The organism is Actinomyces sp. ICM47, assembly GCF_000278725.1.
In the GTDB taxonomy this organism is placed as follows: Bacteria; Actinomycetota; Actinomycetes; order Actinomycetales; family Actinomycetaceae; genus Pauljensenia.
On record NZ_ALCA01000125.1, the window covers coordinates 1 to 57,322 of the forward strand.

Genomic DNA, 57,322 nt, shown 5'->3' on the forward strand with positions numbered 1-57,322 from the left:
TGGTGTCAATGGGTGGTAGCAATGAGTTGGTTGAATGCTTCTGTGGGGGTGCGGTAGCCGAGGGTGGCTCTGGGGCAGTTGTTCAGTTCGTAGGCGATGGCGTCGAGGTAGGGCTGGTGGCTGGTGATGGGGGTTCCTTTGGGAAGGTAGCGGCGGATAAGTCGGTTGGTATTTTCGTTTGTTCCTCGCTCCCAGGGGCTATGGGGGTGAGCGAAGAACACCTCCACGCCGGTATCTTGGGTGAGGCGCTGGTGGCGGGCCATTTCCCGTCCTTGGTCCCATGTCAGTGTTCGCATCGCTCCTTCGGGTAGGCCCTGGATGCGGCGGGTGAGCGCATCACAGACCTGGTCGGCCCTGCGTCCCAGTGGCAGGGCCACGATGATCAGGTAGCGGGTGGTGCGCTCGACCAGGGTTGCGCACGCACTGGCCCCATCTTTGCCGATGATGAGGTCCCCCTCCCAGTTGCCAGGGATCATCCGGTCAGCAATGTCGGGGCGTTCGTCAATTAATCGCATGCCGACAATGGGTGGTGTGCGCCCGCCTGCAGGGGGTTTCTTGCGCATCCACCGCCTGGAGGGCAGGCATACGCCGTGCTCGATCAGCGTCTTCTTGGGGTGGGCGTAGATCCACGTGTAGATCGCCTCGTGGCTGATCGTGCGGCCCTGGGCGTGGGGAGAATTATCCATAGGAGCCACTGTGCCACATGCCTCCACGCTCAGGCGTCCGCTGATCTGGCGGGGCGTGCGCCCCTGCGACAAATCAAAGATCACGCGGCGGCGGAGAATCTCATCGCGGTCCAGGAGCCGCTTCTTAGGGCGGCGCCTGGCCACCTGCGCTGCTCTCCCGGCATCCTCGGCCTGGTACACGCCGCCAGGACCCCGATGGCGGGCGATTTCACGGCACACCACCGAGGGGCTACGCCCAATCAAGTGGGCGATACGCGTCTGGGACAAGCCCGCCTCCAACCCCGCCATGATCGCCGCGCGATCCTCAACACTCAGCATCCGACGACACCCCATGATCAGCCTCCGAACAGCATCACCGCTACACGAAAATTGCTTACACCCTATGACACTGCCCCCTCCCCCTCGCGTCTTGCGGCACTCGCAGTAGAGATGGCGATCACTCGAGCCAAGGGACGGAACATCCCTCCCGTGCGCCGAAGCGTTGACACAGAACTCGTTGTTCGGGCCAGCACGGGATGAACGAACAGTCGAAGACAACATAATGCAAGCGTTTGTATTCCGTATGCACAGGCGACAGTTGTATACAGTTTTCTTACATGCAGCCTCAGCCGCGGCGCGAACGTCTTACAGTGTTCCGATGAAAACCGTGGGCACAGACCCTTAATACAAACGTTTGCATTATGCCTTGATTCATATTGGTGGCGCGGCAATGCCACCGTTATCACGCCTGGAAGGTCGATGTGCCAATTTGTTGCATAGGCCTTGCGACGGCTCTACAGGCGCGTAGGCAGCTGACTCCCGCGCTGACTGCATACCGGTTTGCGACCACGGCTCTCCCGCCGCGCAGTCCTGGAGAAACATATACGATGTCGCCTACGAGCATCATGCGAAGACCATAAATGACGACCGCCGCGCTCCGAGACCTGCCTCGCACCCAAGGGTAGGCCCAACGCAACAGGCTCCTAGAACTGCTCCTGTAAGAGGCGGACTATGGCATCGCTGACACATAACAATAAGCAGTGATCAGCCATTGCTGCATACTTATACATGAATATATATTCATGCAAGCATTATGCATGATTATGCATGCATATATTCGCTAATAATTACGCACCTGCGTATCCTCAGGCCTTACAGCTACTTCTCTCTTGCACGTGATTACTGTGCTGGCATTTTCATGCACCACTCTCTATCCATAGCTATGTGGCTGCCCCTCGCGTTGTTGATGACATGACGGAAGGTGAGGGAAGTTACCTTCACAATCTTGTGGGCACGGAATGCATGTGCTCACGGCTGCGCTGACGCGCGAGCCTGTTCAGCGGCCAAATGCACGACCTGACTCCCCCGTTCTCCAATCGTGCGATGTCACCACCCAAGGTTCTGTCACTCTCTCACGGCAGGACCCCTGAGGCATACCCCCACCCATTAAACTTTATGCCCTCACTGGGTATATACCAATACCCAGTGAGGGTATAGGCTTAAGCGCCCTCACACGACCAGCTGCCCGGGGAACGTCACTTAGGAAACCGAGCGAACGACGACGATGCAGCACTGTTCAATCGGCGATAACTGTGTTGACAAGTTCCTCCCTTTCTCGCTTGTCATGCTGCGAGACACGTATGTGACAGTTCTTCTTCCTGCGATAGCCTGTCAGCATGAACGATTCTAAGCTCATGTCCTTCAACGCCGATGTGACAACCGTTGTCCGAGCGACCGACTACTCCGACGAGATCACCCGCGAACGCCTCCTCGCTCGGGATGGTTCCGAGCATATGGGGCATGCGGCTCTCGAAGCCATGTGGGACCAGCGCGGTATCGACATCGCGGGAGGAGTAGGCGGCATCGGGCAGGGACGAAACTCCCTGGACCTGATCGGCTACACCCCCGGTGAGCTGCACATCGGGCACTGCCATGGTGGAACCTCTCGGGTACTGATCTTTGCTGGCGACGGCCGTGCGGTTCCAGCAGGATCGGCTCCCTCGATTGGGCAACGTCTTCTGGCCGACACGGAGTTCGTGGAGAAGATGAAGGAGATGCCCGCCCTCTGGAAAGCCGTTGTCTCTGGGCAGGTGGTCATCTACTGGGACATGGTCTTCGCACCCTCCGGGCGAATTCACGATTGTCTTTTTTCCTCCACGCCCGTCTCTCTGCCCCCCAGCGACATGGCAGCACTCAACGCAGCCATCGGTATCTGATGGCAGACATGATTGTGGCCACCCTGGGAATCAGGGCGGCCACAATCACGAACGATGCGCCGGCTCAGTATTCTTCGAGCAGCTCATCGAGTTCGTCTTCGACGCTGCCTCCATCCAGAGGCTTGGCACCGGCGGGTAGTGAGCGCGCCGGAGCTTCCTGCACGGGCAGAGATTCACCGTCATGCGCAGACTCGGCCACGGCCTCGTCATGATCAGAGTCGACGACCGACGCCTCTCCCTCGCTGCCCTGCCTGCGCGACCACGCGGGAGACTCGAGGTCTTTGCGGATCGCGTCCAGCACAGCGTTGACGAAAGAAGGCGACGTATCGGTCGAGATGGAACGAACAATCGAAATGGCCTCGTCGATGACGATGATCGGCGACACCTCGTCGTTCTCGAGCATCTCCCACACCGCGACGCGCATAACTGCGAGGTCAACGGCGGCGATGCGATCCAGGCCGGGCACGCGGGCGTGCGCGGAGATCAGCGAGTCGATGCGACGCAGATTATCCGCCACACCGGCGATGATCTGGATCGAGAACTCCGGGAGCGGAGTCTGAGCCGCGGTGATGACGCGGCGCTCGCGCAGGAGGTCGCGCAGCACGTCGGGGTTGGACCCCATGCCGCGCTGGTCGGCCTCGTAGACAACATCGGCCGCGCGCTTGCGGGCCTTGGTGCGCGAGGTGAAGCGGTGCTGCTTCGACATTACTCGGTCACGCGACCCGAGTACGAGCCGTCGCGGGTGTCAACCTTGACGCGGGTACCTTCCTCCATGAAGAGGGGCACCTGGATCTCGTAGCCGGTCTCGAGGGTCGCGGGCTTGGTGCCGGCGGAGGAGCGGTCGCCCTGCAGGCCGGGTTCCGTGTGCGTGATCGTCAGGACGACGGTCGCGGGCAGCTCGACGAAGAGAACAGTGCCGTCGTGCTGAGAGACGATGACGTCCTGGTTCTCCACCATGAAGTTGCGGGCGTCGCCCACGGTCTCGGCGGGAACGTTGATCTGCTCGTAGGTGGACTGATCCATGAAGACGTAATCGGTGCCGTCCTGGTACAGGTACGTCATGTCGCGACGGTCAACGGTCGCGGTTTCGATCTTCAGGCCAGCGTTGAAGGTCTTGTCGACGGTCTTGCCGGACAGAACATTCTTGATCTTGGTGCGCACAAAGGCCGGGCCCTTGCCAGGCTTGACGTGCTGGAACTCGACAACCTGCCAGAGCTGGCCGTCGATCACCATAACGAGGCCATTCTTCAGATCATTGGTCGTTGCCACAGTGGTACCTCACTCGTAAAGGAATCAGTAATCAGAGGTCAGTTTACACGCGCGAGCCACCACATCGGCGACTTCTTGCGGGGTGAGGACGCTCGTATCCACTGTTGTGTCGGCCACGGCCTCATAGGCGACACGAGCCTGCCTCATGAGCTGGGTGAGCACAGCACGGGGTGCGCCGAGGCCGACAGAACGCGGGACCCCCAGGTTTTCTCGGCGCGATACCGCGGAAAGGTCCGCGGAGAGTTCGACGACAACGGCACCCCGGCCCCGCGCGTCGTGGATCGCCGAGGCAGTGGCTGAGTCGAGCGGTTGGGAGGCACCGAGCGTGACAATGCCCTCGTCAAGGCGAAGGAGCCGTTCAGCTTCTTCGCGTGCAGTGATGGCCAGGCGAGGGTCACGGCCCACGACAAGCGTGCGCATTGAGGCACCGAGGCGCTCCTCCACAGCATCGTCCGTTTCGCGAAGCGGCAGGTGATAGCGCTGTGCGAGGAGGCGACCGACCGTCGTTTTGCCTGAGCCGGTGACGCCAATCAAGACGATCAGACTCATACGTCGATCCCGATGGCGCGTGCTGGGGCCACCAGTTCGTTGGGTTCCACTGCGAAAGTGCTCGGGTGTGCGATGCCGTCGAGCAGCACGAAGCGTAGGATGCCGCGGCGCACCTTCTTGTCCGAGGCCATGATGTGGGTCAGTTCCTCCAGAGAGCTGCCTTCGTAGTGGGTGGGCAGCCCAACGCGGGCGAAGAGTTCGTCGTGAAGCACGACTTCGTCAGCTCCGAGGAGCCCGCGCTGAGCGCTCAGGCGCGCGGCGAAGCAGCAGCCGACGGCCACCGCGTCGCCATGGCGCCACGTGTAGTCGTTCGCTCGTTCGATCGCGTGGGCGAGGGTGTGACCGTAGTTGAGGATCTCGCGCAGTCCGCCTTCGGTCAGGTCGGCGGAGACAACGTGGGCTTTAACCGTGATCGCGCGGGTAGTGATCTTGGCCAGCTGCTCGCTGGAGGGGTCAAGGAGGATCTCCGGGGAGGTCTCCCCCACGATGCGCAGGATCTCGGGGTCGGCGATGAACCCACACTTGATGACTTCGGCGGCCCCCGCCGCCAGGTCCTCGCGGGGCAGGGTTGCCAGCAGGCTCATGTCGGCGATGACCGCGTTGGCCGGGTAGAAGGAGCCGACCAGGTTTTTGCCCACCGACGTGTTGATACCGGTTTTGCCGCCCACGGCTGCGTCGACCATGCCGAGCAGCGTGGTCGGCACATTGATGAGCGTCACGCCGCGCAGCCACGTGGCGGCGACGAAGCCCGCCATGTCTGTGGTCGCTCCCCCGCCCATGGCGATGATTGCATCCTTGCGTCCCAGCTGGAGGTGCCCGCAGGTGTCCCACAGGCCGGCCACGACCTCGATGGCTTTTCCGGCCTCGGCGTCAGGATGGTTGGCGGTGGCCACCTCGTAGCCGAGGGAACGAAGGTGTTCGGCGAGCGCCGCCGCCCGCGCCGAGAGCGGGCGCGCGTGGATAATGAGGACCTTCGTGGCTGCCTCATCAAGTGCGGCGGTGATGGGTGCAAAACCCAGGTCGCGGCCGACGACGATCGTTGAGGGCTGGTGGCCGGTGACTTTGATGGTGGTGCTCATAACTGCTCCAGGTGGGTGAGAATGGCGGTGGCGACGTCCTCGGCGGGTCCCGGCCCGGTGGGCACGGTCAGCGTGGCGACGGCACGGTAGTGGGGTTCGCGTTCACTTCTGAGGCGTCGCAGCGTCCCGTCGGGGTCTGTGGCGAGCAGCGGGCGATGAGTCTTGGATGCTGTACGGCGCACGAGTTCGTCGTGTGGAGCGTCAATATAGACAACGGTATGGCCGACAAGCAGGTCGCGCACGGCGTCGGTGGCCGCCGCTCCCCCACCTAGTGACACGACCGCGCGACGTGAGAGCGCGTCGGCAACCGCCTCGGTCTCCATGAGCCGGAATGCGGACTCGCCGTCGGTGGTGAAAATATCGGAAATCGCTCGGCCTTCTCGCTCGACGATCAGGTCGTCGGTGTCGACGTGAGGAACTCCGAGGTGCCCGGCGAGCAGGCGACCGACCTTCGACTTGCCAGCTCCCGGCAGCCCGACGAGGACGATGGGCAGGGCGACGCTCATGCGCGCTCCCCCACAACCTCCAGGTAAGAGGAAAGGTTACGGCGCATCTCAGCCACCGAGCGCCCGCCCGCGTGATCGAAGAGGGCATCGGCCAGAACCAGGGCGACCTCGGCCTCGGCGATGACGGCACCGGGCACAACCTGGCAGGTGTCGGAGCGCTGGTGCAGGCCCACAGCCTCCTCGCCGGTCGCCAGGTCCACGCTGCGCAGGGCACGGGGGACGGTCGAGATCGGCTTGAAGCCGGCGCGCGCCACGATGGGCGCGCCGTTGGACGTACCTCCCTCGATGCCGCCTGCATGGTTGGTGGTGCGGGTCAGGTGCCCATCCGCCCCGCGCACGATCTCGTCGTGTGCGGCGGAACCGAGCAGGGCGGCCTGTGCGAAGCCGTCACCGATTTCGACGCCCTTGACGGACTGGATCGACATGAGTGCGGCGGCCAGGCGTGCGTCCAAGCGCTCGCGCGCAGTCACGTGCGTGCCCAGCCCCACAGGCACACCGTAGGCGATCACCTCAACGACGCCGCCGATGGTGTCACCCGCATGCTTCGCCTCGTCGACGGCGGCCTCAAAGCGGGCGTTGTCAGCCGGGTCGAGGGTGCGCATAGAGGCCTCGCACAGGGCGTTCTCGTCGGCGGGCATCGGCACCACCTCGGATCTGGCGCGCTGAGTACCGACCGCGATGACGTGGGAGACCAGGCGCACGCCGGCCACCTGCTCCAGGAGTGCCTCGGCGAGCGTCCCGAGGGCGACGCGCGCCGCGGTCTCTCGCGCGGAGGCGCGTTCGAGCACCGGACGCGCCTCGGACAGGTCGTAGGAGAGCATGCCGGGCAGGTCCGCATGACCGGGACGAGGCCTCGTCAGCGGGCGGTTACGCGCGATCTCACGCTCGTCACCCGTGCCAGCATCGATGAGCAGAGCGGAGGGATCAACGGGGTCGGCACTCATGACTGTTTCCCACTTGGGCCACTCGGAGTTTCCAATCCGAATCGCCACGGGCGCACCCGTCGTCACCCCGTGTCGCACACCCGCCAGGATCGAGACCTCGTCGGCCTCGAACTTCTGGCGTGCACCACGCCCATATCCCAGACGCCGACGCGCCAAGACGCGGCGCAGGTCATCGGTCGTGATCCGCAAGCCCGAGGGCAAGCCCTCTATCGTGGCAAGCAATGCGGGTCCGTGCGATTCTCCGGCGGTCATCCATCTCAGCATGCCTCCCAGTGTCCCACAAGGCCGACTGCCGATGCCCGCCCACTCTCACGGGGTGAACGATCAGGACTGCGGTGTCGTATCCCCAGTCGCACTCAGCCCCGGTTCGGTGCCAAGAATGTCGATGACGAAGCACAGGGTGTCGTCGCCGGCCGCCAGGTCTGGGGGAATCGTAATCGCCAGACGCGAGCCAACCTTCTGATCCACCAGGGCGGTCTGCAGGCCACGCATGGCTTTACCGAGATTGATGACCTGGGGGACGCCGGTCTCCCACGTGGACACTCGCACGACACCGTCGTTCCAGCCCACGGCGGTGAACTGGGCGACCACGCGATCACTCTCGTGCACCTGGATGCCATCGCCCTTGATGAGCGTCTGCGTCGTCACACGGTCGGGCACAGTCGTGCCGTGGGTGATGATTGGGCCTTCGGGGACAATGTTGACGGTCAACGGGCCGTTTGACGCATCCGCTTCCGTGCCCACCGCGATGGAGGGCAGGATGTCGATGACCTCAACCTCGATGTTGCTCGTCGAACCAGGCGCGCCTGCGCCCGGCGCAATCGTCCGGTAGGCGAGAATACGCGACCCCTCGTTCTGCCCGATCACAATATTCGTCAGGTCATCACCGATGACGTTGGTGCCGACGATCCCCAGGCTCAGCTGGGGGCGACCCGAATCGGACAGGTTCGTGCCGGTCTTTCCGTCGAAGGCCGTGATAGCGACCAGCACGGGAGACCCCTCGGTGATCTGACGTCCGTTGCCAGCAATGACAGTCGCTGCCTTGGTGCCGTCGACCTCCAGGGGTGCCTTGATCTCAATCGTCGGCGTGGCACCAACGCGCCCCGAGACGGCGACGCGGTCGAACAACGGAAGCGTCGTCGACTGTGCGCTGGTCTCGGCCGTCGTCGTTTCCTGCGCGGCAGGTACGGGGCGGAATGCCCACCAGGCGACGGCCCCGCACGCTCCGAAGACTACGAGCGTGATCAGGAGCCGCATCAGCAGGGATGCGCGCGAGGATCCGCGTGAGCGTTCGCCCCTCGCAGCGGCGCGCTGTGAGGAGCCTTTCGAGCGTCGGACGCTCGCATTGTTGGAGTGTTGCGAAGCGGGGGTCATGCGGGAATCGTAGGAGACGACGCGTGAATCTGCGCGATGAGTCCATCAACGCGGGGGTCGGACGTGGCCAAGGGATCCTGCAGGGACAAGGGAATCGCCGTGGAATCGTCGAGGCGCACGTGCACCCAGTCGACACTGAGGTCGGCGCGCGCATCCTCCGCCGCAGCGATGATACGCCCGCGCAGGTGAGCACGCGTCGAGGCCGGAGCGACGGTCGTTGCGCGCGAGACCCCTTCCGGAGTCGTTAGGCGGCGCATGAGACCGGCCTTTTCCATACGCTCGCGCAGGCCCTGCGCCGTGATATCCGAATAGGACAGTTCGAGGCGAGCCACTCGCGGGTCGTTCAGGGCAGCGCCGGTGCGCGCGCAGTAGGAGGACAGTAGCGTACGTTTGATCGCGATATCGAGTTCCGTGGCGACCCCGCTCCAGTCGCCGCTCGCGATCGCGTCGAGGCCTCGGCCCCACAGGTCGACCACGTAGGCGCGCATCGGGTCCAGCTCGGCGACGGGAATACGGGCGAGGACGCGCTCGCGAATCTCTCGCTGCAGAGCGACCGCGGAGGTGGTGCGACCTGAGGCCAGCTCGATGGCTGCAGAGCCGGTCAGATCCGCGTTGATCTCGCGGATGGCACGCATCGGATCGGCCAGGGCCAGGTCTTCGATCTGAAGGCCGTCCTCGATGGCATGGATGAGGAGTTCGGTCATGCCGACTTTGAGGGCCGTCGTCGGCTCGGCGACGTTCGTGTCTCCGACAATGACGTGCATGCGTCGGTAGGCACCCGAGTCGGCCAGGGCCTCGTCACGTGTGTTGATAATCGGGCGCGAGCGGGTGGTCGCCGACGATACGGCGTCCCACATCTGGTCGGCGCGTTGGGAGAACTGCAGGCGCGGCGTCGCGGCTCCGGTGTTGATCCACCCGTTACCCACCAGGATCTGGCGGGTCACGAAGAAAGCGACGAGCGCGTCGGCAACCTGGCGGAAGTCGCGGCGTCGGTGCAGCAGGTAGTTCTCGTGGCAGCCATAGGAGTTGCCCTGTGAGTCCAGGTTGTTGCGGAACAGGTGCAGGCGCAGGTCGGTGCCCAGCTCGCCCAGTGCCTCATCGGCCTGGACGGCCAGGTCGGCGAGTATCTCGGATCCCGCGCGATCCTGCTCGAGCAGGTCCTCCAGGCGGTCGCATTCGGCGGTTGCGTACTCGGGGTGTGCACCCACGTCCAAGTAGAGTCGTCCGCCGTTGCGTAGGAAGAGGTTGGAGGAGCGCCCCTGGTGCAGGAGCGGCTCGAACAGTTGACGAGCGGCGTGCTCGGCGTCCATCGGCGCTGCCCCGGACAGGGACGCGGCCGTCAGCCCGTACTCCGTTTCGATGCCGAAAACTCGACGCCTCACCTCACTGGCCACCCTTCTGGACGAAGCCCTGGACAAAGGCCTCGGCGTTGGTTTCGAGGACAGAATCGATCTCGTCGAGGAGGGAGTCGATCGATGCGGTGCGCGCCTGAACCTGGCCCGCGGCCTCAATCGGGTCGTCGTCGGGGGCGGGGGCACCGGCAAAAATCTGGTTCGACATGGTGTGTTCTTCTTTCTGTCGTCGTGTCAGCGGGTGGAGGTATCGAGGGCGTCCGCGATCGGGAAACGCACCAGGTCGCCCTCGCCCGGGTCGAAGACCAACGAGGACCACGAGGCCTTGACCAGGTCCGGGCGGTTCGCAACGGCCCAGCCGCGTACGTGGGCGCGCGTGTTGGCGGGTGCGACGTCGGCGGCGCGCTCAACTTCCTCATCGGAGACGAGGCGCGTCACTAACCCGGCCTTCGCGAGTCGGTAGACGAGGCCGTGGCTGGGCCGCAGGTCCGCCCACTGGAGATCGATGGCGGCCAGTCGCGGATCGTTCCACTCCAGACCCGCGCGCTCCTTCTGGCGCTTGACGAGCTGGTACTTGCCGACCCATTCGACATCGCTCGCCACGGAAAAGAGATCGGCGCGCATGCGGTCCAGGACAGACTGCCACAGGGTGAGGATCTCCCGGTCTGCCGCCGTGGGAGTCATGCCGGTTTCCTCGAAGGTATCCAGGACCAGGTCCAGGTAGACCTGCTGGAGTTCGGCGGCTGTGTAGGAGCCGCCGGCCGTGCTGATCTTGTAGTCGAGGTCGGGATGGTGAGAGACGTTCCAGGTTTCCTGAACCGGATCATCCATGACGATGGAATCCCAGCGCAGATCGGTGCCCTGCTCGATGGCCCACAGGACCAGGGAGGTCGTACCGAAACGTAGGAAGGCGGACACGTCGAACATGTTGCCGTCGCCGCCGATGACGTGGAGGCGGCGGAACTGCGCGGGGTTGGCGTGGGGTTCGTCGCGCGTGTTGATGATCGGACGGTTAAAGGTCGTCTCCAGGCCCACCTCGTTTTCGACGAAGTCGGCACGCTGGGACATCTGGAAGCCCGGAACCTCGCTCTTCTGCCCGCGCCCCACGCGGCCCGCGCCGCAGATAACAGGGCGTGTCACCATGAACGGTGTCAGGCCTCGGATGATCGTGTCCAGGTCAGTGATGCGGGGCATCTGGTAGTTCTCATGCGTGCCGTAGGCCGCGCCCTTACCGTCCGTGTTGTTCTTGACGAGCACGATGGGCTCCTCACCCAGTGCCGCCAGGCGCTCCATGACGCGCCTGGCGATCACCTCGCCCGCGCGATCCCACAGGAGCGCGTCGCGCGCGCCCAGGGTCTCGGGGGCCGAGTATTCCGGATGGGCGTGGTCGACGTAGAGACGCGCACCGTTGGTGAGCACGGCGGTCGTCGCAGCAGGCAGGGCAAGTTCCTCGGCCGTGGGGCGGGCGACGCGCTCGGAGCCACCGGAAGGCGCGAGGTGATACGGATCGTCCGTGAGGAGCGACGGGTCGACGGCTGCCCGCGACATGCGCATACCGCGCAGGTCATTGAGGGGGTCCTCACCCGTGTAATCCCACCGCACGACGCCCGCTCCATCGGCTGGCGAGCCGGAGCGAGAGATCTCGCCGTACGCGGACACAACACGGGTGGACAGGGCAATCGGGTTGGCCCAGGCGTCTCCGGGACGGTACACACCGTACTCGGTCTCGGTTCCGATAATGCGTTCGCTGCTCATTTCACCGCTCCAATCGGCTTGACGCTGACAATCTCGGGCGCGAGTCCGCTCGTGCGGGCCCAGTCCTCCGGCGAAGAGGTCGCGGCCAACTCCAGCGATTCGTTCATTTCTTCGTGTACGCCGCGCAGCAGGTGCTCCATGGTCAGTCCTGTTGCTTGCCCGGTGAGCGCGTCCTTGATCGCATACTTCTTCGCGCGTTCCACGATACCTGCGATGAGTGCGCCAGAGACAAGGTCCGCCAGGTAGATGCGCTTATGATCGCCGCTCACCAGCGTCGCGAGGAAAAGCGCAGTCGTCTCGTCACGGGTGTAGAGCGCGTCGACCGCTCGCGTGATCATCCCGGCCACGGCCTCGTCGATACCGCCGGCGCGCGCAACCTCCGCCGCGTGGATGGGCACGGCGGGCGTCAGGTACTTCGAGAAGATGTCGAGCGCGCCCGCGCGGTCGGGGCGATCCACCCGGATACGCACGTCGAGGCGCCCGGGGCGCAGGACGGCGGGGTCGATCATGTCCGCGCGGTTGGAGGCGCCGATGATGACAACGTTGTCGAGAGACTCGACGCCGTCCATCTCGGCCAATAGCTGCGGGACGATCATCGTCTCGACGTCCGAGGACACACCCGTGCCGCGCGTGCGGAATAGCGCCTCCATCTCGTCGAAGAAAATGACGACGGGGGTATCGCCTGCCGCAAGCGCGCGGGCGCGGGCGAAGATCGCGCGGATCTGGCGCTCAGTCTCCCCCACGAACTTGTTAAGCAGCTCGGGTCCCTTGATCGACAGGAAGAATGTCGAAGCACCGCCGCGCTTGGACAGGGAGTTCGCGACTGCCTTGGCGATGAGTGTCTTACCCGAGCCGGGAGGGCCGTACAGCAGGATACCCTTGGGCGGGCGCAGGCCAAACTGACGGTACAGCTCGGGATGGTTGAAGGGCATCTCGATCGAATCGCGCACCTGCGCGATCTGGGCGTCCAGGCCGCCAATATCCGCGTAAGTCACGTCGGGAACTTCGGGAGTAAGCAGCTGCTCGACGTCCTCGCGCACGATGCGTTCAAGCGCGATGCCGGAGCGCGTGTCCACGACGAGGGAATCCCCGGGGCGCAGGTTGCCGTGGCGCAAAGGTCCGGCCAGCTCCAACAGAGTCTCCGCACCACCCTCGGCGGCGACGAGCACGCGATCCGGACCCACCATCTCGAGGACCGACACCACCTGGCCGCTGCGCGCGAAGTCATCAGCGGCGACGGCGATCATCGTGTCGTCTAGGCGCACCCATTGCCCGTACGACAGATCGGTGACGTCCAGCTTGGGGGCAACGGCCACGCGCATGCGCTTACCGCCCGAAACGACCTCGATCTGACGCGCGGCCGGGAAGGCACGCACGAAGGTCGCGAGCGTCTGCGGCGGGCGTGAGACATCCGCCAACTCGCCCTGGAGGCGAATCAGCTCGGTGCGGGCCGCCGTCAGTGCGCTGGTGAGGCGACCGTTCTTTTCCTCGAGCGAGATGACGCGCCGCTCGAGTGCTTGGCGCTGCTCGACCTCACTCATTGGTCTGAGCCTCGCGTCCCTGCGACGCCCACGTGTCTGCCTGCGCGACGACGTCGCGGCGCACCTTGCGGACCTTCTTCTCAGAGTTCACGCGCTGGCCGACCTTCTCCAGGGACCAGTCCTGCTCGTCGTCCCACGCACCGCCCTGGCCTTCGGCAGCCTTGGCTGGGCGTGTCGCGCGCTCCTGCGGCGTCACGCCAGGGGCGAGCAGACGAGTCACCACAAGGAATCCGGTGTGAGCGACCATACGATGCTCGGGGCGCACCGCCAGGCCGTCAAGATGCCACTCGCGGCGCATATCCTCCCACGCGATCGGATCTGTGAAGCGTTCGGATGCGCGCAGGTCCTCGACCAGGCGCGACATCTGGGTCACCGTCGCGACGTAGCAGACGAGAACGCCGCCGGGAATGAGCGCATGCGTGATGGCCTCGATGTTTTCCCAGGGGGCCAGCATGTCGAGGACTACGCGATCAATGCTCCCCTCATCGACCGCCCACAGCACCTCGTCCACGTCGCCGACGCGCAGATCCCACGCGGGATGACGGCGTCCGAACCACAGGTCCACGTTCGCCGCAGCGATGTCTGCGAAGTCCTGGCGGCGTTCGACGGAGATCAGGCGTCCGCTCGGTCCCACGGCGTCCAGAAGCGCCATGGACAGGGCACCCGACCCGGCCCCAGCCTCGATGACCGTGGCACCCGGGAAGATATCGCCCATGTGGGTGATGACGCCCGCGTCCTTGGGGTAGACAACCGCCGCACCGCGCGGCATCGACATGACATAGTCAACCTGAAGGGGACGCAGGATCTGGAACTGACGCCCCTCGTCGGTCACGATAACCTGGCCGTCGGGGCGGCCGATAACGTCGTTGTGGTTGAATCCACCGCGGTTGGACTGAAAGCGTCCGCCATGCACCAAGATCACTTGGTGGAAGCGTCCCTTCGGGTCGCGAACCTGAACGCGGTCGCCCTCGGTCAAGGGGCCTCGGCGGGTGGGCTGGCCAAAGTCAGTGGCCGTTTCGGAATTATTACGCTGAATAGTCATTACGTAAAGAATAGCGCCTTGGGCCTCCCCGCCCCTGCCAGGACACAAATGGGGGTGGTGAGGGTTAGCGTGGTGTTCATGACAGACCTGATTGCCCCCTCCCCCGGTCCTCGTACGTGGGATCCCGCGCTGTCGGCCTCGCGCGCGAAGGAATACGAGCGCTGCCCCCTCCAGTATCGTCTGCATGTCTTGGACGGTTACCGCGAACCCGAGACGCGCGCGAAGGCGCTGGGCACGGTGGTCCACGCGGTCCTCGAAGAGCTGTTCGGACTGGCCCCGCACGAGCGTACGCCTGAAGCTGCCCGCTCACGGGTCGCCCCCGCCTACGAGGCCGTCGTGGCGAAAACCCCTGCGATTGCCGATCTTTTCACCGATGAGGAGGACCTTCAGGCGTGGCTTGAGGACGCGCGCGGGGTCATTGACGGCTACTTCGCCATCGAGCAGCCGCAGTGGATCGCCCCGGCCGCGCGCGAGCAGCGCGTGACGACGACGACAGCGGGTGGCGTGCGCCTGCTCGGTTTCATCGACCGCATCGACGCAGCCCCCGATGGGCGACTGCGGGTCGTCGACTACAAGACTGGCAAGGCCCCCGGACCGCGCTACGTGGACGAAGCACTCTACCAGATGCGCTTTTACGCGCTGCTCTTGGCCCGCACGAAGAGGCTGCCGGCCCGCATGCAGCTGGTCTACCTGCGCGCGGGTCAGGTCATCACCTTTGATCCGGTCGCCGATGATATTCGCGCGTTTGAGCGTCACATCGATGACCTATGGACGCACATCGCCTCCGACATCGCCAATGATTCCTTCGCTGCGCGCAAGAATCCGCTGTGTAATTGGTGTGGTGTGCGCTCACTGTGTCCGGTGTTTGGGGGAACCACTCCCCCGATGCCGACGGAGCATGCACAGTGGTTGGCTCGGACTCGGCTAGGCTAGGGGGCATGGATTCGAAGCAATGCGGACGTAGCGGCCTATACCTGTCGTCGATCGGTTTGGGGACCCTGACGTGGGGGCGCGATACAGATGCGCCTGAGGCCCTCGAAATGCTCACGCACTTCGTCGACGCGGGCGGTTCCCTCCTCGAGTGCTCCCCCTCGCACGGCGACGGTATGGCCGTGGACGTCGTGTCCGAGGCCGTAGCGTCGGTGGGCAGGCACCGCGTGGTTCTCGCGTGGCGCGGAGGGATGCGCCGTGCGACTGAAGGCGCGTGGGTGGGCGCGGCCGGACGCGGGGATCTGCTGCGCAGCCTGGATGATGCGTTGGCGCGACTGGACACGGATTATGTGGACGTGTGGCTCGTGGAGCCGCGCCCGGAGGTGCCATTGGAGGAGACCCTGGAGGCGGCGACCCTCGCTTACCGTAGCGGGCGCGCCCGCTACGTGGGTCTGTCGCGTTCGTCTCACTGGCAACTGGCCGAGGCGGTCACTCGTGGTGTCGTGGGTGTCAGCGCGCCGATCACGCTCGTCGAATTCCCGTTCTCCCTCGTGGATGCTGCCTGCGCATCAACGGTAGCGGAACTTGCCAGCAGGGGGGTTGGCGTTCTGGCCGCGTCGGCGCTGGCAGGCGGTGCCCTGACGGGCAAGTACCGCCACACGACCCCCGCCGATTCGCGTGCTGCTTCCCCGCATCTTCGTCACATGGTTGAGCCTTACCTGTCGGGTTTCGCGAACAGTGTTATCGAAGCGACGCACCGCGCGGCTTCGGGCCTGGATCGCCGCACGGGAGACGTCGCCCTGGCGTGGGTACGCGACTACCCGGGCATCTCCTCGGCTCTCATTGGACCGCGAACAACTCGACAGCTCGACACCCTCCTGGAGTACACGGAGCCGCTGCCCGCCCCGATTCGCGAGGTACTCTCCGAGGTTGCCCAGTAGCGGCGAGCAGCTTGCAGATACGAACGAGGGGCCGAACCGTGTGGTTCGACCCCTCGCCTCATGCGCGTGCGAGACTGATTGGTCTCAGTCATCGACTTCGATGAAGTCGTCGTCCTCGTCTTCGTCCTCATCGTCGTAGTCCTCATCATCTTCGTCGTAGTCATCCTCGTCAATCTCATCGAGGATGTCGAAAGGGAGTTCCACGCCCAGCTGGGTGAAGAGGATATCGTCGTAGGTGAAGAAGGCGTCGCGCAGCGCCAGCTCGGCGGCTTCGAGCGCGGCGTCATCAGCCTCGTCTCCATCGCGTGCGATGTCGAAGTGGTTCTCGAAAGCGTTGAGCAGGCGCGTCAGTGCGCGGCGGGCATCTCCAGTCATAGGTCACAGTCTACCGTGAGGACGCACACTTTTTCAGGGCAGGTTGAGCTGCGAACGGATAACGGACACCATGAGGTCCGTGCCTTTGATTTCCGCCGTCTGATCGGCACCTAGGATGCGCGTCTGCCCGTCGGAATCCAGCAGCTGCGAGGCACCCATGTTCGGGCCCAGCGGCAGGATGACCCATTCCTTCGTGGGAACGTAGTGGGCGTCGGGTTCCTCCCCTTCGATCTGCGCGGTGATGTTGGCGATGACAACGCGGGCCTGCTGGCGCGCGGCGTCGGCGCGCTTGGACTCGCGCACGTCGGTCAGGTCGCCGACAGCGTAGACGGTGGAGTGTCCCGCCACCTGCATGGTCGGCTCGACCCGGATCGTGCCGTTGGGGTGCATGACGGACTCGTACTCGCTGCCGATCAGGAACCCGGTGTTGGCGCGTGCGCCGTAGCACTGGAACCAGAGATCGGCCTCGATGACCTCGCCATTCTTGGTTTCGACCATGAAGTGCGCGAGGTCGCCGACGTTCTGAGGGGGCAGGTAGGCCAGCTCGGAGCCGGTGACGACGCGAACGCCGAGGGTGGCCAGCTGCTCGCTGATCTCATTGCGCAGGGCGTCGGTGTAGCCGGGGGTGCCCAGGATCTGGTCCGAGGCCTCGACGATCGTGATGTCCAACCCGGGGAAGGCATTGGCGAGCTCACCAGTCAGCTCGATGCCGACGGTGCCACCGCCAACGATCATGACGGAGCGGGCACGCGAGAGGTTCTCGTGGAGTTGCTCGAGGCGCGCCTTGGCGACGGAGGAACGGTAGGAGGAGTACTTGGCCGGGAAAGGGTAGGTAGAACCCGTGGCGAAGACGACGTAGTCAGCCTCGATGGGGTCATGACCGAATACGTGAACGGTCGTTCCGTGGACGGCGGAGACGGTGCCTCGCACGACCTGGCCGCGGCTCAGGAGATTCGTGTAAGGCATGAAGATCGCGTGTTCCCACACCGTGTCAACGGCGGCGCGTAGCGCGGCCGCGTGGTGGACGAACTGGTCCTTCTGCTCAATGAGGATAACGTCCGCGAGGGGGTCAAGCCCCTTGGCGACCGTGACGCCTCCGTATCCTCCGCCGATGACTGCGACGCGTGCCATGACATTCCTCCTTTTGAATGGACCGCGTCTATTGTGTCATCTCACGCCCTCAAATGCGCGTGATAGGGACCTTAGTCCGCTTCCCCTCTGTCGGTGTGACTCTCAAGGCCCAGGCCGCGCGCAATATTGGGCTGGAAGAAGTTCGGTCCCTTTAAGACCTTGCCGTCCTCGCGGAGCTTGACGGATCCGTCGGGCATGAGCTTGGACAGGTTCGACGCCTGTACTTCGGCCAGGACCGAATCGAGGTTCATCCCCGACTCGATGGCCATGCCGTAGACGACGTAGACGAGGTCAGCCAGGGCGTCGGCGGCCTCGATAACATCGCGTTCCCCCTCGTCGGCGGCGACGGCCTCGGCGGTGGCGGCCTCGATGATCGCGCGTGCGCGCGGGCCGTAGACTGCGCCCATAAGTTCGGCGAACTCCTCGGCGATCAGGCTCATGCGCATGTTCATGCGCTCGTAGTCCAGCGTCGGATCGCTGAAAGGACGGATGGGGACGGAGTAGGTGTGGTGGAACTGCAGGACCAGCTCCATCGGGCTGGGTGCGGGTGTTGGGACGGACGAGGCCGTGGTGTCCTTCTCGCTCATGCGTGGTCCTTTCGTGCGTTATCCCAGGCAGTGGCCAGGATGTTGGAAAATGCTGTGACAGTCTGATGTCCGTCGACGAGGAATTGGGAATCCATGACGTAGGTGGGAACCGAGGCCACCCCCATGTGCATCGCCATCTGATAGTCGGAGTAGACGCGCGAGGCCCATTCCTCGTCGCCAACAGCGAGTGCGGCGAGGTCGGGCGGCATGCCAATGTCCTGCGCGCAGCCGATGAGCACCTCGGGATGGGAGATGTCCAGGCCCATTTCGAAGTGGGAACGCATAATCGCCTCGGCGACCTTGAGGTGGAGAGAGTCCGGGCCGGCGACCGTGTCGTTGTCGATGTCGGCGTCGTGGGCGGCCGCGATAACCCGGTGCGCACGGGAGGTAGGAGCGATGATGAGGGAGTCAAAGTCAAAGCGAATGCCCTCTCGAGCACCCAGCGCCCGCATGCGTTCGTCGGCCTCGTTTACCTCTTCCAGGTTGGCAGCCCCGGATTCAACCAGAGCGACGATGCGTGGCTTGTCGAGCGCTGCCTCCAGGTCGGGGTCGAGCAGGTAGGCGTGCAGGTAGACCTCCATCTCGGTGCTGTGTTCACAGCGGGACATGGCGGTGCGCAGGTGTCGTAGGCCCAGGTAGCTCCACGGGTCACACGTGTCGAGCCACATATCAATTCGCACAGCGTCTCCTCACGGTTGATATGGAAAACCCCGGGGCCTTTCGGCCCCGGGGCATTTCGTGCGCGGAGGGGGACTTGAACCCCCACCCTCGTAAAATGAGGACTAGCACCTCAAGCTAGCGCGTCTGCCTATTCCGCCACCCGCGCAGGTGATCGGTGCGAACCGTTGTGATCCGCAAGCGAGTAGAAGCTTAACACGATTACATCGACATGCGCCAATCGAAACTAGGAATCGGTTTTTTCGCCCTTCAGGCGGGAGTCCAATGTCGAGAAAACCTTTGCAATTGCTTCGATATCGGCATCCGTCATGCCGTCTAGGAGATACTCAGCCACCGTCTGCTGATGCAATTCTGTGGCAGCAAGCACAGTCTGGATTCCCTGAGTGGTCAGGCATGCGTCGTAGCCGCGGCGATCAACCTTGGAAGGGATGCGCTCGACCCAGCCGTCGCGGGAGAGGTTAGAGACCAGGTAGGTCACGCGCGACGGCGAGTAGACGACGCGATCAGCCAACTCACCCATGCGCAAGCGATGGCTGGGGGCCTCCCACAGTGCCAGGAGAATGTTGTAGTCGGGCATAGATACGCCGTAGGCGCGCTTTAGGCGTGTTTCGAGGATTCCCTGCAGGCGTCCGGACGCCTCGAAGAAGACTCGCCACGCGGCTGCACGCGCGCTATTGGCTTGAACGATCGGGGTGAGCCGTGCTCGCGATTCCACGTGTGCCTCTCTCATAGTCGTTTCGTGTGTTTCTCTCGGGATAATAGGGCATAGTGACTAAGAAAGCACCAAGAACCAGGGGATTTTATGTCGTTGACTTTTTCTGCTGTGCTGTTTGATGTTGACGGGACGATTGTTAATTCTGCGCCCGTCATCATGGGAGCATTCCGGAGCACATTGTCAGACTTTGGACTGGAGATTCCAGATGATCAGCGCCTTCGTACCTATGTTGGCCCTCCCCTGTGGTACTCGTTTGGCGACCTGGGTTATTCGGGGCAGCTGCGCGCGGATCTGGTTTCGCGTTACAGGGAACGCTACATGGACCACTATCTTGATCCTGAGCCTTTCGACGGTGTACGTGATCTGCTGTGGGATCTGCACCATGCGGGCGTTCCCCTTGCGACGGCCACATCCAAGCAGACACCGATGGCGATCGCGCAGATGGAGCATTTGGGCCTTGCGGATGCCTTCGACGTGATCGCGGGGGCGACGCCGGATCCGGGGTCATCGAAGACGACGGTCATTCACGAGGCCGTGGCTCGCTTGGGCGCGATGGGTGCGGACGTGTCGCATCCCGTCATTGTTGGCGACTCTATCTGGGACGTGCGCGGCGGCCACGAGGTTGGCATCCCCGTCATCGGTGTCGGTTGGGGGTATGCGACGGAGGATGGTCTGGATGACGCCGAGGTTGTGTGCGAGACGGTCGAGGATCTTCGCGCGCTTCTCATGCCGGCCGGCTGCTGAGGGACGTTAGCGGAAGTCGCGCGAGCGCACCTGGATGGGCAGATGCACGGGAGCGAGCCGGAAGGCTCGCACGTTGACTGCGCCGTCACCCCACTCGAGCGTGCCACGTACGAGCAGGGCACCCGACTCGAGGCCGATGCGTCGAAATTTGTTCCAGGTACCCACAGCCACCGAGACGTTAACGAATCCGGACTCGTCTTCGAGGGACAGGAAAGTGACGCCGCCGCCGGTGTGGGGGCGCTGTCGGTGCGTGACCAGCCCAGCCACGTCGACGATCCTCCCGTCAAGGTGGGCGCCGAGTTCTGCAGCGCGCAACACGCCGGGAGGCAGATCCCCTCTCAGATAAGAGAAGGGGTGTTTCCCGGGGGTGAGTCCGGTTGTCTCGATATCGGCGCACATCTGCTCGGTGTGCGTCAGAGGTGGCAAGTCGGGGACGCGGGTGCCTACTTCGGTACCCGGTAGGAAGGGCTGCCATTCCCCCCGCCGCGCAGTCGGCGCGGCCAGCGCCCCCGCGGCCCAGGTTCCCTCGCGCCTGCCCATGCCCAGGCATTCCAGTGCTCCTGCCATGGCGAGACACTCCATGTCCGATGCGCTCAGGTGGGCGCGGTTCGCCAGGTCCGCTTGGGAGGAAAAAGCTCCCGTTTCTCTCACCCTCACGATGCGCTCGGCAGCCCGCCCCAGGCCTCGTACCGACGATAATCCGATGCGCACCACCAGCTCCTCGTCCACGTCCAGGGGAATGACCTGACGCGACGGGAGTGGGTCGGGGCGGCCCTCCCGATACTCCTGCTCCCCGGGAACGCCGGGTGCACATTGCACGCCCGTGTCCAGGAAAGAGTCGTTGACCGAGGGTCCCAGGACCGTCACTCCGTGCCTGCGCGCGTCCTGGACCAGCGTCGCCGACGAGTAGAAACCCATCGGCTGGGAGGAGAGAATCGCCGCATAAAAATGCTCGGGCGCGTGAACCTTGAGCCACGCGGAGGCGTAGACGATGTGCGCGAAAGAAAAAGAGTGCGACTCGGGGAAACCGAAGTCCGCGAAGGCCTTGAGCTGATCGAAGATGCGTTCGCGCGTGAGCGTGTCGATCCCGCGTTCTTCCATGCCCGCCATGAGTTCTCCCTTGAGGGCTTCCATGCGCTCGAGGCTACGCTTGGCACCCATCGCTCGGCGCAGCTGGTCAGCGCGTGCCCCAGACAGGCCAGCGGCGTCCGTGGCAATGCGCATGAGCTGCTCCTGAAAGAGAGGCACTCCGAGGGTTTGGCGCAGCGCGGGTTCGAGGAGCGGGTGCAGGTAGGTGACCGGCTCACGTCCCGCACGCCGACGCAGATAGGGGTTGACCGCATGCCCCTGAATGGGGCCGGGGCGCACGAGTGCTACTTCGACGACGATATCGTAGAAACAGCGCGGTTTGAGGCGCGGCAGCGTATTCATCTGCGCGCGCGACTCGACCTGAAACACACCCACGGTGTCGGCGGCGCAGAGCAGGTCGTAGACACGCGGGTCTTCTTCTGGCAGGGTATGCAACCCCAGAGGCTGATCCCGGCGTCCACGCAGCGAACGTGGTGCCCACCCGCGCAAGCGTGGATTCGCCGGTCCATCCGCTCGAATGTCGTCAGCTTGTAGTTCGTCAAAGGCGACGCGCAGCGCCGTGAGCATACCGAGGGAGAGCAAGTCAAACTTGACCAGACCAGCGTCCGCGCAATCCTCCTTATCCCACTGCAACACCGTGCGTCCCTCCATGGCAGCCCATCCCACCGGACAGATACGAGAGACCGGCTGGTCGGTGAGCACCATACCGCCCGAATGGATACCCATGTGCCGGGGCAGGCGCAACAGAGCCCGGGCGGCGTCGCCAACGAGTGCTGGCACTTCCCCCTTTCCCCGCGACCACGCCTGCGCGCTGCCCGCCGGGTATCCCAGCGCCCGCGCCGCGTCACGCATCGCCGAACGTGGTCGATAGGTGATGACGTTAGCGACCTGTGCCGCGCGGTCGCGCCCGTAGAGGTCGTAGATGTGCCGGATAACCTCCTCACGCCTACAGGCCTCGATATCGATATCGATGTCGGGCGGCCCCGAGCGCGCGTCCGACAGGAAGCGCTCGAAAAGGAGGTTGTGGCGCACCGCGTCCACCGCCGTGATGCCCAGGCAAAAGCACACAGCCGAGTTTGCGGCACTGCCCCGCCCCTGACACAAGATGCCGCGCTGGCAACAAAAATCGACGATTTCCTTGACGATCAGGAAGTACCCCTCGAATCCGAGGCGCTCGATAATGCCTAGCTCGCGGTCAATCGTCTCCCAGGCCCGCGGTTCTTCCTCCCGCGGGCCGTAGCGCTCGCGGGCCCCCTCGTGAGCGAGATAGGCGAGCCAGCTGCCAGAAGAGTATCCCTCTGGGACGTGGATGCGCGGAAGCCGGGGAGCGACGAGACGCAGGTCGAAGGACGCTTCCTCCGCGACCTCGCAGGAGTGCACGAGTGCCTCGGTGTGAGCGGCATGCAGACGGGCCATCTCTGCGGGTGAACGTAGGAAGGGCCGATGTGCTCCGAGGTGAGCCACGGCCTCGTCCAATGAGGAACGCAGACGGGTCGCCGCAAGGATGTCACCGAGGGCACGCTTGGAAGGCACAGACATTCGCGCACCCGTCGTGGCGAGCAGTCGAACCCCCATCCCCTGTGCAAGCTCGGCGAGAGTGTCTCCCGCGTCGAGGCCGTCTCCGGCTGCTGCCTGCCACTCGATGAGGAGGCGATCCACCCCTCCAACCGCCTCCGCGAGCGCACCGGCCATGCGCCGCGCCCATGTGGGACCACCGGTGTATAGGGCGCGCATGAGGGGTCCGCGCCTCCCCCCGGTCATGATGAGCAGGTCAGCGCCAGCCTCGTTTACGTCCTCGAGGGTAAAACGTGGAGCGCGCTCCCCTGTCTGTGACAGCGCGCGCTCGCTCATCATGCCGACGAGGTTTTCGTAGCCGTGGGGGCTTGAGGCCAGGATGGGGAGGCGGATACCTGGCTCCTCCGCGCCGGGGGCGAGTCCCCAGCCACTCGCCTGAGCGCCTGGAACGACTGCTCGCAGCGTGCTCGGGTCCAGGGTGATCTCGGCTCCGTAGACAATCGGCAGGCCGCAGCTGCGCGCCGCCATCGTGGTCTGCACAGTCGAGTACATGCCGTCGACGTCGAGAATAGCGAGAGCATCCAAGCCCAGGCGTGAAGCCTGCGTGACCATGTCCGCAGGCTCGTCGGTGCCTTCCAGGAAGGTGAACGCACTGTGAGCGTGCAGCTCGGCGTATCGGGGTTCATTGGTCACCCACCCATCATATCGAACATATGTTCGATAATGCTGTGTTGGCCCGCATTGCCTCCGTACAACCGAATCTCCTCCGAGATCTACAAGCCCTATCCTGGTCGCATGGATTCCATGCTCGCAGCGTCGCTTCCCTCCCCCGGCTCCCTCACCCTGGTTCGCCGCCCACTGCCAATCCTGGGGCCGCGCGACGTCCTCCTGAGAGTCGAAGCCACGACTCTGTGCGGCACGGACTTGCGTATCGTCACCGGACAAAAGACGCACGGCGTCACCCCCGGCGTGATCCTCGGCCACGAGATCGCCGCGCGCGTGTGGAAGCTCGGCGTGGACCTTCGCCCCGGAATCGACGCGCCCGCACCGGGAACCCAGGTGGGCCTCGCCCCGGAAATCGCCTGCGGCCATTGCGTACCCTGCACGGCCGGACGTTCAAACGTCTGCGCGAACATGGCGCTCTTTGGAACCGGAGTGGACGGAGGACTCGCCGACGTTATCCGCGTACCCGAACGGGCGCTGGCATGCATCACCCCCAGCGCCCGCGAAATTGCGCCACCACTCCTGGCCCTGGCCGAACCCCTCTCATGCTGCCTGCGTGCCCGAACTCGCCTCCCCATCACCTCAACCTCGCGAGTCCTCATCCTGGGCACAGGCCCCATCGGCCTCATCCACTGCGCGCTCGCTGCCGCCGCGGGCGCGTCCGTCATGGCGTGCGGGCGACCCGCGCGTTTGGATCCTGCGCTCGCCCTCGGCGCGAGTACCGTGACCGCCTCACAGGGCGATGAACTCGTCGCGACGGTCCGCGAGTGGAGCGGTGGAGCTGGCGCGGACGTCGTTATCATCGCGGTGGGCGATCCCGGCCTCGTCCCCATCGCCGCCCAGTGCACCGCCATTGGCGGCTACATCTCCTGCTTCGCGGGCTTCCCCGCAGGAACGCTCGCCCAGATCGACCCGAACCTCATCCACTACCGAGAGCTCACCATCTCGGGTAGCGCGAACGCCACCCTGGAGGACTACGCGGCCGCCGTCGCCACCCTCTCAACGGGCGCGCTCGACCTGTCCCCACTCATCACCCACGAGTTCCCCCTCACCCAGGTGGACGCCGCGCTCGACGCCGTACGCTCGCGCGCCGGCCTCAAGGTCGCTGTGCGCCCCGGACGCAACAAGCCGACCGAGCGCTAGCCAAGCAGCCCCCGCAGGTCCGCGGCGCTGAGTGACGCACTGGCACCCGTCCCATTCATCACCGAGGAAATGAGCCGACGCTTACGGTCCTGCAACTCCACAACCTTCGCCTCGATCGTATCAGCGGCAACCAGACGATAGACATTCACCTTCTTCGTCTGACCAATGCGGTGCGCGCGGTCGATCGCCTGCTCCTCAGCAGCCGGATTCCACCACGGATCCATGACGAAGACATAATCCGCCTCCGTCAGGGTCAGGCCCGACCCACCCGCCTTGAGAGAAATGAGGAACACCGGTGCCTCACCCGAACGGAAGCGCTCGATAACCTCCGCCCGGTTGCGGGTCGAGCCATCCAACTGCACAACCGACACGCCACGCCGCTCCAGCACGTGCCGAATACGCGCCAGGAACGACGTGAACTGGCTGAAAATCAGCGCACGGTGGCCCAGCGGCACGATCTCGTCGAGGCGGTCCGCCACGTACTCCACCTTCGCCGACCCCACATGTGCATAGGACTCCTCCACCAGGGCCGGGTCGAGCGCGAGCTGACGTAGCCTCGTGATCGATGCCAGAACGCTCATGCGATTCGCGTCCGGATCCACCAGCAAATCGAGGATGCGGGCGCGCTCGCGGGCCAGATACTGGTCGTAGATGTGGCGATGTTCCCTGCCCAGCTCGACGCGCACGACGTCGACGATCTTGTCGGGCAGGTCGGTGGCCACCTGTTCCTTCGTGCGCCGCAGGATAAAGGGTGCAACGTAGGAGGTCAGGCGCGCGAGCATGTCGGGATCCCCGCCCTCAATGGGTCTGCGCACCTTCTGGGTGAAGGCCTCCCACGGGGGCAGCAGCCCCGGGCATGTCAAGGACAGAAGAGACCACAGGTCGCCCAGGGAATTCTCGATGGGGGTGCCGCTCACTGCCAGACGCCAGGGGGCATCCATGTCGCGCAGTGCGCGGTATATTGCCGTGCGAGGATTTTTGACCGCCTGCGCCTCGTCGATGACGACGCCGGACAGGGCGACCTCGCGCCACTGCTCGGCTTCGAGGCGCACCAACGTATAGGAGGTAACGACGATGTCGCAGGCCTCGGCCTCCTCGCGGATCGTCGTTCCTCGTCGCGCGGCAGTCTCAGCGACGCAACGCACGCGCAGGCCGGGCGTGAACGTCGCGGCCTGTTCCGCCCACACACCCACGACCGAGGTAGGAGCGACCACGAGGACCGGGCCGCTCCCCACCTCCGCCGCGCGCAGGGACGCGATCGCCGACAGGATCTGCACGGTCTTGCCCAGGCCCATGTCGTCGGCCAGGACCCCACCCAGTCCGGCGGATAGACGCGAGGTCAGCCAGGCGTGCCCGTGCCGCTGATAGGGGCGTAGAAGCGAGGCCAGGGCAGGGATGGGAGCCAGCCCATTGTCCGAGTGCTCGCCACGCAGCGCGGCGATACGCGTGCGCCACGACGCCGAGAGCGACACTGAGTCGGCCTGCTTCTCGAAAAGCTCGTAGAGGCCCACCTGCACGGGAGTGAGGCGCAGGCCCTCGCCCTCCCACCCCGCAAGGGACCGAGCCTCGTCCAGCAGAGTAGCCAGCGCGCGGATGCGCGGGCCGTCCAGACGCACCCACACACCGTGGGCCTCAACATAGTCGTCACCGCGTGCGATCGCCTCCAACGCCTCACGTACGCTCAGCAGATGGTCGCCAACGCGCACGCGCACGTTCAGATCGAACCAATCCGACTCCGTGCTCTCGACGGACACGTCCACATCCATCCCGTCTTGCGACACCTCGATGGCGCGCACATCCTGCGCGACGTCCCACACGAGGCCGTCCACGCTCTCGCGATCAACGACGGTTGAGAGGAACTCCGGCACGCGCCACGGGTCGATGCGCCCCAAACCCGGCAACGGCGTCCACAGGTCTGCTCCCACCGAGATTCCCCACCTGTTGACGCGATCCGCGAGGGTGGCCACAGCCTCGTCCCCCATGCTGTGGGCGAGCGGTGCACGCGAGCGCGAGCGCCCCTCCTCGTACTCCGCCCACCAGTGCACGACGACGGAGTTCTCGTCGCAACGCAGCGTGCCCACAACCGTGACCTGCGGTGTCGCATCGGCGTCGAAGCTCCCATCTGAAGAACTCATGACGAAACGCCGACGTAGCGCCGTCAGCCACGTCCCGCGGAATTCCGCCACATCTGCGGCTGGAACAACCAGTGGTCGATCCAGCGGGAACCCTTCCAACGCCTTCAAGCCTTCGATGCGCGCGGCGCGCATCCCCCCGTCAAGCAACAGCAACCCCGTGTCGCGGTCAATGCGCGGGTGTGCGACGACCTGATCGCCGTTGCGAGCGACAACCCGCATCTCAAGGCCCTCCTCGGAGGTCCTCACGTCAATATCCGCATCCCACGTGGCATGCGACAGTACGAAAGGTTCACGTCCGTCCACCGACGCAAAAAGCTCCACCCCCGCGCGCACCAGGCGCGCGAGCCACGCGTACGCATGCTCGCCGAGTGAACTGAGCGTCACCTCGGTGCGCGCATGCCACGAACGCGACTCACGCGAGAGCCGATACCCCTCGCGCAGCAGCGACACGTGAGTCGGATCCAAACCATCCGTCACCGACTCCCACTGCGTCGCCGTCAGGTCCAGCCACGACGCCCGTTTCGCACTCCACGCCGACGAGGCTCCCCTGCGCAGCGGGATCAACGACACCGCCACGCTCGGATCGTGCGCATCGATAACGAGTGCCAGCGGATCCCCGCCGCGCTCACGAGAGATGCCCAGCACCTGCTCGAGGACGCGACTCCACTCGGGCACGGCCCCCCTGCTCTCGAGCGCCTCGGCGCGCGCAGCGATCAGCACCGCCACGGCGTGCGGACAATCCGAACGCAAGGAACAGGCGCATGCGAGTGATGGGCGAAGCGCACCGTGGGCGATCCGTACACGATATGTCAGTCCCTTGTCTTTGACGCGGGCCTCAAGATGGTCCTCGGATTGGTCCCAGAGCAGCTCTTTCACCGCTCCATTGCGTTCCAAACGCAGGCCGTTTGCCCAGGTGGCGGGGCCGACGAGGGCCATGATGTCATCGTCCGACATCGATGCGAGGATATCGCTGAACTCGTGGGTCACCATCCTTTCAGTCTACGGCACGGCCGCTGGACTCGTCACCGTCAGTTGTCAAGGCCCTCTGCCATCCACTCACCCCCACTCCACACGAGAAGCGCTACCTGTCCATCTTCGAGCGTGGCCCGCATGTAGGCGCGGGCGCGCTCCCCCGACCACCAGCACCCGCCCACGGGCCAGGGGCCAGCGATAGCGCGGATTCTGCAACGCTGACCGGCACACAGCTGGGGCGAGTACTGCGAGCGCTCCCAAGACTCACCCGAGGGAAGAAGCCGACCCGGTAACCCCTCCCCGCCGTTCTTGGTGAGGAGGTAGGCGGGGGTCGCTGTCAATGATCCGCGTTGGTCGACGCGCACGTCGCCACCAGCTCCCGGCTCTGCGACCAGGAGCACGGGGATGGGAGTGTCGAAGAGGGTGGACGGCGGCTCGGCGACGGCCCCCTCCCAGGCACCCGCACGAGAGCGCAGCGGCTCCTGGTTGCCCCAGGGTGCCATGACGATGCGGCTACGCGGATCGTACCCGCCCTGCACGCGCGGGACCAGCAGCGCGTCCGGCCCCGCCAGTCCCTGGATCCGCACGGCGCTGCGCGACACATCTGACTTCCTGTTGCTGCGCCCCCACAGGGCCGAGGAGCCGATTCCAGGGCACGGGTCGCAGGCCGTGAGGCGAATTAAGCGGGCCTCGCCGGAGGGTCCCTGGTCGCACGCCATCCACCCTGTGAGAGTCCACCGCACGCGCAGGGCGATGTCGGCAGGCACCGACAGGTCGCACCCGCTCCACGTGCGGCTGCGCGAGCCGCCCCCGCCGTCCTCCACGTCGATACGAAGCGTGTGCGACACCAGAGCGGCACCATACAGTCGGCCAGCGAGCTCCTCGGCTGCGCGGATAACGGGGACCGTCATGGTCTGGACGCTTTCTCCCCCACCGTCGATGTCGTACTCGACCGTAATATCCGCCTGCGCGCGCTCGCTGGACGACACGGCGGCATCGCCTCCCGAGGCCAGGATCCACAGCCGCTCACCGACGTCGCCGAAGCGTTCGAGGACGGGGCCTCGTCCGAGCTGCAGCAGATCCGCGCAGCTGGTGATGCCCAGGCTCGCCAGGAGGTCGACGGTGGCAGAAGTCCGATCTCGCATCGACGGCAGCACGCATCCCAGAGCGCAGGACAGACCGATCCTTGACAGGAAGAATCGCGTGTCCTCGGCGGGCACAATTCGCCCCGCCCTGGCGGCCTCCACCGAGGCCAGCGGCCCGTCAGCAATACCGACGAAGCATTCGACACCCACAGCCTCTTCAATCGCATCAACGAGTAGGGAGGCTGCCTGTTCCTCGCCACCCGCCCAGCGCGCGGGGCCGCGCGCCCGACACCTGGCTAACCCCGGGCGCAGGCACTCGACACCGGCAGCGACCGTGTCGAAGGCATCGATGACACCGTTGAAAGCGCGGGCCTCACGGTCCGGATCACGCGGTAAGCAGATCAGCTCCGGGCACAGGTAGGTCGCCTCGCGCACACTCATACCTGCCCGCACACCGCAGCGCCGGGCGGATGCACTGGCAACCTCGATGCGCTTAGCATGAACAACCGCGCCGACACCACCCGGGGGCAGGTCGACCACGAGGCAGTTGACAGGCCAGTCAGGAATCCACAAGACCATGTAGCGCACCTAGACCACCAGCCGCATACTCCCCGCTCCTGCTGCGTCGCGCGAGAGTCCCGGCCACATGCGCAGTGTCACGAGGGTGCGCCCCAGAGAGCGGGCACGCGCCGCCAGGGTTCGTTGCTCGGTACGGGAGAGCTGGGGAAGATCCAGGCACACGACGTCGCACCCCTCCAGAAGTAGCGCGCACAGCTGCCCCGCGTTCGCCTCCTCATCAGGATTCAGGACCAGCACGCGCTCTAAGTCCATCCCCTGGCGCTGCGCCCACTCCCATCCGATATGGCGCACGCCATATACGCCAACCCATCCCTCAGAGGGGCAGACATCAATGAGGAGCCGAATCAACTGCCTCCTCTTCTGCGGACCCAGGAGCACCGGAACGAACCCACCCATCGAATACCTCTCCTCGACGTCGAGTCGACCACGCAGACCGACCGAATTTTCGGCGCGACTCAAGGCCTCGCGGGCCTTACGCAGGCGCACGCGCGCGTTGGACACCTCTCCTCCTTCCCCAACACATATAGAACATCTGTTCGATATGGGAAGTGTAGAACCCCGCTCACACACCTGCGTCCCGAGCGCACGTTCCCCATCTCATACGCAACAATGGAGAGGAGAGAAAAGGAGCACACATGAACATCGATACTCGCCCCCCAGCACCCGCCCCCTTCGAGGGAATCGATCTGCCCAGCTTCACCCTAACCTCGTCCACCCTTACCGACGGCACACCGATGCCGGAGGCGGCCACCGCGCGCGGAGGCTCGCTCTCCCCCGACCTGGCGTGGGAGGGGTTCCCGGAGGGCACGGCAAGCTTCATGCTGACCTGCTTCGACCCAGACGCCCCGATCCCCTCGGGCTGGTGGCATTGGGCGATCCTGGATATCCCCGCATCGATGACGCACCTGGACGAGGGTGCCGGCGCATCCGACCTAACCCTCGACGGTCCCGCATTCCACCTGCGCGGTGATGCGGGCGAGGCCTCCTATTTCGGTGCCGCGCCGCCCGCCGGTGACCGCCCACACCGCTACATTTTCACGGTGCACGCCCTCGACGTGGACACCCTGGGCCTCGATGACGACGCGACCCCCGCCATGGCCTCGTTCGCGGCGCTCGAGCACACGATTGCGCGCGCCACCCTGACCGTCACACACCAGGCCTGAGAACATGCTGCACATCATTTTCTGGGAGCCGGAGATCCCCGGTAACACGGGTGCGGCAATCCGCCTGTCGGCCTGCACGGGGTCCATGCTGCACCTCGTGAAGCCGCTGGGCTTCGACATGGACGATGCGAAGCTGCGCCGTGCGGGGCTGGATTACCACGACCTCGCGCACGTCATGGTGCATGAATCCCTGGACGACGCGCTCGCGCAGGTTCCGGGACGCGTGTGGGCGTTGACGGGGCATGCGAGCGCCATGTATTCGGACGTGTCCTACGCGGATGGCGACGGCCTGCTATTTGGGCGCGAATCGGTGGGCCTGTCCGAGGAGGCGATGAGCCACCCGCGCGTAGAGAAACGCATTCGCATCCACATGCGCGAGGGCGTGCGTTCACTCAACTTGGCCAATTCAGCATCGATCGTCCTGTACGAGGCGTGGCGTCAGCTGGGCTTCCCGGGCGGCGTCTAGCCGCTGGCAGACAAGAAACCGCAGACAGGAACGAGGCCCGGGTCGGATTACTCCGCCGGGCCTCGTGACGCGCGATCACCTCAGGGACGAGACTGTGGTCAGTGCCCCTTCCACGGCGAACTCGAGCGCTCAACCTGTTCGGCGAGCGACACGATCCTGCGCGGATTCGAACGCCACATCCACACGACCCCAATAAGGGAGACGAGTAACGGCAGATAGTAGAAGTCCGCGCCCATGCCGGTCCACGCCGAGCGCGCAACGTTGAGTTCGTCCAAGCCGAGGGAAGCAACCCACAGGATGATCGGCACGGCGATCGACAGACCGATGGTCACCCAGCCGACCTGTCGCATGCGCTTGCCATTGTGGGTCAGGGCCGTCGCGGCGACGAGGTAGTCGACGCCCGCCAGGAGTGCAACGATCTGCGGACCCCAAGGCTTGCCCTGCCCATGGAAGAGATCGACGATAGCCGTTACAAAAATCCAGGCCCCCAGGAGCCAAAACAACGCAATGATAATGCGCCCAAGCCCCAGGGAGGGAGGGCGCTTATCGCGAGCGTCGCCAACATCAGGAGTCGCGTCTTGTTCATGCACGCTTTGATCCTACCGATAGGTCCGTTGTGTCGCACCGCGTTCCGCATGATAACGCGAGGAATGCGATGCGTGTGGCCTGATGCACCAAGCCGCCCCACCGACCTGTGGGACAGCATCACACAAACGTGGGACAATGGGCCTATATGGACCGTGAGGCCCGTCATGAAAACAACCATCTGAGCATTAAGCTCATCAACGAGGAGTTATCTACCTTGAGCGAATCGACCTACGACATTGTCATTCTGGGGGCGGGTTCCGGCGGCTATGCGACTGCCCTGCGCGCGGCACAGCTCGGCATGACAGTCGCCCTTATCGACGGCGATAAGGTGGGCGGCACCTGTCTGCACCGCGGTTGCATCCCGACGAAGGCGTACCTGCATGCCGCCGAGACGGCTGAGGCCGTGCGCGAGTCCGCGAAGTTCGGCGTCAACTCCACCTTCAACGGTATCGAAATGGCCCAGGTCGGCAAGTACCGTGACTCGGTCATTGCTGGCCTCTACAAGGGCCTGCAGGGGCTTCTCAAGTCCCGCAAGGTTGAACTCATCTCCGGCTGGGGTCGCCTCGCTGACGCCAACACCGTCGAGGTGGGCGGCCAGCGCATCACCGGCCGCAACATCGTCCTGGCCACCGGCTCCTACTCGCGTTCGATCCCCGGCCTCGAGATCGGTGGCCGCGTGATCTCCTCCGATCAGGCGCTCCAGATGGACTGGGTTCCCTCCTCTGTCGTGATCCTCGGCGGCGGCGTCATCGGCCTCGAGTTTGCCTCCGTGTGGCGTAGCTTCGGTGCCGAGGTCACGATCATCGAAGCCCTGCCCCACCTCGCCAACAACGAGGACGAGGCCATCTCCAAGCAGCTCGAGCGCGCCTACCGCAAGCGCGGCATCAAGTTCCACACGAAGACCCGTTTTGCCTCCGCGACACAGTCCGATCAGGGCGTACACGTGACCACCGAGGACGGCAAGGCGTTCGACGCCGACGTTCTCCTGGTCGCCGTTGGCCGCGGCCCCGTCACCGAAGGCCTGGGCTACGAGCAAGTCGGCATCACGTTGGATCGCGGCTTTGTCATCACGAACGATCGTCTGCACACCGGCGTGGGCAACATCTACGCGGTTGGCGACATCGTCCCCGGCCTCCAGCTGGCCCACCGTGGCTTCATGCAGGGCATCTTCGTCGCCGAAGAGATCGCCGGCCTGAACCCGACGATGCAGGCCGACATCAACATCCCGCGCGTGACCTTCTGCGAACCTGAAATTGCCTCGGTCGGCATGACGGAGAAGCAGGCCCGCGAGAAGTACGGCGATCAGGTGCGCACGGTCGAGTACAACCTCGCCGGCAACGGAAAGTCGTCTATCCTGGCAACGTCGGGTCTCATCAAGCTGGTCTCGGTTGAGGGCGGTCCGATCGTGGGCTTCCACGGCATCGGCGCGCGCATCGGGGAGCAGATTGGTGAGGGCGAACTCATGGTGAACTGGGAGGCGTACCCCTCGGACGTCGCGTCCCTGATCCACGCGCACCCGAGCCAGAACGAGTCGCTCGGCGAGGCAGCTATGGCGCTGGCCGGCAAGCCCCTTCACGTCCACAACTGATACAGCTTTTATTAGGAGAACACACATGGCAACGTCAGTGACTATGCCCGCTCTGGGCGAGTCCGTCACCGAGGGCACCGTTACGACGTGGCTCAAGCAGGTCGGCGATACCGTCGAACTCGACGAGCCCATCGTTGAGGTGTCCACCGACAAGGTTGACTCCGAGGTTCCTTCCCCCGTCGCCGGCGTCCTCCTCGAGATCCTGGTTCCCGAGGATGAGACCGTCGAGGTCGGCACCGAGATCGCGCGCATTGGCGACGCGTCCGAGGCCTCGGCCCCCGCTGCTGCTCCTGCCGCCGCCCCGGCAGCTCCCGCTCCGGCGGCTCCCGTGGCAGCTGCTCCGGCTACTCCTGCCACCGCGCCCGCTCAGGGCACCGAGGTACGCATGCCCGCTCTGGGCGAGTCCGTCACCGAGGGCACCGTCACCACGTGGCTGAAGGCCGTGGGCGACGCCATCGATGCCGACGAGCCGCTGCTTGAGGTCTCCACCGACAAGGTGGATTCCGAGGTCCCTGCTCCCGTCGCAGGTTTCCTCGCGGAGATCCGCGTGCCCGAGGACGAGACCGTCGAGGTCGGCACGGTCGTCGCGATTATCTCCGAGACTGCTCCATCAGCGGCCCCTGCAGCCCCTGCCGTTGCCGCCGCGCCTGTCGCTCCGGCTGCTCCTGCCGCCCCGGCCGCTCCGGCTGCTCCGGCTGCGCCTGCCGCCCCCGTCGATCCGTTCCCGAACGCGTCGACTCTGGCTGCCGCCGCAACTGGCGCTCCCGTCGTTGCGACGCCGGCCACCGCAACCGGCAGCGTCTACGTGACACCGATCGTGCGTAAGCTTGCCCGCGACCTCGGCGTTGACCTGGCCACTGTGTCGGGCACCGGCGTCGGTGGCCGCGTGCGCCGCGAGGATGTTGAGGCCGCCGCCGCAGCCGCTCGTGCCGCTGCTGCCACGCCTGCTCCGGCTCCGGCTCCCGCCGCAAAGGTCGAAGTTGTCCGCGAGCCCTCGCCGCTGCGTGGCACGACCGAGAAGATGTCGCGTCTGCGTCAGACGATCGCCCGCCGCATGGTGGAGTCGCTGCAGACCGCCGCCCAGCTGACCACTGTCATTGAGGTCGACGTCACCAAGGTTGCTGCGCTTCGCGCTCGCTCGAAGGACGCGTTCCTGGCCAAGCACGGCACGAAGCTCACCTTCCTGCCCTTCTTTGTGAAGGCCGCGACGGAGGCTCTGGCCTACCACCCGAAGATCAACGCGACCATCAACGACAAGGAGGTCACGTACTTCGATTACGAGCACGTGGGCATCGCTGTTGACACGCCGCGTGGCCTGCTCGTGCCCGTCATCAAGAATGCGGGCGAGAAGGACATCCCGGGTATCGCAGCGTCTATCAATGACCTGGCGGCGCGCACGCGCGACTCCAAGATCGGTCCCGACGAGCTGTCTGGCTCTACCTTCACGGTCACGAACACCGGTTCCGGCGGTGCCCTTTTCGACACGCCCGTCCTGAACATGCCCGAGACCGCGATCATGGGTGTCGGCACGATCGTCAAGCGTCCCGTCGTGATGAAGGGTATCGACGGCGCAGACGTCATCGCGATCCGCTCGATGGTCTACCTGTCGCTGTCCTACGATCACCGCTTGGTTGACGGCGCAGATGCTTCTCGCTTCCTCATGGATGTGAAGAAGCGCCTCGAAGCCGGCGAGTTTGAGGCCGACCTGGCTCTCTAATCCGCCTGTCAATGTGCTGATGGGGTGGGTCCGCGGACCCACCCCATCAGCACATGCACCACAATGCGTCTACTTGCCCGACTGCGTGGCATCCTCAGTCGACGCGTGTGTGAGCGTCGCGGAGACGACCTTGCCCGAGATCGGATCAACACGCACGTCCAGGTAGGTGGAATACGGCGCACCATACAGGTTGCAGCCACTGGCCGTGCACGTTTCGGCTTCCGATACGAGCAGGGTCACGCGCGCGTCTACAGCATCGGGTTCGCATGAGACGATGGCGACGTTCTGGACGCTTGACGACAGGGCGCGCACCTGCACGCCGCCTGCGCGCATATCCTCGATGCGCTGAGCGTCTTCCGTGAGCAGTTCACCGCCGAGTACGGCATCAAGCGTTGACGCATCCCCGTCTTTCATCGCTTGGTCGCGCGCCTGGATCGCTGAATTGATGAGGTCGGCGGCAGCCGTGGGATCGCAGAGTCCGACTGGCGTGTCTTCGGTCGGCGTCGTGGCAGGTGGCACCTGCGAAGGCTGCGACATTCGCGCGGATGTCCAAGCCCCGTACACGGCAACCGTCGCTCCCAAGGCAACAATGACGGAGCACGTGACGATCAACGCGGCCAATCCTTTACGGTGAGGAGACCGAGAGCTGTCCGAGGATGCAGCGCCGCGCCGCATGTGCGACGCGCGCACCTCGTCCTCGGTGAGTGTGTCCTCACGCAGGGCTGCCGCTCGTAGGTCGGCAATCACTCGTTCAGGGTCGATGGGTTCGCGCGCAATCACGTGCTCTACCGGGTCACAGACAAGCGGCGTTGCTCCCGATCCGACGGTCGCAGCCAGCTCGTCGAAGCCCAACTCAGCCAGGACCTCGTCCATCTGAAGGAGCGACGCGATGCGGCGCAGGCACTGCCGATCCCCCTCCATACCCGATGTCTCGAGGCTCCACCCGGGAGTTCCCGCTCCAGGCCCGATCTCATCGATCATGTCGATAATGACCGCTCGTCCTTGTGGCGTCACGATGATGTTCGCGGGCGTCAGGTCTCCATGCACGATACCTGCGCCGTGCAGGGCGCTCATGCCGGCGGCGATCCCTTCGACAATCTGACGTCGCGTAGCCTTCGGACGTAGGTCGGCTGATCCAATCTCAACATCGAGTGGACGTCCGGGAACGAAGTCCTGAACGATGGCCCACCGCCCATCATCTGAGCGCACGACGTCACGCAGGGCAACGACGTGCCGGGAGGAAACAGACGCCCACGCCTTCCACCGGTCGAGCAAACGCTCCCCATCGTCGGAGGAGCGCAGGGCAAGAAGCGCTTCACCGTCACTCGAACGCGTCCTCCACAGGGGGCCGCGCGCGCCGACGTGGAACACCTGACCGATCTCGTATCCGCCTATATTCATGGTGATATTGTCTAAATTCGCAGAATGTGATGCAACTCATCTCACATAGTGCCAGGTCGGACGCGTGGACTTTCTCAGGGTGTATGCACGTAGAATGGAGATGCTATGAGTGAAAAGAATCCCCCCGCGAAGAGGCGCTTCTATCAGAACATCCTCGACGCATACCGACTGACCGCACGCACATATCCGGCACTCCCGTGGATGCTCCTGGGAACCGCCGCACTCGTCATCGCCGCGTTCATGCTGTTGGCGTTCCTGACGAACACCTCCTGGATTGGCTGGCTCATTGTCGGCATCATGGGGTCCATCACCGCGGCACTTGCCCTTCTCAGCTTCCTGGCACGCCGCGCGCTGTACGCACAGGTCGAGGAAACCACCGGTGCCGTCAAGGTTGCACTCTCGCAGATTCAGCGCGGCTGGATTATCCCCGAGCAGCCCGTCGCTTTCACGCGCGAACAGGATCTTGTGTGGCGCATCGTCGGTCGCCCCGGCGTCGTTCTCATCTCTGAGGGTCCGGCCTCTCGTGTGCGCCCGCTGCTGTCCGCAGAGTCCAAGCGCATCACCAAGATCATGCGTAACGTTCCCGTCCACCAGATCCAGGTTGGCCGCGACGAGGGGCAGATTCCCCTCAAGGACCTGCAGAGCGCGCTGCGTAAGCTAAAGAATGTCCTCACGCCCGAGGAGGTCCCCCAGGTGTCAGCGCGCATCAATGCACTACGTTCGGGCGAGCCGCCGATCCCTAAAGGCATCGATCCGCTGAGGGTCCGCGGCACGTCGAGGCGCGGACTGCGCGGCAACTGAGTCACACAGTCAAGTGGGCGAGCACTATGTGCTCGCCCACTTTTGCATCCAGGATGTGAGACCCGATGGACATGCATAGTATGCGTCTGTTTGCATAAACAGTATCACTGACCGCCAGCAATACAGATACCAAGGAACATAACCATGCACACAACGAAGATTCTCGCAGCCCTAACCATGGCGACGACGGCGGTCGCTCTCACCGCCTGCGCCGACCCGATGACAAACTCGACAAGCGGCGCGCAGAGCAACGTCGCTGCCTCATCGAACACCACGGCCTACGATTTCTCCCAGATCCCCACCGACGCCGACATCGCCGCGCTGGTTCCGGAGGATGTCAAGAAACGGGGAACACTGCGCAACGGCGCTTCGACGGGTTACGCTCCGGCCGAGTACATGGCCACCGACGGACAAACCCCCGTCGGCTACGACATCGACATCAACAAGGCACTGGCCAAGGTGATGGGCCTCAAGGAGGGCAGCACGCATCACGCCGAATTCCCCACGATTATCCCCGCCCTTGGCACGAAGTTCGATGTCGGCCTCTCCTCCTTCACGATCACCTCGGAGCGAGAGCAACAGGTCAACATGGTCTCCTACCTGAATGTGGGATCCGCATGGGGCGTCGCGACCGGCAACCCGAAGAACTTCGACACCTCCAACCCCTGCGGCACGACCGTCGCCGTTCAAACAGGCACCGCACAGGAAACCTATGCGGAAGAGCTGTCGAAGCAGTGCGAAGCTGACGGAAAGGAGAAGATCACCGTCATGCCACACGAGCTGCAGACCGATATTGCCACGAAGATCATCAGCGGCCAGTACGACGCCACCCTGGCCGATTCGACCGTGATTGGCTACACCGCTGCAGGTTCAGATGGCAAGATCGAACAACTCGGAGAGACGTTTGAATCCGCCCCCCAGGGGATCGCCATCAACAAGGATGACGCAGAGCTGACCGAGGCAGTCCAGAAGGCTATGCAGTACCTCATGGATAATGGCTACCTGAAGGATATCCTGGCTCACTACGGCGCAGACAGCGCGGCACTTACCACCGCCCAGCTCAATCCATCGGTCGGCTGACGACGTGACACTCAACGCATAATATGCATTGTTATGCATATAGGTGCATAATGATAGCAACAGCGGGCACACGGCCCCCATCCCATCGGAAGGCACATCATGACCATCACGAAGGCACACGCTCTCATCGCACTCGCGGCCGCAGCAGTACTGCCCCTGGCCGCCTGCGCGGACCCGACCTCGTCCTCCAATGGATCGAACGCCGGCGCGAGCGCGGCCGGCACGAGCGCGGCCACGACCTCGTACGACGTCTCCCAAATCCCCACGAACGAAGAGATCGCCGCCCTGGTCCCCGCTGAGGTCAAGGCACGAGGCATCCTGCGCAATGGCGCCTCGGCCGACTACGCGCCGGCAGAGTTCCTGGCCGACGATCTGCAGACCGCGCAGGGCTACGACGTGGATATCAACAAGGCGCTCGCTAAGGTGATGGGTCTGAACGACGGCACCACAAACCACGCGGAGTTCCCCACGATTATTCCCGCGCTGGGCACCAAGTTCGACGTGGGTATTTCCTCCTTTACGATCACTTCCGAGCGTGAAGCACAGACCAACATGATTTCCTACGTCGAGGTCGGTTCCGCCTTCGGTGTCGCCGCGGGCAACCCCAAGAACTTCGACCCGACCAACCCGTGCGGAACCACCATCGGCGTCCAGACCGGAACCGCGCAGGAAGACTACGCAACCGAACTGTCGGCACAGTGCGTGGCCGACGGCTTGGACAAGATCACGATCATGCCGCACGACCAGCAGACCGACATCACACCCAAGGTCACCGGAGGGCAGTACGATGCGACCTTCGCTGACTCCACGGTCATCGGCTACACCGTCACTCTCTCAGGCGGCCAGATGGAGCAGGTAGGCGAGGTCGTCGAGTCCGCTCCCCAGGGCATCGCCGTCAACAAGAACGACGCCCAGCTGACCGAGGCGGTCCAGAAGGCCATGCAGTACCTGATGGACAACGGCTATCTGAAGGACATCCTGGGCCATTACGGCGCGCAGGACGCCGCTCTGACGACGGCTGATCTCAACCCGGCTACCACCGAATGAGGTTTGTATGGACACCATGAAAGACGGCGTTGAACTCATCAACGCCAAACCCGTTCCCAAGCCGGGGAGGTGGGTCAGCGCGATCATCGTCGCGATCCTCGCGGCGATGGCCATCCACGGCCTGGTCACCAACAAGAACTACCAGTGGAACGTCGTGTTCCAGTGGCTGTTCTCCCAGTCCCTCATGCAGGGCGTGGCCTTCACGATCATTCTGACGGTTCTCGCAATGGTGATCGGCACGGTGCTGGCGATCACGATGGCGATTATGCGTCAGTCGGTCAACCCGGTGTTGCGCTGGGTGGCGATGGCCTACATCTGGTTCTTCCGGGGTACGCCTATCTACACGCAGCTGATCTTCTGGTCCCTGCTGCCCACGCTCTACCCGTCGCTGTCGTTTGGCGTTCCGTTCCTCGGTTCGATGTTCGGCTGGGAGGTCAGCTTCGATACGGCCACCTACTTCACGCCGTTCTGGATGGCGTTCCTGGGTCTGGGTCTGAATGAGGGCGCGTACCTGGCAGAGATCATGCGTGCCGGTCTGCTGAGCGTCTCGAAGGGCCAGTGGGAGGCGGCGACAGCCCTGGGCATGCCGCGGGCGACGATCTTCCGCAGGATTATCCTGCCACAGGCGATGCGCGTGATCGTGCCGCCGATCGGCAACGAGACGATTTCGATGCTCAAGACCACGTCGCTCGTCTCAGCGATTCCCTTCACGCTGGAGCTGACGTTCATCGCACGTCAGCGTGGCCAGGCGACGTTTGCCCCGGTGCCTCTCCTGATCGCCGCGGCGATCTGGTACCTGGTGATCACGAGTCTGCTCATGTGGATCCAATCGATCATCGAGAAGCACTTCGCGAAGGGCTTCGAGCGGCGCGATAACACGGGCGGGCAGAGCGCCTCGGGCGACACGGCCTCGGATGAGGACGAAGAGATGAATGGCAAGCTCAAGTTTATGGATGTGACACCATGACGGGTACGGATCTGGAGACGGTAACCGGCGAGACGCCCATGGTGGCGGTGCGCGGAGTCCATAAGTTTTTCGGTGATCTGCACGTGCTGCGCGGCATCGATCTGGATATTGCTGCCGGTGAGGTGTGCGTCATCCTGGGTCCCTCGGGTTCGGGTAAGTCCACCCTGCTGCGCTGTCTGAACATGCTGGAGGACATCAGTGCGGGCCGTGTGTACGTCGATGGCCACCTGCTGGGCTACCGTGTGGATTCCAAGGGTGTCCTGCACGAGCGCCGTGACAGGGTGATTGCGGCGCAGCGCTCCCACATTGGCATGGTGTTTCAGCGCTTCAATCTCTTCCCGCATATGACGGCTCTGGAGAACGTCATGGAGGCGCCGGTTCAGGTGCTCAAGCGTTCGAAGAAGGAGGCCCGCGCACAGGCTCTTGAGCTGCTCGAACGGGTGGGGCTGGCGGATCGCGCGGACCACTACCCCGCTGAGCTCTCGGGTGGCCAGCAGCAGCGCGTCGCGATTGCTCGCGCGCTGGCCATGGATCCGGAGATCATGCTGTTCGATGAGCCGACGTCCGCGCTCGACCCCGAGCTGGTCGGCGAGGTTCTTCAGGTCATGAAGGATCTGGCGGCGTCGGGCATGACGATGGCCGTGGTCACTCACGAGATCGGGTTTGCCCGAGAGGTCGCCGATCAGGTGGTCTTTATGGACGGCGGCGTGATCGTCGAGGCGGGTACTCCCGCCGACGTGATCGATAATCCGCAGGAGGATCGCACCAAGGAGTTCTTCTCCAAGGTTCTCTGAGTCAATCGACGAGGCCGGGGCTGGTTGATTCCAGTCCCGGCCTTTGTCGTGGGTGCCTTCGGGCACGGCGGGTGCGCCTGGACTGAGGGGGTCGCGCGCGGTTAGTGGGTACGCGACGGCTCGCGATGAGGTCAGGTGAGCGTCACCAGGTCGAGGTAGCTGTCGTCCCAGAGGTCCTCGTCGGCGTCGGGAAGGAGCAGGACGCGCTGCGGGTTGAGGGCGGTGACGGCACCGGGATCGTGAGTGACGAGGATGACGGCTCCTTCGTAGTCGCGCAGGGCGGCGAGGATTTCTTCACGTGAGGCGGGATCGAGGTTGTTGGTGGGTTCGTCGAGGAGCAGGACGTTGGCACCGGAGACGACGAGGGTGGCCAGGGCGAGTCGGGTCTTTTCTCCGCCTGATAGGACGGACACGGGCTTGTCGACGTCGTCGCCTTGGAAGAGGAACTGGCCGAGGATGTTGCGCACGTGTGTGTCGTCGAGGGTGGGTGCGGCCTCGGCCATGTTCTCGCGGATCGTCCGAGTGTCGTCGAGGGTTTCGTGTTCCTGGGCGTAGTAGCCGAGTTTGAGGCCGTGTCCGGGCACGACGCGCCCCGAGTCGGGTTTCTCGATGCCGGACAGGAGGCGCAGCAGCGTCGTCTTACCGGCACCGTTCAGGCCAAGCACGACGACCTTGGAGCCGCGGTCGATGGCCAGGTCCACGCCGGTGAAGACTTCGAGGGAGCCGTAGGACTTGGAGAGGCCTTCGGCGGTGAGAGGGACGCGCCCGGAGGGGGCGGGGTCGGGGAAGCGCAGGCGCGCGACCTTTTCTTGGACGACCTCCCCTCCCGCCTGGGCGAAGAGTTCTTCGGCGCGGCGCAGCATTTGCTGGGCGGCGACGGCTTTGGTGGCCTTGGCACGCATCTTTTCGCCCTGGGCCTTGAGGTGTTCGGCTTTCTTCAGGGCGTTGGCGCGTTCCTTGCGGCGGCGGCGCTCGTCTTCCTCGCGCTGCTTGAGGTAGGCGTCCCACCCCAGGTGATAGATGTCGACGTGAGCGCGGTTGGCATCCAGGTAAAAGACCTGGTTGACGGTGTCGCCCAGGAGCTTAACGTCGTGGGAGATGATCATGACGCCGCCGGGGAAGGTCTTGATCCAGTCGCGCAGCCACATGATCGAGTCGTGGTCGAGGTGGTTGGTCGGCTCGTCGAGGAGGAGCACATCCGCGTTGGAGAAGAGCACGCGGGCGAGTTCGACGCGGCGGCGCTGACCGCCCGAGAGCGTGTCGAGCCTCTGATCGAGGACGCGGTCTTCAAGGCCGAGGGAGTGCGCGATTTGCGCGGCCTCGGCGTTGGCGGCCCATCCACCGGAGTTGGTGAACTGCTGGTCGAGCTTGACGTAGCGTTCCATGGCCCGCTGCTGGCGAGCGCCCTCGGTCGTGGACATCTCGTGCTCGGCCTTGCGAATGCGCGCGATGATCGAGTCGATGCCGCGCACGGAGATGATGCGGTCGCGAGCCTTCATCTCCGGGTCACCAACGTGGGTGTCCTGCGCGAGGTAGCCGACGGTGCCGTTGGAGCTGATGGTGCCGGTGTACTCGGCCGCTCCCCCACGGTCGGCTTCTCCGGCGAGGAGACGCATCGTCGTGGTCTTGCCGGCACCGTTGCGTCCGACGAGGCCGATGCACATGCCTTTATCGATCCGGAAGGATACGTGGTTGACGAGTTCGCGGGCACCGATTCGCAGAGAGAAGTCCTGGACGTTAATCACGCTCCAAGAGTAGAGGGAGGGGCGGTTGTGGGCGAATCAACCCGGCCGATGACCCGTCCTGTTGGCCCACCTTGCAGCAATTGCGGGCACAATGGGTGGTGTATATAACCATTCCATCTCGGCATTGTGAGGATTCTACCCATGTCAGATAGCCCGGTCCCGTCTGGATCGGCGCGCCCCGCGCGCGCCCTCGACATCATTTCGGTCGCGTTCGTCGCGTTGCTCCTTATTTCTAATATCGCCGCGACGAAGGCGTTTATGGTGGGTTCTTCCACCCATTATTTGATTTTCGATGGGGGCGCAATTCTCTTCCCTCTGACCTACATCATCGGTGATGTGCTCTCGGAGGTGTATGGTTTTGCCCGCGCGCGGCGGATCATCGTCATGGGCTTCGTGGCCTCGTTCCTGGCTTCGCTCACTTTCTTCATCGTCCAGTATTTGCCTCCGGCACCCGACTACGAGAACCAGGAGGCTTTCGCGGCAGTCCTGGGCGTCGTATGGCGTGCGGTTGTCGCGTCGCTCGCGGGTTACTTGGCCGGGCAGCTCCTCAACTCCTACGTGCTCGTGTGGATCCGTCGTCGCTGGGGTACCAAGCACTTGTGGGCGCGCCTGATCGGCTCGACGATCGTCGGTGAGGCTGCGGATACGATCCTGTTCTGCACGATTCTGTTCTACGGGCAAATGACGTTCGGTAACTTCGTTAACTACACGGTCACCGGCTACTTCTACAAGGTCCTCCTCGAAGTCGTCCTCCTGCCCGTGACCTATCCCGTGATCGCTGCCATCCGCCGCGTTGAAGGCTTGAAGAAAGACGAGGTGTTTGATCGATGAACGCGAACTGGCTGAGTGCTCCTTCCCCCGAGGAGTGTGCGCCCTTCGACGCCACGGCCTCGTCGGGAACCCACTGCCCCGACCGCGGGTTCGAGGTCGGCACTCGCCTGGGTGCCGAACGCGGCCTCGGGCGCACCGGCGTCATCCACACCGCGCATGGCGTGATCCGTACCCCGGCGTTCATTCCCGTGGGCACGAAGGCGAACGTGAAGGCACTGACTCCGGAGATGGTGCGTAGCCTCGGCGCACAGGCCGTCCTGGCCAACGCCTATCATCTCTACCTCCAGCCGGGTTCCGACATTGTGGACGACGCCGGCGGCTTTGCGTCTTTCATGAACTGGGCGGGTCCGACGTACACGGATTCGGGGGGCTTCCAGGTGCTGTCTCTGGGTGCGGGTTTCAAGAAGGTTCTCTCCCAGGAGTTTTCCGGGAAGGCCGACCCCAACGACCCAGCTGTCCAGATGCAGGCGATCAAAGCGTCAAATGCTGTTGTTGATGACGATGGCGTCGTGTTCTCCAGCCACATCGATGGCACGAAGCATCGCTTCAACCCCGAAGTGTCGATGGGTATTCAGCATCAGCTAGGTGCCGATATCATGTTCGCTTTCGACGAGCTGACGTCCCTGCTGCACCCGCGTGGCTACCAGGTCGAGTCGCTCGAGCGCACGCACGCGTGGGCCGCGCGGTGTCTGGCCGAGCACAAGCGCCTCACGCAGGAGCGTTCCCACAAGCCCTACCAGCAGCTGTGGGGCGTTATCCAGGGCGCCCAGTGGGAGGACCTACGTCGCCAGGCAGCGCGCACGATGGCCGACATGGAGGTGGACGGCCAGCGCTTCGACGGCTTCGGCGTGGGCGGAGCGCTCGAGAAGGAGAACCTGGGCACGATCGTGTCGTGGGTGTGCGAGGAACTGGGTGAGGACCGTCCCCGCCACCTGCTGGGTATCTCCGAGCCCGAGGATCTCTTCGCAGGTGTAGCAGCCGGTGCCGACACCTTTGACTGTGTTAACCCCTCGCGAGTGGCACGAAACGCGGCGATCTACACGCCCGATGGGCGCTTCAATATCACGAATGCGCGTTTCAAGCGTGATTTCACACCCCTCGTCGAGGGCTGCGAGTGCTACACCTGCACGCATTACACGCGCGCCTACGTCCATCACTTGTTCAAGGCGAAGGAGATTCTGTCCTCTACGCTGGCGACCATCCACAACGAGTGGTTTACGCTGCGACTGGTGGACGCTATCCGCGCCTCCATCGAGGACGGCTGCTTCGAGGCGTTCCGTTCCGATATGCTGGGCCGTTATCAGGCCGGGCGGCGTCCCTGACAAGAAGGAGTACCAATGAGTTTCAACGACAATATCCACCTGGATCCTTCGCGTGTGAGTACCTCCGGCGCTGGCCGGAAGATCGCTGGTGCCGGTGGCGGCTCAATCCTTGGAGTCCTGCTGATCCTGGGGTTCTCCTACCTCACGGGCATCGACCTGACCAGCCTCATCTCCTCCCAGGCCCCCTCGTCGTCCTCGTCCTCCTCGTCGGTCGACGTGTCGACGTGCCAAACGGGCGCGGACGCAAACGAGCGCGTGGAGTGCCGCATGGTGGCCACCGCGCAGTCCCTGGACGAGGTGTGGAAGACTCAGCTGGCCGATCAGCATACGGGAGTTTCCTACGAACTCCCCGATTTCCAGATCTTCACGAACAGTGTGTCAACCGCGTGCGGCTCGGCGACGAGCGCGGTCGGCCCCTTCTACTGCCCGGGTGACTCGACGGTGTACCTGGATCTCGGTTTCTTTGATGAGATGGTGACTCAGTACGGTGCCTCGGACTCGGTGCTCGCACAGGAGTACGTGGTCGCCCACGAGTGGGGCCACCACATTCAGAACCTGCAAGGTGTCTTCCGCACGTACAACACGCGCGAGACCGGCTCGCAGGGGGCGGGTGTTCGCTCCGAATTGCAGGCTGACTGCTATGCGGGCGTGTGGATGCACTGGGCGTCCAGCACCCCCGATCCTTCGACGGGCACCCCCTACCTCCAGACCCCGACATCCGACCAGATCATGGGTGCCCTCCAGACGGCCGAGGCCATTGGCGACGACCGCCTGCAGACGAAGTACCAGGGGACGACGAACTCCGAGTCCTGGACGCACGGCAGCGCGCAGCAGCGCGCGACGTGGCTGCAGACCGGCCTGGACTCCGGCAGCATTGCGACGTGCAACACGTGGGATGTTCCCCGCGTATGACCCTCGTTGTGTGCGCCGGTAGACTTGTTAAGACCGATCACAGGAGGATGTCATGACACGGAGTATCGTCAGCCAGGCACACGACTTTTACGACGCAGTGCCCTACGAGGTGCCCGTGCCGGATACGTCCCTCTACGAGCTGCTCGACACCGCGGCCCGCCTGTACCCGGATCGCGTGGCGCTCGATTACTTTGGTGCCACGACGACCTACGCGCAGGTTCGTGACCAGGTGCTGCGCGCTGCGCGCGTCTTGCACGAGGCCGGGGTACGTGCTGGGGACACGGTGGCGATTTCGCTGCCGAACTGCCCGCAGGCGTTCGTCGCCTTCTACGCGTGCATGCGCATCGGAGCGGTAGCCGCCCAGCACAACCCGCTGGCACCGGCCGCCGAGATCGCGGGCCAGCTGGAGCGCCACGGTGGCCGGGTCGCCATCGTCTGGGAAAAGTGCGTGGAGTCCTTTCCCCTGGATCGTTTCAACACGGTGTTCACGGTCGACATTTCGCACGGTATGCCTGCCTCGCAGCGTTTCCTCCTGAGCCTGCCGGTGCCTCGCGCCCGCCAGATGCGCGCGCAACTGCGCGGTCCCATGCCCAAGGGTGCCATCTCCTGGGACCGCGCCACGGCCTCGTCAAACCCCATCAACGCCGACCACCCGCTGCCCTCACCCGGTGACCGTGCCGTCATCTTGCACACGTCGGGGACGAACGGCGTACCCAAGTCCGCGCCCCTCACCCACCGCAATATCGGTGTCAATGTCAACCAGTGCATGTTCTGGGTGTGGAAGCTGCACGAAGGGGCCGAGACCTTCTTCTCGTTACTCCCCTACTTCCATGCCTTCGGCCTGACCTTCTTCCTGTGTGCGTCCGTGCGTAAGGCAGCCACCCAGGTGTTGCTGCCAAAGTTTGACGCACAGATGGCCCTCGACGCGCACAAGCGCCGACCCGTCACCTTCTTCGTGGGCGTGCCGCCCATGTTCGAACGCATCCTGGCGCGCGCCAAGGAGACCGGCACCGATCTCTCATCCATTCGATACTCGGTAGCCGGTGCCATGCCACTGTCGACCGCGCTCGCGGATGACTGGGAGGCCACCACGGGCGGCCTCATCGTCGAAGGATACGGACTGTCCGAAACCGCTCCCGTACTCACCGGCGCTCCTCTGTCCGCCAAACGCCGTCACGGCGTGCTTGGCGTCCCCTTCCCCTCCACGCAGCTGCGCCTGGTCTCTTTGGAGGACGATACTCTCGACGTCGAGGACGGGCAGCCCGGCGAAATCATCGTGCGAGGCCCTCAGGTCTTTGACGGCTACCTCAACGCACCCGAGGAAACCGCGCGCGTCTTCACGTCGGAAGGCTGGTTCAAGACCGGCGACATCGGCGTCAACGCCGACGGCTTCATCTCCATGGCCGACCGCAAGAAGGAACTGATCCTGTCGGGCGGCTTCAACGTCTATCCCTCCCAGGTCGAAGCGGCAATCCGCTCACTACCGGGCGTCGCGGATGTCGCCGTCGTCGGTGTGCCCGTCGCGGACGCCACCGAAGAGGTCACCGCCGCTATCATCATGGAGGAAGGTGCCCAGCGCCTCACGCTGGAGCAGGTGCGACAGTGGGCCGAAAAGTCCATTGCTCACTACGCACTCCCCCGCCAGATCGTGTTCATCGCGGAGCTGCCGCGCAACCCGATGGGCAAGATCCTGCGCCGTAAAGTCGCTCAGGTCGTGCGCGAGAAGCTGGGGCGCTGAGCGAGCGTCAACGGCCGCAATGCCTCGTCAGTTCGTTGATCGCTGTCTTCGTCTGATTGATCGCCTCGCTGAGGGGAATTCGTAGCTGTAGGCGTTCTCGTTGCGTGGTTCCGTGTGCCTTCCACTGGGCACGCAGTCGATCCTGCCTGCTCTGGCACTCGAGCAAGCGCTCAATCAACGCCACCACGTCCGAGGTCCGGCACAGACTCGGATCCGGATAGAAGCCAGCAAGGCGAGCGACACGAGCCAAGCGGATTCGCGCCATGATGTCCTCGATCACATGAGCCAGCGAACGCTGATCAAGGGTGTCGAAAGCCAGCGAGGACAGGAAGGCCTTCCCCTGCTCCGTGCGCCGCCACACACCGATGCTGCTGTCCACCTCCATGGCGTCGACAGTCAATCCCGTCGCACGCTTCCGGCGCGACGTGAGCGCTGCAGACAGACAGGCATCGCCACGGGCGTTCTCCTGGATCAGGAGTGATGGATGCGGGAAGCAGCCGTGCACAAGAGCGGCAGTCGACTCGAACGCTCGCGTCTTTCCGAGGGATGCACGCAAGAATAACACCGCATCGATACGACGATTCGTCGCGGCTGTCGCGGGAATGCAAGTCGTGGTCTCCTGCGCGACTCCCAGGAGAGTCAGCCCCTCAATCTTGCCCAGGCCCTCGCGCTGCGTGCGCGTCAGGTCCACCTCGCGCAGCAGCACATCTGTGGGAATCGTGCGCTCGAAGCGACGGACGCCGGGCGGCAGGGCCAGTGTCGACCCCCAGTCGATGGAGCTCACAGGAGCACCACAAAGCTCACCAGAGAGAAGTCTGCTTCTGACGAGGCTCCCTGGGCAATCGTTCCCGGTGTGAACAGCGATTCGAGGGTTGCTTCTTCTCCCTGCCTGATCGCCGCTGCGACGGCCTCGGTCAGCAGCGCCGAGTACTCGCTCATGTTCTCACCATCACGTGTGGCTCGGTTGAATTGCGCGCACAGGGCATCCAGTGGCTCATGGTGTTCCTCGCACAGCCGCCTGAGCAGGTCCAGGGAACGCGTTGGGTTGGATAGTGTCCGCGCGCCTGCTGCGTCCCGCGGCACGTAAATAAGAGAGAGCGGAGCGTTTGCACGGCTGGCACCACTACCACCTGCACGCTGTTCGAGACAGAAGATCACTCCCGGACTCACGTGAGAGCGCAGGTCATCCGGAATTGACACGACCGCGTGCAAGCCCGTCGGCGCGCCTTCCAGTGTGCCCGGGTTCGCGTTCATGTAGCGCTCCAACTCGATTCGGAAATCATCCAACGCAAAATCCGTGATCGACATTCCCCGCCGTATGTCTTCGAGGTCGAGAGTCTCACTGCGCAGCGTGCGCAACTGATCCGAGCGATACTCCAGGTCGTTCATATCCTCCGACGGGGTGAGCAGATTCTCCTCGCCGGAGGCACTCGCATCGCCCAGAGCCATGCGTGACTTCACACGCGACTCAAGATTGATGTAGGACTCCAGGTCGACGTCCGGCCAGAAGGTCACCATCTGGATATGCTCATTCGTCGAGCCCAGGCGGTCGACGCGGCCGAAACGCTGCACGAGACGAACCGGGTTCCAGTGCACATCGTAATTGACCACGCAATCGCAGTCCTGGAGGTTCTGCCCCTCCGAGATGCAATCCGTTGCGAAGACGATGTCGATCTCGCCCTCACGGTCCGCGAGGGCATTGGTTTCCTTCGAACGCGGCGAGAAACGACCGAGGATATCCTCGAAGCCACCACGCGCCCGGCGCTTTCCCGTGACTCGATTGCGAGTGCCTGTCACTTGCGCGCACGTCAGGCCGTGGCTCCGTTGCAGATCCGGTGCCAACTGGTCATAGAGATAGGTAACGGTGTCAGCGAAAGCGCTGAAGACGAGTACTTTTCTGTTACCCGAGTTAATCTGGCCGGCTCCGGTCTTCTCCGCGATCAGTGTCCGTAACGCGCCGAGCTTGGCATCACGATCCGGGGTCACTGCCCGGGCGTAACCAACCAGTTCGTCGAGAATCGCAATGTCGCGTACGAGGTCCACGGACAGAGCCTCGCGGTCCACATCGCGCAAGTCGACGCGGATCTGCGCCCCGACCTCGAACATCTCAGCATCTCGGTCATCGAGGCCGTCCTCAAGGCCCTCAATCCCGTATCCCACTGCTACAGAATCGACAGCATCGCGCGCGTCAAGCGCCGCGAGTCGATCCAGGATGTCGGCGCAAGAACTGCGCACGCGGTCCAGTGTCGTGCGGAAGGCGCTCACGGAAGACTCCATGCGCTTGAGGAGGTTGACACGCATCAGCGCGGCGACCGCATTCGTACGATGCAGCTCACTGCCGAAGTCATTGCCGAAGCCCTCGCGGTAGTCGGCCTCGTAGGCAGGCCGCGCATCCTCACGCACGTAGGACAGAAGCTGATACTGGGCGAAACTCAGATCGCTGATCATATCGTAGAGCTGCCCAATGGGAGGCAACTCGCCGCGTGAATCAATGGGCTTCTGGACATTGCACGGAGTGAGGCGGGTGGGGAATGTCCCCGTCTCGGTGCCGTAGTATTTGGCCACATGCTTGCGGCTACGCGCAATCGTCAGGGCGTCGAGGAGCGCAAAATAGTCCGCATTGACGTACTCGGCGAAGCTCTCCGTCGTGTGACGTCCATGCGCCTGCGAACTCCACAGGTTGAAGCGCTTTTGTGCCAGTCGCATCACCGCATCGATGGAAACGATGCCATCGGTCTTCTCGAGGTAATCATCACGACCCTCCGTAATGAGCTCAATCTGGTTACGCAGGTCGGTGAGACGATTATTGATCGGGGTCGCCGACAGCATGAGCACCTTCGTGCGTCCGTTAGCCCGGATCACCTCGTTCATCAGGCGCGTGTAACGATTCGTGCTCGCCCCGGTCACACTCCTATTGCGGAAGTTGTGGCTCTCATCGATGACAACCAGATCGAATGTCCCCCACTGCAGGTGTTCCAGGTCGATGTCCCCACTCTTGCCACGGCGACGCGACAGGTCCGTGTGGTTCAACACCTTGTAGGCGAATCGGTCCGCAGCCAAGGGATTACGTTCATCGCTCGTCTGCGTCCACAGCGTCCAGTTCTCACGCAGGCGCTTCGGACACAGTACCAATACGTTCTTGTTGAGCTGCTGGTAGTACTTAATGACGGCGAGCGCTTCGAATGTCTTGCCCAGGCCAACGCTGTCGGCGATGATGCAGCCGTTATACTTTTCCAACTTACGAATCGCCCCGATAACGGCGTCCTTCTGAAAATCGTAGAGCTTACCCCAGATCACCGACTCGAAAAAACCGGTATCTTCACGTGGATTGTGATCCTGGTTCTCCAGGAGGAACCGCCGAAAGATGTGGTACAGGGTCAGGAAATAGATGAACTCAGGAGCATTCTCTGTGTAGAGAGCCTCCACCTGGTGAGCAATCTGCTCAGTGACATCACAGGTCTTTGTATCATCGGCCCACACGGACTCGAATGTCGCCATAAGAAATTCAACCTGTGCCTTGGCCTCATCCCCCGCACAATGGGTCATCATCGTCAGCGTATCCGGACGACGCTCAACTCCCAGTCCCTCAAGGGTGAAGGTGGCACCCTGTCCCGTCAACAGATGGGGACTCTTGGCGGAGTCCTCGACGATGTAACTGGGCGTCAACTGAAGCATGTGCTCGCGCTGCACGGAGCGGAACGTCACCTTCTCCCTCAGCCAGGATGCACACGCCCGCGCGAGAGCACGCTGGCTGAGCTTGTTGCGCAGCGTGAGTTCCAGGGACGAGTCAGCGAGCGCTTTTTCTCTCTCCCCCTGCGCACGTCGCGCGATATCAAACTCCGGTGCCCCCACGACCCATCCCATGTCTTGAATAAACGTCGGTTCACTGAACAGAAAACGCACGGAGTCGAGGCGTTCAAGCTCCTCGCGCAGCTCTCCAAAGGCGAACAGGCTGAAGTGCGCGCTGATAATCGACAGTTTCGCCTCGTCATCGAGGTTGGCACGCAGGGCGTCTACCAGGCGTTTGCCCTCGGTGTTGTCGAGAATCTCCATGGGCTTTGCCCCTCTCCTTCATGCCGTGACGCACATTAGGTTACCGGACCATCATGGGGAACGGGACACGCGACACTGGAGCCGCTCGCAGAAGAGAACGGGAGGCGCGGGACCAGTGACCGCGGGATTACATACGAGTGTCCCCGGAACCGAGCGGTTCCGGGGACACTGCGCGCAAAGGCATCTCAGACGTTGAAGCCGATTGCGCGCAACTGCTCACGACCATCCGGTGTGATACGGTCAGGACCCCACGGCGGCATCCACACCCAGTTGATCTGGACCTCGTCGGTGACTCCCGACAGGATGGTCTGCGCCTGGCGCTCGATCACGTCGGTCAGCGGGCATGCCGCGGACGTCAGCGTCATGTCGAGGCGTACCTGGTTCTCAGCACCGATGACGACGCCGTAGACCAGACCCAGGTCAACGATGTTGATGCCCAGTTCGGGGTCGATAACGTCCTTGAGAGCCTCCAGGACGTTCTCAGCAGCGAGGGTGCCCTGCTCGATGACGTCGGTGCCGTCAATCTGACGGGTGGCCTCAGGCGACTGCGCCGTCTCGTTCGAGGCGGGCACGCCGAAGCGCTGCTCGACAGGCTCAGTCTGAGCCATCGGGTTATTCATAGCGATTCCTTTACTGCTCGTCGGGCTCGCCCGCGGCGGAAATATCGATACCGGACTTGGCCAACGCGTCGCGCAGGGCGTACCAGCCCAGCAGCGCGCACTTAACGCGGTTCGCGAACTGAGACGTGGACTCCAGAGCGGCCGCATCACCCAGCTCGTCGAGGATCTCGTCGTCGACGCCCAGGTTACGCGAATGCATCATGACTTCCATGTCCCGATAGAGGCGGCTGATCTCCTCAGCGGACTTGCCCTCCGTCAGGTCGGTCATCATGGACAGCGAGGCGCGCGAGATCGAGCAACCGTCGCCATCCCACTGCATTGATGCAAGGAAGTCGCCGTCCAGCGTGACGCCCAAAGTGACCTCGTCGCCGCATGTCGGATTCACCTGGTGAGAGGACGCGTCCTGCCCAGAGGGGTCTCCCTCCCCGTGCTTTTCACGCGCATGGTCCAAGATCACCTGCTGATACAACTGCTCGAGACTACCCATAGCTACCTTTCTCAAAGGATCCGACGACTCGCACTGATTCTACCGACCGAAGAAGGCTCGTACCTTCGACAAGCCATCCACCAGACGCTCAATTTCCTCGGGCGTCGTCGTCGGTGCCACCGATGCGCGCGCCGAGGAGCGCACCTGGAAGAAGGTGTGCAGCGGAATCGCGCAGTGGTGCCCGACGCGAACAGCGACATCCACCGAGTCCATGAACTGGCCGACGTCGTGGGGGTGTACGCCGTCCACGGCGAAGGCCACGACACCGATGCGGTCCACGTCCGAGGCGGGACCCAGCACGGTGATGCCGTCAATTGAGGAGAGGCCATCGAGCATCATGCGGGTGAGCGCATGCTCGTGGGCTTCGACGCGGGTCATGTCGAGGCCAGCCAGGTAGCGCAGCGCCTCAGCCCAGGCTGCGATCTGTGCGACGGGCTGGGAACCCGCTTCGAAGCGCTCGGGCGGTGCCATGAAGGTGGACTCCTCCATGGTGACCCACTCGATCATGGAGCCGCCCGTGAGGACGGGAGGCATCGCAGCCAGCAGCGTTCGCCGCCCCCACAGCGCACCCGCGCCCGTGGGTCCGAGCATCTTGTGCGAAGAGAAGACCGCGAAGTCTACATCCAGCGTGGACAGGTCGAGAGCCATGTGGGCGCTCGACTGGCAGGTGTCCAGCAGGATGAGCGCGCCAACCGCGCGCGCAGCAGCCGTGATGGCGGCGACCGGGGAGACGGCACCCGTCACATTGGAGACGTGTGTGAAGGCCACAAGGCGCGTATTTGGCGTGATGACCGACAGGGTGTCGAGGTCGATGCGGCCGTCCGGGGTCAGGTCGAGCCATGCCAGTTCAGCGCCCGTGCGCGCACACAGTTGCTGCCAGGGAACGATGTTCGCGTGGTGCTCGGCGCGCGTACACACGATGCGGTCGCCGGGTCCCACGCGCATAGGCGCGGCCTCGTCCCCGCCCAGGCCGCAGGACGCGTTACCCATCGATAGGGCGACCAGGTTGATGGCCTCGGTGGCGTTCTTCGTCCACACGATCTCGTCCGGGTTTGCACCCACGAACGAGGCCAGAGTGCCCCTCGCGCTCTCGAAGGCGTCGGTCGCTTCGTCACCCAGCAGGTGCGTGCCCCTGTGGACGGCACCGTTGGAGCGCCGGTAGAAGTCAGCCTCGGCGTTGATAACGGCCTCAGGCTTTTGCGAGGTCGCCGACGCATCGAGGTACGCAATGGGTGCCCCGCCGCGCCCGACGCGACTCAGGATCGGGAAGTCTGATCGGATCGCGTCGAGCTCGGCGGCGGTGAAGTCCTTGGACACGGGTATCAGAGACCCAGGTACTTGTCGTAGCCGTTCTCTTCGAGTTCGTCGGCGAGCTCGGGGCCACCCTGGGCGGCGACGTGGCCGTCGACGAACACGTGAACGTGGCTGGGCTTGATGTAGCGCAGGATGCGGGTGTAGTGCGTGATCAGCATGACGCCGCAGCCGGTCTCGCCGTGGACGCGGTTGACGCCCTCGGAGACGATGCGCAGCGCGTCGACGTCAAGGCCGGAGTCAGTCTCGTCGAGGACGGCGAAGGAGGGCTTGAGCAGCTCCATCTGAAGGATCTCCAGGCGCTTCTTCTCGCCGCCGGAGAAGCCGACGTTGACGTCGCGCTCGGCGAAGTCGGGGTCCATGCGCAGGTTTTCCATGGAGGTCTTCATCTCCTTGACCCACGTACGCAGGGCGGGAGCCTTGCCATCGATAGCGGTCTTGGCGGTGCGCAGGAAGTTGGAGACGGACACGCCCGCAACCTCGACGGGGTACTGCATGGCCAGGAACAGGCCAGCCTTGGCGCGCTCGTCGACGCTCATGTCGGTGATGAGCTGATCGTCGAGCCAGGCTTCACCGGAGGTGATCTCGTAGTCGGGGTGACCGGCGAGGGCGTAGGCCATGGTGGACTTACCGGAGCCGTTGGGACCCATGATGGCGTGGATTTCGCCGGAGTTGATGGTGAGGTTGACGCCCTTGAGGATTTCCTTGGGACCCTCGGCGGTCTCGACGGAGACGTGCAGGTCCTTAATGCGCAGAGTCGACATGTGTATTCCTTAAAACTCAGTTGTTACGGGACTTGGCCAGCTCGGCCTCAACGGTTGCCATGAGGTGCTCGACCACCTCGGGGACGCCAATCTGGTTGATCAGCTCGGCGAAGAAGCCGCGCACGACCAAGCGGCGGGCCTCGGCCTCCGGGACGCCACGGCTCATCAGGTAGAAGAGCTGCTCGTCGTCGAAGCGACCGGTCGCGGACGCGTGGCCCGCACCTTCAATTTCGCCGTTCTCGATCTCGAGGTTGGGCACGGAGTCGGCCTTGGCACCTTCGGTGAGCACGAGGTTACGGTTCAGCTCGTAGGTGTCCGTGCCGTCGGCGGCCTCGCGGATCAGGCAGTCGCCGATCCACACCGAGTGTGCGTCCTTGCCCTGCAGGGCTCCCTTGTAGGTGACGCGCGAGAAGCACTTGGGCTGGGAGTGGTCAACGAACACTCGGTGCTCGAGGTGCTGGCCGCCGTCCACGAAGTAAATGCCGAGCATGGTCAGCTCAGCGCCAGGACCGCGGAAATCAGTATCCGCGCACAGACGCACAAGGTCGCCGCCGAAGGTGACGACGATGTGGGTGAGTTTAGAGTCGCGGCCCAGGGCCAGGCGCTGGTTCGAGGCGTGCAGGACAGTGTCGTCCCATTCCTGCAGCGACACGACGGTCAGGTTCGCGCTATCACCGGTCTCGACCTCGACGGTCTGGTTCAGAGCGGCCTGCGCGGAGCCGGCGTGCGAGAGGATGACGGTGGCCTTGGAGAAAGCACCTGCGCGAATCATGAGGTGCTGCGCACGGGTGCCCTCGACGTTAGCAACGTTGATGCGCACCGGAGCGTCCAGCTCGGCTTCGGCCGGGATCTCAACGACCGTCGCCTGCTCGAAGCCGTTCCAAGCGACGACGGCGGTGCGGTCGCCGGGAGCCAGGACGGTGCCCAGGCGCTTGTCATCACGCGCGACGGTCTCGACGGTAACCGGCGCGGGAGCGTCCACCGTGACGGGGGCATCGCCCGCGTCGTAGTTGGCGGGTTCAAACAGGCGCTCGATGCGACGCATCGGGGTGAAGCGCCAGTCCTCTTCGCGGCCGTGCGGCACGGCAATGTCGTCCAGCTCGAAGGAGGTCGGGCGGTCGGCGCGCGAGGGGTGCGCCTTCTCGGAGCCGCCCCCGTGCGAGTGGGCCTTGTTCATGGTCTCGGCAATAGTGTTGGGGGTCGTCATCAGCCGACGGATCCTTCCATCTGCAGTTCAATGAGGCGGTTGAGCTCGAGGGCGTACTCCATGGGCAGCTCCTTGGCGATCGGCTCAACGAAGCCACGCACGATCGTCGCCATGGCCTCGTTCTCGTCGAGGCCTCGGCTCATGAGGTAGAAGAGCTGATCGGCGCTCACCTTGGTGACGGTGGCTTCGTGCCCCATCTCAACGTCATCGGTGCGCACATCCACGTAGGGGTATGTGTCGGTACGCGAAATCTTGTCCACCAGCAGGGCATCGCACAGCACGTTCGACTTAGAGTGACGGGCACGCGCATTGACCTGGACGAGGCCACGGTAGGACGTGCGGCCACCGCCGCGCGAGACGGACTTCGACACGATGGAGGACGAGGTATGGGGTGCCATGTGCACCATCTTGGCTCCGGTGTCCTGCTGCTGGCCGGGGCCAGCGAAGCCGATGGACAGGGTCTCGCCGCGGGCGTGCTCGCCCATGAGGAAGCAGGCGGGGTACTTCATGGTGATCGCGGCCCCCATGTTGCCGTCGACCCATTCCATGGTGCCGCCTTCTTCGACGATAGCGCGCTGGGTGACCAGGTTGAGGACGTTCGTCGACCAGTTCTGGATTGTCGTGTAGCGAACGCGTGCGTCCTTCTTCACGAAGATTTCAATGACGCCGGAGTGCAGAGAGTTCTCGTCGTAAATCGGGGCGGTGCAGCCTTCGACGTAGTGGACGTAGGATCCCTCGTCGGCAATGATGAGCGTGCGCTCGAACTGGCCCATCGCAGACGTGTTGATACGGAAGTAGGCCTGAAGCGGGATGGTCACGTGCACTCCCTTGGGGACGTACACGAAGGAACCACCCGACCATGCAGCCGTGTTCAGCGCGGAGAACTTGTTGTCGCCCGCGGGCACGCACTTGCCGAAGTATTCCTCGAAGATCTCGGGATACTCACGCAGACCGGTGTCGGTATCCGTGAAAATGACGCCCTGGCGCTCGAGGTCTTCCTGGATCTGCTGGTAGACGACCTCGGACTCGTACTGGGCAGCGACGCCGGAGACCAGGCGGGCCTTCTCAGCTTCGGGGATACCCAGG

At 64.1% G+C, this 57,322-nt stretch carries 51 protein-coding genes and 1 tRNA gene (1 of these 52 cut by a window edge); 18 read left to right on the top strand and 34 right to left on the bottom strand.

Annotated elements, in window-relative coordinates; genetic code table 11:
* Positions 1-5 precede the first annotated feature (5 nt).
* Positions 6-1,019 (bottom strand): IS30 family transposase, encoded by a 1,014-nt coding sequence (locus HMPREF1136_RS08810; protein WP_034504165.1) that lies wholly within the window; start codon positions 1,017-1,019, stop codon positions 6-8.
* A 1,322-nt stretch (positions 1,020-2,341) separates the two neighbouring features.
* Here HMPREF1136_RS08810 and HMPREF1136_RS10355 point away from each other — a divergent pair.
* On the top strand, positions 2,342-2,881 hold the full coding sequence (locus HMPREF1136_RS10355; protein WP_156791884.1) for a hypothetical protein: 540 nt from the start codon (positions 2,342-2,344) through the stop codon (positions 2,879-2,881).
* A 64-nt stretch (positions 2,882-2,945) separates the two neighbouring features.
* Here HMPREF1136_RS10355 and nusB read toward each other — a convergent pair whose 3' ends face one another.
* Genes nusB through HMPREF1136_RS08875 form a run of 12 tightly spaced genes read right to left on the bottom strand, consistent with a single transcriptional unit; the run spans position 2,946 to position 14,292 of the window.
* Positions 2,946-3,587 (bottom strand): transcription antitermination factor NusB, encoded by a 642-nt coding sequence (gene nusB, locus HMPREF1136_RS08820; RefSeq protein WP_009649029.1) that lies wholly within the window; start codon positions 3,585-3,587, stop codon positions 2,946-2,948.
* A complete protein-coding gene (gene efp / locus HMPREF1136_RS08825; RefSeq protein ID WP_009055954.1) occupies positions 3,587-4,150 on the bottom strand; it encodes an elongation factor P in 564 nt (187 codons plus the stop codon). The genes nusB and efp overlap by 1 nt, the downstream gene beginning before the upstream one ends.
* Positions 4,151-4,174: 24 nt before the next feature.
* Entirely contained in the window at positions 4,175-4,699 is a 525-nt protein-coding gene (locus HMPREF1136_RS08830) for a shikimate kinase (protein ID WP_009649037.1), read from the bottom strand.
* Positions 4,696-5,778: a 3-dehydroquinate synthase gene (gene aroB, locus HMPREF1136_RS08835; RefSeq protein WP_009649016.1), complete on the bottom strand. Its 1,083-nt coding sequence runs from the start codon at positions 5,776-5,778 to the stop codon at positions 4,696-4,698. Before aroB ends, HMPREF1136_RS08830 begins: the two co-directional genes overlap by 4 nt.
* Positions 5,775-6,284, bottom strand: coding sequence for a shikimate kinase (locus HMPREF1136_RS08840; RefSeq protein WP_009649044.1), 510 nt, complete (start codon positions 6,282-6,284; stop codon positions 5,775-5,777). The genes aroB and HMPREF1136_RS08840 overlap by 4 nt, the downstream gene beginning before the upstream one ends.
* Positions 6,281-7,492, bottom strand: a complete 1,212-nt coding sequence (gene aroC / locus HMPREF1136_RS08845; RefSeq protein WP_034505641.1) for a chorismate synthase — start codon at positions 7,490-7,492, stop codon at positions 6,281-6,283. Before aroC ends, HMPREF1136_RS08840 begins: the two co-directional genes overlap by 4 nt.
* Before the next feature lie 60 nt (positions 7,493-7,552).
* Complete coding sequence (locus tag HMPREF1136_RS08850) at positions 7,553-8,602, bottom strand: FKBP-type peptidyl-prolyl cis-trans isomerase (protein WP_009649017.1); 1,050 nt, start codon at positions 8,600-8,602, stop codon at positions 7,553-7,555.
* A complete protein-coding gene (gene pafA / locus HMPREF1136_RS08855; RefSeq protein WP_034505642.1) occupies positions 8,599-9,984 on the bottom strand; it encodes a Pup--protein ligase in 1,386 nt (461 codons plus the stop codon). The genes HMPREF1136_RS08850 and pafA overlap by 4 nt, the downstream gene beginning before the upstream one ends.
* A gap of 1 nt (position 9,985) precedes the next feature.
* Positions 9,986-10,162 carry a ubiquitin-like protein Pup gene (locus HMPREF1136_RS08860; protein WP_009649050.1) on the bottom strand — a complete coding sequence of 59 codons (177 nt, stop codon included), beginning with the start codon at positions 10,160-10,162 and terminating at the stop codon, positions 9,986-9,988.
* 26 nt (positions 10,163-10,188) lie between these two features.
* Positions 10,189-11,709 carry a depupylase/deamidase Dop gene (gene dop / locus HMPREF1136_RS08865; protein ID WP_009649056.1) on the bottom strand — a complete coding sequence of 507 codons (1,521 nt, stop codon included), beginning with the start codon at positions 11,707-11,709 and terminating at the stop codon, positions 10,189-10,191.
* Positions 11,706-13,250 carry a proteasome ATPase gene (gene arc, locus HMPREF1136_RS08870; protein WP_009649038.1) on the bottom strand — a complete coding sequence of 515 codons (1,545 nt, stop codon included), beginning with the start codon at positions 13,248-13,250 and terminating at the stop codon, positions 11,706-11,708. The genes dop and arc overlap by 4 nt, the downstream gene beginning before the upstream one ends.
* On the bottom strand, positions 13,243-14,292 hold the full coding sequence (locus tag HMPREF1136_RS08875) for a tRNA (adenine-N1)-methyltransferase (protein ID WP_034505644.1): 1,050 nt from the start codon (positions 14,290-14,292) through the stop codon (positions 13,243-13,245). The genes arc and HMPREF1136_RS08875 overlap by 8 nt, the downstream gene beginning before the upstream one ends.
* A 78-nt stretch (positions 14,293-14,370) precedes the next feature.
* Here HMPREF1136_RS08875 and HMPREF1136_RS08880 point away from each other — a divergent pair, with 78 nt between their 5' ends.
* A complete protein-coding gene (locus tag HMPREF1136_RS08880) occupies positions 14,371-15,225 on the top strand; it encodes a RecB family exonuclease (RefSeq protein WP_034505648.1) in 855 nt (284 codons plus the stop codon).
* 5 nt (positions 15,226-15,230) lie between these two features.
* A complete protein-coding gene (locus HMPREF1136_RS08885; RefSeq protein ID WP_009649014.1) occupies positions 15,231-16,163 on the top strand; it encodes an aldo/keto reductase in 933 nt (310 codons plus the stop codon).
* 84 nt (positions 16,164-16,247) lie between these two features.
* Here HMPREF1136_RS08885 and HMPREF1136_RS08890 read toward each other — a convergent pair whose 3' ends face one another.
* The 6 genes from HMPREF1136_RS08890 to HMPREF1136_RS08915 form a co-directional block, all read right to left on the bottom strand.
* Positions 16,248-16,538 carry a hypothetical protein gene (locus HMPREF1136_RS08890; RefSeq protein WP_009649043.1) on the bottom strand — a complete coding sequence of 97 codons (291 nt, stop codon included), beginning with the start codon at positions 16,536-16,538 and terminating at the stop codon, positions 16,248-16,250.
* A gap of 33 nt (positions 16,539-16,571) precedes the next feature.
* Entirely contained in the window at positions 16,572-17,669 is a 1,098-nt protein-coding gene (locus HMPREF1136_RS08895) for an NAD(P)/FAD-dependent oxidoreductase (RefSeq protein WP_009649058.1), read from the bottom strand.
* A gap of 71 nt (positions 17,670-17,740) precedes the next feature.
* Positions 17,741-18,256, bottom strand: coding sequence for a nucleoside triphosphate pyrophosphohydrolase family protein (locus HMPREF1136_RS08900; RefSeq protein WP_009649020.1), 516 nt, complete (start codon positions 18,254-18,256; stop codon positions 17,741-17,743).
* Positions 18,253-18,936 (bottom strand): DsbA family oxidoreductase, encoded by a 684-nt coding sequence (locus HMPREF1136_RS08905; protein ID WP_009649008.1) that lies wholly within the window; start codon positions 18,934-18,936, stop codon positions 18,253-18,255. Before HMPREF1136_RS08905 ends, HMPREF1136_RS08900 begins: the two co-directional genes overlap by 4 nt.
* 59 nt (positions 18,937-18,995) lie before the next feature.
* A tRNA-Leu gene (locus tag HMPREF1136_RS08910) sits at positions 18,996-19,082 on the bottom strand.
* A 78-nt stretch (positions 19,083-19,160) separates the two neighbouring features.
* Positions 19,161-19,664, bottom strand: coding sequence for a MarR family winged helix-turn-helix transcriptional regulator (locus HMPREF1136_RS08915; protein WP_442852136.1), 504 nt, complete (start codon positions 19,662-19,664; stop codon positions 19,161-19,163).
* 72 nt (positions 19,665-19,736) lie between these two features.
* Here HMPREF1136_RS08915 and HMPREF1136_RS08920 point away from each other — a divergent pair, with 72 nt between their 5' ends.
* Positions 19,737-20,393: an HAD hydrolase-like protein gene (locus tag HMPREF1136_RS08920; RefSeq protein ID WP_009649040.1), complete on the top strand. Its 657-nt coding sequence runs from the start codon at positions 19,737-19,739 to the stop codon at positions 20,391-20,393.
* Positions 20,394-20,399: 6 nt separating this feature from the next.
* Here HMPREF1136_RS08920 and HMPREF1136_RS08925 read toward each other — a convergent pair whose 3' ends face one another.
* Complete coding sequence (locus HMPREF1136_RS08925; RefSeq protein WP_009649047.1) at positions 20,400-23,690, bottom strand: error-prone DNA polymerase; 3,291 nt, start codon at positions 23,688-23,690, stop codon at positions 20,400-20,402.
* A 111-nt stretch (positions 23,691-23,801) separates the two neighbouring features.
* Here HMPREF1136_RS08925 and HMPREF1136_RS08930 point away from each other — a divergent pair, with 111 nt between their 5' ends.
* Positions 23,802-24,863: a zinc-dependent alcohol dehydrogenase gene (locus HMPREF1136_RS08930; protein WP_009649055.1), complete on the top strand. Its 1,062-nt coding sequence runs from the start codon at positions 23,802-23,804 to the stop codon at positions 24,861-24,863.
* Here HMPREF1136_RS08930 and HMPREF1136_RS08935 read toward each other — a convergent pair.
* From HMPREF1136_RS08935 to HMPREF1136_RS08945, 3 genes are read right to left on the bottom strand one after another with little or no spacing between them, the layout of a single operon-like run.
* Positions 24,860-27,988: a DEAD/DEAH box helicase gene (locus HMPREF1136_RS08935; protein ID WP_009649051.1), complete on the bottom strand. Its 3,129-nt coding sequence runs from the start codon at positions 27,986-27,988 to the stop codon at positions 24,860-24,862. The two genes, HMPREF1136_RS08930 and HMPREF1136_RS08935, sit on opposite strands and share 4 nt — an antisense overlap.
* Before the next feature lie 38 nt (positions 27,989-28,026).
* Positions 28,027-29,634 carry a DNA polymerase Y family protein gene (locus tag HMPREF1136_RS08940; RefSeq protein WP_009649041.1) on the bottom strand — a complete coding sequence of 536 codons (1,608 nt, stop codon included), beginning with the start codon at positions 29,632-29,634 and terminating at the stop codon, positions 28,027-28,029.
* A gap of 9 nt (positions 29,635-29,643) precedes the next feature.
* A complete protein-coding gene (locus tag HMPREF1136_RS08945; protein WP_009649061.1) occupies positions 29,644-30,135 on the bottom strand; it encodes a hypothetical protein in 492 nt (163 codons plus the stop codon).
* 134 nt (positions 30,136-30,269) lie between these two features.
* Here HMPREF1136_RS08945 and HMPREF1136_RS08950 point away from each other — a divergent pair, with 134 nt between their 5' ends.
* Positions 30,270-30,797, top strand: coding sequence for a YbhB/YbcL family Raf kinase inhibitor-like protein (locus tag HMPREF1136_RS08950; protein ID WP_009649062.1), 528 nt, complete (start codon positions 30,270-30,272; stop codon positions 30,795-30,797).
* A gap of 4 nt (positions 30,798-30,801) precedes the next feature.
* Complete coding sequence (locus HMPREF1136_RS08955) at positions 30,802-31,263, top strand: tRNA (cytidine(34)-2'-O)-methyltransferase (RefSeq protein WP_009649011.1); 462 nt, start codon at positions 30,802-30,804, stop codon at positions 31,261-31,263.
* Between the two features lie 98 nt (positions 31,264-31,361).
* Here HMPREF1136_RS08955 and HMPREF1136_RS08960 read toward each other — a convergent pair whose 3' ends face one another.
* Positions 31,362-31,853, bottom strand: coding sequence for a hypothetical protein (locus tag HMPREF1136_RS08960; RefSeq protein ID WP_009649059.1), 492 nt, complete (start codon positions 31,851-31,853; stop codon positions 31,362-31,364).
* A 212-nt stretch (positions 31,854-32,065) separates the two neighbouring features.
* Here HMPREF1136_RS08960 and lpdA point away from each other — a divergent pair, with 212 nt between their 5' ends.
* On the top strand, positions 32,066-33,439 hold the full coding sequence (lpdA, locus tag HMPREF1136_RS08965) for a dihydrolipoyl dehydrogenase (protein WP_034505651.1): 1,374 nt from the start codon (positions 32,066-32,068) through the stop codon (positions 33,437-33,439).
* A 25-nt stretch (positions 33,440-33,464) separates the two neighbouring features.
* A complete protein-coding gene (gene sucB / locus HMPREF1136_RS08970; protein ID WP_009649045.1) occupies positions 33,465-35,156 on the top strand; it encodes a 2-oxoglutarate dehydrogenase, E2 component, dihydrolipoamide succinyltransferase in 1,692 nt (563 codons plus the stop codon).
* 69 nt (positions 35,157-35,225) lie between these two features.
* Here sucB and HMPREF1136_RS08975 read toward each other — a convergent pair whose 3' ends face one another.
* The gene (locus tag HMPREF1136_RS08975; RefSeq protein WP_009649028.1) at positions 35,226-36,557 is read right to left on the bottom strand and encodes a protein kinase domain-containing protein; all 1,332 of its coding nucleotides are present in this window, start codon (positions 36,555-36,557) and stop codon (positions 35,226-35,228) included.
* A 105-nt stretch (positions 36,558-36,662) separates the two neighbouring features.
* Between HMPREF1136_RS08975 and HMPREF1136_RS08980 the strand changes: the two genes are divergently transcribed.
* The 5 genes from HMPREF1136_RS08980 (at position 36,663) to HMPREF1136_RS09000 (ending at position 41,246) form a co-directional block, all read left to right on the top strand.
* Complete coding sequence (locus tag HMPREF1136_RS08980) at positions 36,663-37,358, top strand: DUF4191 domain-containing protein (RefSeq protein WP_009649053.1); 696 nt, start codon at positions 36,663-36,665, stop codon at positions 37,356-37,358.
* Between the two features lie 144 nt (positions 37,359-37,502).
* Positions 37,503-38,438, top strand: coding sequence for an ABC transporter substrate-binding protein (locus HMPREF1136_RS08985; protein ID WP_009649024.1), 936 nt, complete (start codon positions 37,503-37,505; stop codon positions 38,436-38,438).
* Positions 38,439-38,537: 99 nt separating this feature from the next.
* Positions 38,538-39,485, top strand: coding sequence for an ABC transporter substrate-binding protein (locus HMPREF1136_RS08990; RefSeq protein ID WP_009649032.1), 948 nt, complete (start codon positions 38,538-38,540; stop codon positions 39,483-39,485).
* Positions 39,486-39,492: 7 nt separating this feature from the next.
* Positions 39,493-40,452: an amino acid ABC transporter permease gene (locus HMPREF1136_RS08995; protein WP_009649033.1), complete on the top strand. Its 960-nt coding sequence runs from the start codon at positions 39,493-39,495 to the stop codon at positions 40,450-40,452.
* Entirely contained in the window at positions 40,449-41,246 is a 798-nt protein-coding gene (locus tag HMPREF1136_RS09000) for an amino acid ABC transporter ATP-binding protein (RefSeq protein WP_009649007.1), read from the top strand. Before HMPREF1136_RS08995 ends, HMPREF1136_RS09000 begins: the two co-directional genes overlap by 4 nt.
* A 131-nt stretch (positions 41,247-41,377) precedes the next feature.
* On the opposite strand, the gene HMPREF1136_RS09005 is transcribed toward HMPREF1136_RS09000, so the two are convergent.
* Positions 41,378-42,991 (bottom strand): ABC-F family ATP-binding cassette domain-containing protein, encoded by a 1,614-nt coding sequence (locus tag HMPREF1136_RS09005; RefSeq protein ID WP_034505645.1) that lies wholly within the window; start codon positions 42,989-42,991, stop codon positions 41,378-41,380.
* Between the two features lie 141 nt (positions 42,992-43,132).
* On the opposite strand from HMPREF1136_RS09005, the gene HMPREF1136_RS09010 reads away from it, so the two are divergent.
* Genes HMPREF1136_RS09010 through HMPREF1136_RS09025 form a run of 4 tightly spaced genes read left to right on the top strand, consistent with a single transcriptional unit; the run spans position 43,133 to position 47,794 of the window.
* Positions 43,133-43,822, top strand: a complete 690-nt coding sequence (locus tag HMPREF1136_RS09010; protein WP_009649030.1) for a queuosine precursor transporter — start codon at positions 43,133-43,135, stop codon at positions 43,820-43,822.
* Complete coding sequence (gene tgt / locus HMPREF1136_RS09015; RefSeq protein WP_009649026.1) at positions 43,819-45,144, top strand: tRNA guanosine(34) transglycosylase Tgt; 1,326 nt, start codon at positions 43,819-43,821, stop codon at positions 45,142-45,144. The genes HMPREF1136_RS09010 and tgt overlap by 4 nt, the downstream gene beginning before the upstream one ends.
* Before the next feature lie 15 nt (positions 45,145-45,159).
* Positions 45,160-46,056 carry a KPN_02809 family neutral zinc metallopeptidase gene (gene ypfJ, locus HMPREF1136_RS09020; RefSeq protein ID WP_009649012.1) on the top strand — a complete coding sequence of 299 codons (897 nt, stop codon included), beginning with the start codon at positions 45,160-45,162 and terminating at the stop codon, positions 46,054-46,056.
* Positions 46,057-46,108: 52 nt separating this feature from the next.
* Positions 46,109-47,794: an AMP-binding protein gene (locus HMPREF1136_RS09025; protein WP_009649015.1), complete on the top strand. Its 1,686-nt coding sequence runs from the start codon at positions 46,109-46,111 to the stop codon at positions 47,792-47,794.
* 7 nt (positions 47,795-47,801) lie between these two features.
* On the opposite strand, the gene HMPREF1136_RS09030 is transcribed toward HMPREF1136_RS09025, so the two are convergent.
* The 8 genes from HMPREF1136_RS09030 to sufB all read right to left on the bottom strand — a co-directional run.
* Positions 47,802-48,578, bottom strand: coding sequence for a DUF4391 domain-containing protein (locus HMPREF1136_RS09030; protein WP_009649036.1), 777 nt, complete (start codon positions 48,576-48,578; stop codon positions 47,802-47,804).
* Complete coding sequence (locus HMPREF1136_RS09035) at positions 48,575-51,847, bottom strand: helicase-related protein (protein WP_009649013.1); 3,273 nt, start codon at positions 51,845-51,847, stop codon at positions 48,575-48,577. The genes HMPREF1136_RS09030 and HMPREF1136_RS09035 overlap by 4 nt, the downstream gene beginning before the upstream one ends.
* A gap of 185 nt (positions 51,848-52,032) precedes the next feature.
* Positions 52,033-52,467, bottom strand: a complete 435-nt coding sequence (locus HMPREF1136_RS09040) for a metal-sulfur cluster assembly factor (RefSeq protein ID WP_009649060.1) — start codon at positions 52,465-52,467, stop codon at positions 52,033-52,035.
* 10 nt (positions 52,468-52,477) lie between these two features.
* Positions 52,478-52,954 (bottom strand): Fe-S cluster assembly sulfur transfer protein SufU, encoded by a 477-nt coding sequence (gene sufU / locus HMPREF1136_RS09045; RefSeq protein ID WP_009649025.1) that lies wholly within the window; start codon positions 52,952-52,954, stop codon positions 52,478-52,480.
* A gap of 39 nt (positions 52,955-52,993) precedes the next feature.
* Positions 52,994-54,271 (bottom strand): SufS family cysteine desulfurase, encoded by a 1,278-nt coding sequence (locus HMPREF1136_RS09050; RefSeq protein WP_009649052.1) that lies wholly within the window; start codon positions 54,269-54,271, stop codon positions 52,994-52,996.
* 5 nt (positions 54,272-54,276) lie between these two features.
* Entirely contained in the window at positions 54,277-55,029 is a 753-nt protein-coding gene (gene sufC / locus HMPREF1136_RS09055) for a Fe-S cluster assembly ATPase SufC (protein ID WP_009649021.1), read from the bottom strand.
* 16 nt (positions 55,030-55,045) lie between these two features.
* Positions 55,046-56,236, bottom strand: coding sequence for a Fe-S cluster assembly protein SufD (gene sufD, locus HMPREF1136_RS09060; RefSeq protein WP_009649048.1), 1,191 nt, complete (start codon positions 56,234-56,236; stop codon positions 55,046-55,048).
* On the bottom strand, positions 56,236-57,322 hold the 3' portion of the coding sequence (gene sufB / locus HMPREF1136_RS09065; RefSeq protein ID WP_009649054.1) for a Fe-S cluster assembly protein SufB. It continues 359 nt past the right edge of the window; 1,087 of the gene's 1,446 nt are visible here — the last part of the coding sequence; the start codon falls outside the window, past its right edge; the stop codon is at positions 56,236-56,238. Before sufB ends, sufD begins: the two co-directional genes overlap by 1 nt.

Coding starts and splice junctions, on each gene's coding strand:
- HMPREF1136_RS08810 (WP_034504165.1), bottom strand. CDS start 1,019: ATGGGGTGTCGTCGGATGCTGAGTGTTGAGGATCGCGCGGCGATCATG.
- HMPREF1136_RS10355 (WP_156791884.1), top strand. CDS start 2,342: ATGAACGATTCTAAGCTCATGTCCTTCAACGCCGATGTGACAACCGTT.
- nusB (WP_009649029.1), bottom strand. CDS start 3,587: ATGTCGAAGCAGCACCGCTTCACCTCGCGCACCAAGGCCCGCAAGCGC.
- HMPREF1136_RS08830 (WP_009649037.1), bottom strand. CDS start 4,699: ATGAGTCTGATCGTCTTGATTGGCGTCACCGGCTCAGGCAAAACGACG.
- aroB (WP_009649016.1), bottom strand. CDS start 5,778: ATGAGCACCACCATCAAAGTCACCGGCCACCAGCCCTCAACGATCGTC.
- HMPREF1136_RS08840 (WP_009649044.1), bottom strand. CDS start 6,284: ATGAGCGTCGCCCTGCCCATCGTCCTCGTCGGGCTGCCGGGAGCTGGC.
- aroC (WP_034505641.1), bottom strand. CDS start 7,492: ATGCTGAGATGGATGACCGCCGGAGAATCGCACGGACCCGCATTGCTT.
- HMPREF1136_RS08850 (WP_009649017.1), bottom strand. CDS start 8,602: ATGACCCCCGCTTCGCAACACTCCAACAATGCGAGCGTCCGACGCTCG.
- HMPREF1136_RS08860 (WP_009649050.1), bottom strand. CDS start 10,162: ATGTCGAACCAGATTTTTGCCGGTGCCCCCGCCCCCGACGACGACCCG.
- dop (WP_009649056.1), bottom strand. CDS start 11,709: ATGAGCAGCGAACGCATTATCGGAACCGAGACCGAGTACGGTGTGTAC.
- arc (WP_009649038.1), bottom strand. CDS start 13,250: ATGAGTGAGGTCGAGCAGCGCCAAGCACTCGAGCGGCGCGTCATCTCG.
- HMPREF1136_RS08875 (WP_034505644.1), bottom strand. CDS start 14,292: ATGACTATTCAGCGTAATAATTCCGAAACGGCCACTGACTTTGGCCAG.
- HMPREF1136_RS08880 (WP_034505648.1), top strand. CDS start 14,371: ATGACAGACCTGATTGCCCCCTCCCCCGGTCCTCGTACGTGGGATCCC.
- HMPREF1136_RS08885 (WP_009649014.1), top strand. CDS start 15,231: ATGGATTCGAAGCAATGCGGACGTAGCGGCCTATACCTGTCGTCGATC.
- HMPREF1136_RS08890 (WP_009649043.1), bottom strand. CDS start 16,538: ATGACTGGAGATGCCCGCCGCGCACTGACGCGCCTGCTCAACGCTTTC.
- HMPREF1136_RS08895 (WP_009649058.1), bottom strand. CDS start 17,669: ATGGCACGCGTCGCAGTCATCGGCGGAGGATACGGAGGCGTCACGGTC.
- HMPREF1136_RS08900 (WP_009649020.1), bottom strand. CDS start 18,256: ATGAGCGAGAAGGACACCACGGCCTCGTCCGTCCCAACACCCGCACCC.
- HMPREF1136_RS08915 (WP_442852136.1), bottom strand. CDS start 19,664: ATGAGAGAGGCACACGTGGAATCGCGAGCACGGCTCACCCCGATCGTT.
- HMPREF1136_RS08920 (WP_009649040.1), top strand. CDS start 19,737: ATGTCGTTGACTTTTTCTGCTGTGCTGTTTGATGTTGACGGGACGATT.
- HMPREF1136_RS08930 (WP_009649055.1), top strand. CDS start 23,802: ATGCTCGCAGCGTCGCTTCCCTCCCCCGGCTCCCTCACCCTGGTTCGC.
- HMPREF1136_RS08935 (WP_009649051.1), bottom strand. CDS start 27,988: ATGGTGACCCACGAGTTCAGCGATATCCTCGCATCGATGTCGGACGAT.
- HMPREF1136_RS08940 (WP_009649041.1), bottom strand. CDS start 29,634: ATGGTCTTGTGGATTCCTGACTGGCCTGTCAACTGCCTCGTGGTCGAC.
- HMPREF1136_RS08950 (WP_009649062.1), top strand. CDS start 30,270: ATGAACATCGATACTCGCCCCCCAGCACCCGCCCCCTTCGAGGGAATC.
- HMPREF1136_RS08955 (WP_009649011.1), top strand. CDS start 30,802: ATGCTGCACATCATTTTCTGGGAGCCGGAGATCCCCGGTAACACGGGT.
- sucB (WP_009649045.1), top strand. CDS start 33,465: ATGGCAACGTCAGTGACTATGCCCGCTCTGGGCGAGTCCGTCACCGAG.
- HMPREF1136_RS08975 (WP_009649028.1), bottom strand. CDS start 36,557: ATGAATATAGGCGGATACGAGATCGGTCAGGTGTTCCACGTCGGCGCG.
- HMPREF1136_RS08980 (WP_009649053.1), top strand. CDS start 36,663: ATGAGTGAAAAGAATCCCCCCGCGAAGAGGCGCTTCTATCAGAACATC.
- HMPREF1136_RS08985 (WP_009649024.1), top strand. CDS start 37,503: ATGCACACAACGAAGATTCTCGCAGCCCTAACCATGGCGACGACGGCG.
- HMPREF1136_RS08990 (WP_009649032.1), top strand. CDS start 38,538: ATGACCATCACGAAGGCACACGCTCTCATCGCACTCGCGGCCGCAGCA.
- HMPREF1136_RS08995 (WP_009649033.1), top strand. CDS start 39,493: ATGGACACCATGAAAGACGGCGTTGAACTCATCAACGCCAAACCCGTT.
- HMPREF1136_RS09000 (WP_009649007.1), top strand. CDS start 40,449: ATGACGGGTACGGATCTGGAGACGGTAACCGGCGAGACGCCCATGGTG.
- HMPREF1136_RS09010 (WP_009649030.1), top strand. CDS start 43,133: ATGTCAGATAGCCCGGTCCCGTCTGGATCGGCGCGCCCCGCGCGCGCC.
- tgt (WP_009649026.1), top strand. CDS start 43,819: ATGAACGCGAACTGGCTGAGTGCTCCTTCCCCCGAGGAGTGTGCGCCC.
- ypfJ (WP_009649012.1), top strand. CDS start 45,160: ATGAGTTTCAACGACAATATCCACCTGGATCCTTCGCGTGTGAGTACC.
- HMPREF1136_RS09025 (WP_009649015.1), top strand. CDS start 46,109: ATGACACGGAGTATCGTCAGCCAGGCACACGACTTTTACGACGCAGTG.
- HMPREF1136_RS09035 (WP_009649013.1), bottom strand. CDS start 51,847: ATGGAGATTCTCGACAACACCGAGGGCAAACGCCTGGTAGACGCCCTG.
- HMPREF1136_RS09040 (WP_009649060.1), bottom strand. CDS start 52,467: ATGAATAACCCGATGGCTCAGACTGAGCCTGTCGAGCAGCGCTTCGGC.
- sufU (WP_009649025.1), bottom strand. CDS start 52,954: ATGGGTAGTCTCGAGCAGTTGTATCAGCAGGTGATCTTGGACCATGCG.
- sufC (WP_009649021.1), bottom strand. CDS start 55,029: ATGTCGACTCTGCGCATTAAGGACCTGCACGTCTCCGTCGAGACCGCC.
- sufD (WP_009649048.1), bottom strand. CDS start 56,236: ATGACGACCCCCAACACTATTGCCGAGACCATGAACAAGGCCCACTCG.